The following is a 57,671-nucleotide window of genomic DNA, read 5'->3' on the forward strand; positions in this document are numbered from 1 at the left end:
CGCAACGGCGCCAAGCGCAAGGGCAAGGGCGCCAAGCCGGGCCAGCCAGGCCAACCCGGCCAGCAGGCCCAGGGCCAGCGCCGCGGTCCGAACAGCCGCGCCCCCGGCATGGCCGGCGGCAAGCCGACGGAAGCCGATGCCGTGTTCTCCTTCGTCACCTCCGACGCATTCGACCGCGACGAAGGCGCTCGCGGCAAGGGCCAGCCGAAGGCCGTGCGCCGCGACCTGACGTCCGACGACGACGCACCGAAGCTGCACAAGGTGCTGGCCGAAGCGGGCCTGGGTTCGCGCCGCGACATGGAAGACCTGATCGTCGCCGGCCGCGTGTCCGTCAATGGCGAGCCGGCCCATATCGGCCAGCGCATCCTGCCGACGGACACGGTCCGCATCAACGGCAAGCAGATCCAGCGCAAGGTCAGCAAGAAGCCGCCACGCGTGCTGGTGTACCACAAGCCGGCCGGCGAAATCGTGTCGCACGACGATCCGGACGGCCGTCCATCCGTGTTCGACCGCCTGCCGACGATGAAAGTGGGCAAGTGGGTGGCCGTCGGCCGCCTCGACTTCAATACCGAAGGCCTGCTGCTGTTTACCACCTCCGGTGACCTGGCCAACCGCCTGATGCACCCCCGCTACAACATCGACCGTGAGTACGCCGTGCGTACGCTGGGCGTGCTGGAAGAGGGCATGCGCCAGAAGCTGCTGGCCGGCGTCGAGCTGGAAGACGGCGTGGCGCAGTTCTCCAAGATCGCCGACGGCGGCGGTGAAGGCGTCAACAAGTGGTACCGCGTCGTCATCGGCGAAGGCCGTAACCGCGAAGTGCGCCGCATGTTCGAAGCCATCGGCCTGACCGTGTCGCGCCTGATCCGTACCCGTTACGGCGCCCTGACCCTGCCGAGCAACCTGAAGCGCGGTCGCTGGGAAGAGATGGAAGAAAACACCGTGCGCGACCTGCTTGCCATGGTCGGCGTCGAGAAGAGGGCCGACGCGCCCGCACCGGCCGGCAAGGGCGGCAACGCCCGCGGCGCCGAGCGTGGCAATGAGCGCGGCGGCGAACGTGGTGGCGAGCGTGGCAACCAGCGCGCGCCCCGCCGCGAGCGCGAGGACGAGCCGAACGGCAACCGCATGGACGTCAGCAACAAGAATGCCGATCCGTTCCCCCAGGCACCGCGCGGCCCCCGTGGCGGCCAAGGCCAGGGCGGCTACTTCGGCGCCGGTTCCGGCCGTCCGGGCAGCGGCGGTCCGCGTGGCCAGGGCCAGGGGGGCTTCGGCCGCGCTGCCTCGGGCGACCAGGGCAGCGGTCGTCCGGGTGCACCGGCGAAAAGCCGCGGTCCGCGCCAGCCCGATCCCCTGCAGACGACGTTCGGTTTCGGTTCCCAGGTACGCCGGGGCGGTGGCCAGCCACGTGGCGGCGCCACGGATCACGGCATGCCACGCCGTCGCAAGGGTTAAATGACGGCAACAGCGGGCGGGAATGTCATCTTCCAAGGTGAAGGTGGCAAGCTTGTCGCTGTTGTAAGTACGTTCCGCTTCGCTATGCGGCATTGCAGCGAAACCAATAAGCCGTTATAATGAGCAGCCTAGTAAAAGTTCTTCGCAGGAGTTTATTGCTGAGAAGAGTGCTTTCATCTGGCTGTAGGAACAAGAAGATGGGCAGTTGCCCATTTTTTTTTTGCTCACCGAAAAGTGAGCTGTTTTGAAGAAGGTTCGCGCCCCTGCGTGAACCCCGATCTGGAGATTTTCTTTTGCAACTGCCGGAACTGATTGAGAAGACCGTTGCGGGTCTGGGCTACGAGCTGGTTGATTTTGAACGGGCCGAGCGCGGAATGCTGCGCGTGTATATTGACTTTCCCCCTGCGGATGTAGATGAAAAAGGCCCGATCACGGTGGAAGACTGTGCCACGGTGAGTCATCAGCTGTCGCACGTGTTGACGGTCGAGAACGTTCCTTACGAACGGCTCGAGATTTCGTCGCCCGGCCTGGACCGGCCACTGAGCAAAATGAGCGATTTCGTTCGGTTCGCCGGCCACGAGGCCATCGTCAAGCTGCGCATGGCGCTGCCCGGCACGTCGAACCGCAAGTCCTACCAGGGCATTCTGCAGCAGCCCGATGGTGAGCAACTGGGTATTGAATTCGAGAGTAAAGATGGTCCTGCGGTGCTGAATTTCACGCTCGCGGATATGGATAAGGCACGCTTGGTGCCACAGGTGGATTTTAGGAGCCGCAAAGCATGAGTCGCGAAGTTTTGTTATTGGTGGATGCGCTGGCGCGCGAGAAGAACGTCGACAAGGACGTGGTATTCGGCGCGCTCGAGTTCGCATTGGCGCAAGCCACGAAGAAGCGCTATGAAGGCGAAGTGGACATCCGCGTTTCGATCGACCGCGATTCCGGCGAATTCGAATCCTTCCGCCGCTGGCACGTGGTGCCCGACGAAGCCGGCCTGCAGCTGCCCGACCAGGAAGTGCTGCTGTTCGAAGCCAAGGAACAGATTCCCGACATCGAAGTGGACGAGTACATCGAAGAACCGATCGAGTCCGTCGAATTCGGCCGCCGCTTCGCGCAGGACACCAAACAGGTCGTCCTGCAGCGCGTGCGCGATGCCGAGCGCGAGCAGATCCTGGCCGACTTCCTGGAGCGTGGCGATTCCCTCGTCACCGGCACCATCAAGCGCATGGAACGGGGCGACGCCATCGTTGAATCGGGCAAGATCGAAGCGCGCCTGCCGCGCGACCAGATGATCCCGAAAGAGAACCTGCGTATCGGCGACCGCGTGCGGGCCTATATCCTGCGCGTGGACCGCAATATGCGCGGCCCGCAGGTGATCCTGTCGCGCACGGCACCTGAATTCATCATGAAGCTGTTCGAGCTGGAAGTGCCGGAAATCGAACAGGGCATGCTGGAAATTAAATCGGCCGCCCGCGATGCCGGCGTGCGCGCCAAGATCGCCGTCTACACGGCCGACAAGCGCATCGACCCGATCGGTACCTGCGTCGGCATGCGCGGTTCGCGCGTGCAGGCCGTCACCGGCGAACTGGGTGGCGAACGTGTCGATATCGTGCTGTGGTCCGAAGATCCGGCCCAGTTCGTCATCGGTGCGCTGGCCCCGGCCAATGTGTCGTCGATCATGGTGGACGAAGAGAAGCACGCGATGGATGTCGTGGTGGACGAGGAAAACCTGGCCATCGCCATCGGCCGCTCCGGCCAGAACGTGCGCCTTGCTTCCGAGCTGACCGGCTGGAAGATCAATATCATGACGGCCGAGGAATCGGCCGACAAGGCAGCCCAGGAAACGGCCGCGATCCGCGCCCTGTTCATGGCCAAGCTCGACGTCGACCAGGAAGTGGCCGATATCCTGGTGGAAGAAGGTTTCGCCAGCCTGGAAGAAATCGCCTACGTGCCGATCTCGGAAATGCTGGAAATCGATGCCTTCGACGAAGACACCGTGAACGAACTGCGTACCCGTGCCCGCGATGCCCTCGTCACCGAGGCAATTGCTTCGGAAGAGGGCCTGGAAGGCATGGACGAAGCACTGGTCGGCCTGGACGGCATGGACCGCATTACCGCGGGCAAGCTGGGCCTGGCAGGCATCAAGACCGTCGAGCAATTTGCCGGCCTGGCCTATGACGAATTCGGTGCCATCCTGGCCCTGTCGTCGGACCGTGCGCGCGAACTGATTAATACTGAATTTGCAGATGTGACCGACGATGAAATGAAGCTGGTCGACGGCAAGTACGACGACCGTGCCAAGGCTCTTCAGGCCAAGGCGTGGGCACTGGCAGAAACGGCCAAAGCTTGAGCAGCATTCTTATCATCACCGCGACACATAGAAAAGAGGACTGAATGGCGAGTAACAACGTAGCCCAATTTGCCACCGAACTGAAGATGCCTGCAGATTTGCTGCTGACGCAGCTGCGTTCTGCGGGCGTCGAGAAGCAGTCGGCGTCAGACCCATTGTCGAAAGATGATAAGGATAAGCTGCTGGAGCACCTGCGCCGCACCCACGGCGCGGGCGAAACGGAAAAGAAGAAGATCACGCTGACCCGCAAGGAAACCACCGAGATCAAGCAGGCCGACGCCCATGGCAAGTCGCGCACCATCCAGGTCGAAGTGCGCAAGAAGCGCACCTTCGTCCAGCGTGACGACCTGACCACGACGTCGCCCGCCGCGCCGGCGCCTGCCGCCGCGCCCGTCATCGACGAAGCGGAACGTGCCCGCCGCGAGGAAGAAGTGCGCAAGCAGGCCGAGCTGATCGCCCGCCAGGAAGCGGACCTGCGTGAAAAGCAGGAGCGCCTGGCCAAGCTGGACGCCGAGAAGGAAGCGCAAGCCAAGGCGACCGCCGCGGCCGAAGCGGAAGCGAAGCGCCGTGCCGACGACGAAGCAGCCAAGGCAGCAGCGGCCGAGAAGGCTTCGGCCGACAAGGTCGAGAAAGCCGGCGCCGCCGATGCGCAGAAGGCCGAAGCGGCCGCTGCCGCCGAGACGAAGCGCAAGGTCGAAGCCGAGGAAGCCAAGAAGAAGGCTGAACAGGCTGCCAAGGAAGCCGCCGAGCGCGCTGAAGCGACGGAACGCGCCCGCAAGGCCGTGGCCGACGAAGTGGCCCAGATCAAGCTGATGATGAGCCAGCCGCGTCGCGTCATCAAGGCGCCGGAACCGGCGCCCGCGCCGGTCAAGCCGAAGGTTGCCGAAGGTACGCTGCACAAGCCGGCGGACAAGAAGCCGGCCCCGGGCGCGACCACGACGACGGACAAGAAGGACGACAAGAAGGGCGACAAGAAATCCATCAAGTCGGCCAATGTGTCGTCGACCTGGTCGGACGATGCCAAGAAGCGCGGCGCCCCAGGTGGCGGCCTGAAGGGTCGCGGCAATGCCGCGCCGACCGGCCGTGACGGCTGGCGTTCGGGCGGCAAGGGCCGTGGCCGCAATTCGCACGACGACCGCGAGACCAACTTCCAGGCACCGACGGAAGCCATCGTCAAGGAAGTGCACGTGCCCGAAACGATCACCGTCGCCGAACTGGCGCACAAGATGTCCGTCAAGGCATCCGAAGTGATCAAGCAGCTGATGAAGCTGGGCCAGATGTGCACCATCAACCAGGTGCTGGACCAGGAAACGGCGATGATCGTCGTGGAAGAAATGGGCCACAAGGCCTTCGCCGCCGCCGAGGACGATCCGGAAGCACTGCTGGCCGACCAGGGCGAACACGCCCACTTCGAATCGACCTCGCGTGCGCCGGTCGTGACGGTGATGGGTCACGTCGACCACGGCAAGACGTCGCTGCTGGATTACATCCGCCGCGCCAAGGTCGCATCCGGCGAAGCCGGTGGCATTACGCAGCACATCGGCGCATACCACGTCGATACGCCACGCGGCATGATCACCTTCCTGGATACGCCAGGTCACGAGGCCTTCACGGCAATGCGTGCCCGCGGTGCCAAGGCAACGGACATCGTCATCCTGGTGGTGGCGGCGGACGACGGCGTGATGCCGCAGACGAAGGAAGCGATCGCCCACGCGAAAGCGGCCGGCGTGCCCCTGGTTGTCGCCATCAACAAGGTCGACAAGCCGGGCGGCAACGTCGACCGCGTGACGCAGGAACTGGTCGCCGAAGGCGTCGTGCCGGAAGAATACGGTGGCGAATCGCCATTCGTGCCGGTGTCGGCCAAGACCGGCCAGGGCATCGACGCCCTGCTGGAAAACGTGCTGCTGCAGGCCGAAGTGCTGGAACTGAAGGCGCCGGTGGAAGCCCCGGCCCGTGGCCTGGTGGTCGAAGCCCGTCTGGACAAGGGCCGCGGCCCGGTCGCGACGATCCTGGTGCAGTCCGGTACCCTGAAGCGCGGCGACGTCGTGCTGGCCGGTTCCTCGTATGGCCGCGTGCGCGCCATGCTGGACGAGAACGGCAAGTCGGTGACCGAAGCCGGTCCATCGATCCCGGTCGAAATCCAGGGCCTGACGGAAGTGCCGGCTGCCGGCGAGGAAGTCATGGTCATGGCCGACGAACGCAAGGCCCGCGAGATCGGCCTGTTCCGTCAAGGCAAGTTCCGCGACGTGAAACTGGCGAAGCAGCAGGCTGCCAAGCTGGAGAACATGTTCGACCAGATGGCCGAAGGCGAAGTGAAGAACCTGCCGCTGATCGTCAAGACGGACGTGCAGGGTTCGCAGGAAGCCCTCGTCAGCTCGCTGCAGAAGCTGTCGACGTCGGAAGTGCGTGTGCAGGTCGTGCACGCCGCCGTCGGTGGCATCTCGGAATCGGACGTCAACCTGGCGGTGGCCTCGAAAGCGGTCATCATCGGCTTCAACGCCCGTGCCGACGGCCAGGCCCGCAAGCTGGCCGAAGCCAACGGTGTCGACATCCGCTACTACAACATCATTTATGATGCGATCGAAGAGGTCAAGGCGGCACTGTCGGGCATGCTGGCTCCGGAACGACGTGAAACCGTCACCGGCCAGGTCGAGATCCGCCAGGTCATCCTGGTCTCGAAGGTCGGCGCGATTGCCGGTTGCCTGGTCACCGATGGCGTCGTCAAGCGCTCGTCGTCGGTGCGCCTGCTGCGCAACAACATCGTCGTCTGGACCGGCGAGATCGATTCGCTCAAGCGTTTCAAGGACGATGCGAAGGAAGTGCGCGCCGGCCTGGAGTGCGGTCTGTCGCTGAAGAACTACAACGACATCATCGTGGGCGACGTCCTCGAGGTGTTCGAAGTGACCGAAGTGGCGCGTACCCTGTAATCGGGACAAACGCGGTATCCATGGCGGGTGCCGCCCCCTTCGCGCAAGCGGGGTGGGCGCACCCGCCATAATTTTTTATTGGTAGGACATCATGGCTAAACACAGCAAATCCATTCCGGCGCGCGGCCTGCGCGTCGCCGACCAGATCCAGAAAGACCTGTCCGAGCTGATCGCCTACGGGCTCAAGGACCCGCGCGTGGGCATGCTCACCCTGGCCGAAGTGCAGCTGACGCCCGACTATGCGCACGCGAAGGTCTACTTCACGATGCTCAAGGACGATCCGGAAACGGTGAAGAACACCCTGGCCGGCCTGCACGCCGCCGCCGGCTACTTGCGCAACCAGCTGGGCAAGCGCCTGCACATCCATACGCTGCCGCAGCTGCACTTCGTGCACGACACGTCGGCCTCGCGCGGCATGGCCATGTCGGCCCTGATCGACCAGGCCAACGCCACCCGCGCGGCCGACTTCGTCGACGACAGCCTTGAGGCAAAAGACAAAGACGCCGAATGACGCAGCAAAAAACAAAGCGGGTACGCGACCTGGTCGACGGCGTGCTGCTGCTCGACAAACCCGTCGGCTTGTCGTCGAACGATGCGCTGATCAAGGCCAAGCGCGTGCTGAACGCGAAGAAGGCAGGCCACACGGGCACGCTCGACCCGTTCGCCACGGGCTTGCTGCCGCTGTGCTTCGGCGAAGCGACCAAGTTCTCGCAGGACCTGCTGGAGGCGGACAAGACCTACCTCACCACGGTCCACCTGGGCCAGCGCACGGACACGGGCGACACCGAGGGCCAGGTGCTGGAGACGAAGGACGTCGACGTCACGCTCGAACAGATCGAAGCGGTGCTGGCGAAGTTTCGCGGCCCCATCGCCCAGGTGCCGCCGATGTACTCGGCCCTGAAGCGCGACGGCAAGCCCCTGTACGAATACGCCCGCGCCGGCATCGTGCTGGAACGGGAAGCGCGCAACGTCACCATCCACAAGCTGGAACTGGTGGCCTACGAGGCGCCGTTCCTGAAGCTGGAAGTCACCTGCAGCAAGGGCACGTACATCCGCGTGCTGGGCGAGGACATCGGCGCCATGCTGGGCTGCGGCGCCCACCTGAACGCCTTGCGCCGCATCGGCGTGGGCGCGCTGCGCGCCGAGCAGATGACGACGGCCGAACAGCTGCTGGCCCACCCCGCGCCACTGGAGCTGCTGGCCCCCGTCGACGCGCTGCTGGCGTCGTTCCCGCAGGTCGAGCTGACGGCCGAACTGGCCAGGCGCTTCCTGCAAGGCCAGCGCCTGCCATTGGGCAAGGAACCCGCCATCGTCACGCCCGCCCCCTACCAGGGCCGCGTGCGCGTCTACGAAGGTGGCCGCCTGCTCGGCACGGGCACCCTGGGCGAGTGGGCCATCCTCGCACCCGAACGCCTGATCGCCGCCGCGCAGGGTTGACCTCCTCGCCTGCTGCAATTCGGGTTAGAAACCAGATCCGATACCGGTACCGGTTTTCCAGCAAACGTTATGCAGGGAGGGCACGGGTGTCGACGTGAGACCCGAGTTCGCCCGGCCTCCACGACAGTCGCGCCGCCATGGCAGAATATCGTCTCCGAAACGATGGAGATGGCATGGCCGGTCACGACGAACTGCAAGCCCGCTACGACACCATGTGGCGCGAGGCCGAGCCGGCGCTGGCCCGTGGCGACGTGGCCTGCGACGCGCAACTGGCCGCCGGCGGCGACCCGCGTCGCGGCCTGACCCTGATCGCCCGGCCCGATGCGGCGCTGGCGGCGCGTTTCGATGCGCTGCTCGACCACTTGTGCGCCATCGAGCCGGCGCAGTACCGGCATCCCGTGGCGGACATGCACATCACCGTCCTGTCGCTGTTCACCGCCACCACCGGTTTCCAGCCCGAGCTGGCGCGCGAAGATGAGTACCGCTCCGCCGTCGCCGCCGCCGTGCGGGGCACGCCGCCGTTCACCATCGACTTCAACGGCATCAGCGCTTCGCGCGGCGCCGTCGTGGCCCAGGGCTTCCCCCGGGGCGACGTGCTGGGAGGTCTGCGCGAGCGCCTGCGCAATGAACTGCGCGCGCGTGGATTGGACGGTTCGCTGGACGGGCGCTACAAGCTCGTCACGGCCCATGCGACCCTGCTGCGCTTCGTCCAGCCCTTGGCCGTGCCAGTGGCGTTTACGGAAGCGCTGCGGCGGTGGCGCGGCCGGGCGTTCGGTGCGATGACGGTCGATGCGGTGGAGCTGGTCCTGAACGACTGGTATATGTCCACCGGCACCTTGCGGCGCATCGAGCGCCACCGCCTGGACTCCGCGTAACAGCCGTCAGCGCGGCCCGTCCAGCACCTGCGCCAGCACGGCCGTGTCGACCGGCTTGACGAAGTGGTGGTCGAAGCCGGCAGCGCCGGACAGCACGCGGTCCGCCGGCTGGCCGTAGCCCGTCAGTGCGATCATCAGCGCCTTCGACGTGGCCGGTCGCCCGCGCAGGTGGCGCGCCAGCGTATAGCCGTCCATGCCGGGCAGGCCGATGTCGAGGATGAACGCTTCGGTCGACTCCAGCGTCGGTTCATACAGCGCCATTTCCGCATCCTCGGCCACCGTCACGCTGTGCCCGCGCGCTTGCAGCAGTGCGGCCAGCGTGCTGGCGGCATCGGGATTGTCGTCGACGATCATCACGCGCAGCTGCCGCGTGGCCGCCGCCGCCGGCGCCTGGCCGCCCGGCAGGTCGGCACTCAGCGCCGGCCCTTCCGCCAGCGGCAGCGTGATGGTGAACGTGCTGCCCCGGCCACTGCCGTCGCTGTGGGCCGTGACCGTGCCGCCATGCAGCAGGGTGATGCTGCGCACCAGGGCCAGACCAAGGCCCAGCCCGCCCTGGGCCCGGTCCGGATTGCGCTCGCCCTGGATGAACAGGTCGAAGATGTCGGGCAGCAGCGCCGGGTCGATGCCGTTGCCGTTGTCCGCCACCGCCAGGCGCGCCTGACCGTCGCCCACGTCCAGCGACAGCACGATGCGGCCGCCGGCCGGCGTGTACTTGGCTGCGTTATTGAGCACATTGGCGATCACCTGCACCAGGCGGGTGCGGTCGCCGCGCACGTGCGCGCGGTTCGGCGAGGTGCGCACTTCCAGGGCATGGCGCCGCGTCTCGATCAGCGGCAAGGCCTGTTCGACGGCGGCGTTGACGACCTGCTTCAGGTCCAGCGTCGCCATGTCCAGTTCCACCAGCCCGCGCGTGACGCGCGACACGTCCAGCAGGTCGTCCACCAGCGCCGTCATGTGCCGCACCTGACGCACGATGATGTCGCTGGCCATGACGCGGATCTTCTCGTCGCCGTGCCGCACCTTCAAGAGCTGCGCGGCCGTGCTGATGGGCGCGAGCGGGTTGCGCAGCTCGTGCGCCAGCATGGCCAGGAACTCGTCCTTGCGCTGGGCCGCCTCGCGCAGCGCGTCCTCGGCCAGCTTTTGCGTGTGGATGTCGGTGCAGGTGCCCATCCAGCGCACGATCTGGCCCGACTCGTTACGGATCGGCAGGGCGCGGCCCAGCACCCAGCGGTATTCGCCCGAGCGGTGGCGCAGGCGGTACTGGATTTCATAGGTCTCGCCGCTCGCCAGGCTGCGGCGCCACGCCTCCCAGGCACGCGCCTGGTCGTCCGGGTGGAACATGCCGTTCCACTCGGTGCCGTCGGTCGAGCCCTCCGGCATGCCGGTGTATTCATACCATTGCTGGTTGTAGTAATCGTGATAGCCGTCCGGCAGCGTCGACCAGACCATCTGCGGCATGGCGTCGGCGATGGTGCGGAACTTGGCCTCGCTGTCGCGCAGGGCCAGCATGCTCGAGAGCCGCTCCGTCGCCGTGCGGGCCCGCTCCGCCACTTCCCGCATCAGCGCGCAGTCTTCCTGCAGCCACTCGCGTGGCCCGGCGCTGCTGACGAACAGAATGCTCATCAGGCGGCCTTGTTCCGTCAGGGGGATATTCACGAACGCGCCCGCGTGGTGCCCGCGCAGCACGTCGGCGCCTGCGGCGGTACGGGCGTCGCGCGTGACGTCGTTGACGACGACGATGCGGCCCAGGCGCATGTCCTCGACATAGTCGCCGAATTCGGCCAGGTTCAGCGTGCCCGCCAAGGTCGCCACGCCCGGTGCCGTCCAGTCCCGTTCGACCTGCAGCGCGCCGCTGCGCTGGTCGAAGGTGCCGTAGCCGACCCGGCTCGCGCCCAGGGTCTCGCCCAGGATGCGTGCGGCCGTGAAGGCGATGTCCTCGGACGTGCGCAGGTCGCGCAGCGCGTCCGTCAGGCGGATCAGCGCATCGCGCCGGCCATTGGCCAGCACGCGGTCGGTGACGTCCACGCCCTCGACGAAGATGCCGCGCACGTCGCCGTCGGGCGTGCGGATGGGCTGGAACACGAAGTCGATATAGCGCTGCTCGACAGCGCCATCGGGTATGGCCTGTACGGCATACAGGGCGCTGCTGGCGGCCAGCGGCCGGCCGCTGCGGTACACCTCGTCGAGCAGGGCGACGTAGGCGCGGCCGGAGGCGCCGGCGAAGCACTCGGCCACGGAGCGGCCCACCACGTCGCGGTGCCCCGTCAGGCGCAGGAAGCCCTGGTTCAGCAGGTCGACCTGGTGCCGCGGGCCCGACAGCATGGCCATGAACGTCGGCGCCTGCTGGAACAGGTCGGCGAACTGCCGCGTATCGCGCATCTGCTGCGACTGGGCCAGCAGCTCGGACTCCATCCGCACGGATTGGGCGCGGGCCTGCACGACAGCCGTCACGTCCTCGACGCGGTGGATGATATGGGTCAGCTGCCCGCGCTCGTCCAGCACGGGCGTATTGACGGGGCTCCAGTGACGCTGCTCGAAGCCGCCCGGCATGCCGGGAATGGGGATGTCGTACTTCTGGACGGCCATCGTGTCGGCCTCGCCGCTCAGCCGCACCCGCATCAGCGAGGCGCGCAGGTTGGCCACGCCGTTCGCTTCCGGGTCGTTCGGATTGTCGGGAAAGACGTCGAAGATATTGCGCCCGACGATGACGTCGCGCGTCGTCGCCGTAGCGCGCAGGTAGGCGTCGTTGACGGCCACGATTGTGAAGTCGGGCGACAGCAGCAGGTAGGGCGCCGAACCGGCATCGAACACCCGGCGGTAATCAGGCGAGCCAACCGGCGCAAGGGGCGCCGGCGTGCGCGGCACCCGCCGGCGGTAGTGCTGGAGGACGCTTGCAGGGTGCTTGTCGGGAGAATCGGGGCTCGGCATGGCTGTACATTCTACGCTTTGCACCAGCATGCCAGATTTCTCGACGACGCAGTGGTCGAAACCGCCCCGCAGAAGTACGCTGGTGGCTGTCATCGCACCGTGCTATACTAGTGGGTTCAGTGCATCCGCACTCGCAGTCTTTCTGTAACCACAACGACCATGTCTACTACAAAACGCGCAATTCGCAATATCGCCATCATCGCTCACGTTGACCACGGCAAAACTACCCTCGTGGACCAGCTGCTGCGCCAGTCTGGCACCTTCCGTGAAAACCAGCAGGTCGACACCCGCGTCATGGACTCGAACGACCTCGAAAAGGAACGCGGGATCACGATTCTGTCGAAGAATTGCGCCGTTGAGTACGAAGGCACCCACATCAATATCGTTGATACCCCGGGCCACGCCGACTTTGGCGGTGAAGTCGAGCGCGTGCTGTCGATGGTCGACTCCGTGCTGCTGCTGATCGATGCGCAGGAAGGCCCGATGCCGCAGACGCGCTTCGTGACCCGCAAGGCGCTGGCGCTGGGCCTGAAGCCCATCGTCGTCGTCAACAAGATCGACCGTCCGGGCGCACGCGCCGACTGGGCCATCAACGCCACCTTCGAACTGTTCGACAAGCTGGGCGCCAACGACGAGCAGCTGGACTTCCCGATCGTTTACGCCTCGGGCCTGAACGGTTACTCGGGCCTGACCGAAGACGTGCGCGAAGGCGACATGAAGCCGCTGTTCGAAGCCATCCTGCAGCACGTGCCCGTACGTGACGACAATCCGGACGGCCCGCTGCAGATGCAGATCACGTCGCTGGACTACTCGTCCTACGTCGGCAAGATCGGCATCGGCCGCATCTCGCGCGGCCGCGTCAAGGCCGGCCAGGATGTCATCGTGGTCGATGGCCCTGGCGCCACCCCGATCAAGGGCCGCATCAACCAGGTGCTGAACTTCAAGGGCCTGGAACGCGTGCTGGTCGACGAAGCCGTCGCCGGCGACATCGTGCTGGTCAACGGCATCGAGGAAATCGGCATCGGCTCGACCTTGTGCGCCCCGGACACCCCGGACGCGCTGCCGATGCTGACCGTCGACGAGCCGACCCTGACGATGAACTTCATGGTCAACAACTCGCCGCTGGCCGGCCGCGAAGGCAAGTTCGTCACGTCGCGCCAGCTGCGCGACCGCCTGGACAAGGAACTGAAGGCCAACGTGGCGCTGCGCGTGGCACCGACCGACGACGACACGATCTTCGAAGTGTCCGGCCGCGGCGAGCTGCACCTGACCATCCTGATCGAGAACATGCGCCGCGAAGGCTTCGAGCTGGCCGTATCGCGTCCGCGCGTGGTCTTCAAGATGGTCGACGGCGTGCGCCATGAGCCGTTTGAAAACCTGTCGGTCGATGTGGAAGAAGCCAACCAGGGCGGCGTCATGGAAGAACTGGGCCGCCGTCGTGGCGACCTGCAGAACATGGAATCGGACGGCAAGGGCCGCGTGCGCCTCGAGTACCGCATTCCAGCCCGTGGCCTGATCGGCTTCCAGGGCGAGTTCATGACCCTGACCCGCGGCACCGGCCTGATGAGCCACGTGTTCGACGCCTACGCACCGGTGGACAACTCGCGCGGCGAGATGGCCGGCCGCCGCAACGGCGTGCTGATCTCGCAGGACGACGGCGCCGCCGTGGCCTACGCGATCTGGAAGCTGCAGGATCGCGGCCGCATGTTCGTGTCGCACAACGACCCGGTCTACGAAGGCATGATCATCGGTATCCACTCGCGTGACAACGACCTGGTCGTGAATCCGATCAAGGGCAAGCAGCTGACCAACGTGCGTTCGTCCGGTACCGACGAAGCCGTGCGCCTGGTGCCGCCGATCCAGATGTCGCTGGAATACGCCGTCGAATTCATCGAGGACGACGAACTGGTCGAGATCACGCCGAAGTCGATCCGCCTGCGCAAGCGCTTCCTGAAAGAGCACGAGCGCAAGAAGGCTTCGCGCGAAGCGTAATAACCGCGTCAGCATTGCTGACCGAAGCCGCCGGCCTCCTCACGGAGCCGGCGGTTTTTTATTGCGCCGCACATCGGCACGCTGGTGCCACGCTGCGCGCAGCGGCGCGAGCATGCGGGTGCCTTGCGCATCCCTTCCTGGAAAAAAAATCTCGCGCCGCGCACGCAGCGCAGCATTTCGCTCATGTTCGTGATCGAAACCGACCCCTAATCATCATTCTGATTCTTTCCTTTCGCGTGACTTTTTATGCATAGCCCTCCCATAGAATAAAAAAAGCTGAACGAACAGCAGGACCCGGCAAGCCGCCGCCACGGGTCGCGGCGGCCTCCGGGTACCGACCACAGGCCAGCCAAATGGCCGACATTCGGAGGAGATCACAGTGAGCGAGCAACTGAACAAACGACGCGCCGGACAGGCATGCCGCATGACCGCCATGGCACTGGCGGCGGCACTGCTGGCCGCGCAGGCCGCGCATGCGCAGGACAGCACAACGGCTGCACCGGCACAGGCCGACACGGCACCGGCGCAGGCCGGCACGGCACCGGTGGCGCAGACCAGCAGCGGCGCCAGCGGCGCGGCCGGGGCCCAGCAAGGCAGCGCTGCACCGCAGGGCCGCCAGGCCGTCGCCTCCGCCGGCGACCAGGGCAATGTCGTCATGGTGGTCGGCACGCGCAAGTCGGTGGCGTCGGCGATCGACCGCAAGATCCGCAATGCCACCGTGTCGGACTCGCTGGTGGCCGAGGACATCAACCAGTTCCCCGACAAGAACGTGGGCGAAGCCCTGTCGCGCATCACGGGCGTGCAGCTGTCGCGCTCTTTCGGCGAAGGCTCGCAGGTGGCGATCCGCGGCGTCGAGCCTGACCTGAACCGCGTCGAGATCAACGGCATGTCGGTACTGAGTACGGGCGGCGGGGCAGGACGAGGCGCCGAGCTGCGCGAGCTGGCCTCGGAGCTGATCGCGTCGATCGACGTCTACAAGGGCACCACGGCCGACATGACCGAAGGGGGCGTCGGCGGCACCGTCAGCATCAAGACGCGCAAGCCGCTCGACTTCACCAAGCGCACCATCGCCACGACGATCTCGGCCGAACATTCGACCAGCCGCGGCGGCGTCGATCCCCGCGCCAGCCTGCTGCTGGCGGACCGCTACTTCGGCAACCGCCTGGGCCTGATGGCCAACCTGGTCTACGACAAGGTGCTGACCCAGAACGACTACGCCCGCAACACCTCCTGGCGCTTCCTGCGCGACTGGGACATGTCGCCCGAGAAGACGGTCGTCAGCCGCGACCCCGCGCTGGCGGCAATCGGCGCCAAGGCCGGTTGCGACGGTGTCGCGGCGGCCGACAAGACGGCCTGCCTGAACCAGTGGAACGACTACTCGCCCGGCATTCCCCGCTACGGCATCTGGACGCGCGACCACAAGCGCTCGTCGGCCGAGCTGACGGCGCAGTACCAGTTCGCCAAGGACTTCACGGCCTTTGCCAGCTACCAGGACAACAAGCAGGACCAGCGCCTGAACGACCGCAATTTCGGCACCAACTTCGAGAACGTCAACCGCCTGTCCGGCGCCGGCAAGGCGCCCGTGTACGACGGCACGGGCCGGCAGACCACGGCCGGCACCTGCATTCCCGCCACCACCACGGGCACCCCAAGCGGCATGACGGTGCGCGACCACTACGTCACCGAGTACACCGTCGGTGACTGCCTGTACACGGCGGGGCAGGGCGGCCAAGGCGCGTTCTATACGTCGGCCCGCGACTTCACGCTGAACGTACGCTCGAAATACTATTCGACGGGCTTCAACTTCAAGCGCGACCGGCTGGAAGCAGAAGGCCTGATCGGCAAGTCGAAGTCCGACTACGTCAGCCAGAGCAACAACGTGACGATGACGATGGACGCGCCGGGACTGAAGGTCTCGCTGGACAACCAGGGCTTGCCGCACTTCGCCTTCCCGGCCGGGTATTCGCCGGAAAACAGCAGCTCGTACACGCAGGTGCAGCTGCAGTACCGTCCCGAGGAAGTGGAGAACAGGGAAGACCAGGCCAAGCTGGACCTGAAGTACCGCCTCGATACGCCGTTCTTCACGAAGGTCTGGTTCGGCGCGCAGGCGCGCAAGTCGACGGGGCGCCAGTACAAGGGCGGCGGCTTCCTGCGCTACACGGGCAACAGCCTGTCGGACGTCAGCGACGACGTGATCGTCCCGAGTGCGAACATCAACCAGACCCTGATCTACGACCCGAACTGGAGCGGCACGCCAAGGGCGCCGGATTCGCAGTCGCTGCTCAACCCCTACAGCTCGACCGCCTACTTGACGGCGGGGCAGATGGCGCAGCTGATCGACACGATCCGCACCCGCTCGCCCGGTTCCTTCTTCAAGGGATTCGACAACGTCAGCAACCTGCCTTCGAGCTGGGTCGCGCCCGACTTCAACAAGGCCGCGCCGTTCTTCGACACGTCGCATTTCAACCACGACCTGGTGCAGAGTGCCCGCGCCAACGACGGCAACGTCTACGCGCAGATTCCCGTCTACGGTGCCGAGGAGCGCGTGCGCTCGGGCTATGGCCGGCTGGACTTCGACACGGAGCTGTTCGGCTACACGATCAACGGCAACGTGGGTGCGCGTTACACCCATACCCGCGCCGTCGCGACGGGCTCGTACCAGAACAAGGTCCGCGTGGCCACCGGCACGGGCGTCTCCGGCTTCACCGACTATATTATCGAGAACGGCATTTCCAGCGTGGCCAGTTCGTACCACGACGTGCTGCCCAGCGCGAACGCGATGATGTGGCTCGTGCCCGACGTGTTCCTGGCGCGGGTCGGCTGGGGCAAGGTGATGTCGCGCCCCCGCATCGACCTGCTGGCGCCCAACGCGTCCTGCACCTTGTACAGCGGCCGGTCCGAATTCGGCGGCGACGGTACCGACGACTGCACGGCCGGCAATCCGGACCTGAAGCCGTTCCGCGCGACGAACACGGACCTGTCGCTGGAATACTACCCGGGCCCGGATACGCAGGTCAGCGCGGCCTTCTTCAAGAAGGAAATTTCCAGCTACATCCTGGAGAAGCAGCTGGTCAAGGGCGTCGACGTATTCAAGGACGGCAGCCGCTGGGACGTCACGCAGCCGATCAACGGCAAGGGTGCGACGACGAAGGGCATCGAGATCACGGCGCGCACGGCCTTCACCTTCCTGCCGGGCTGGCTGGGCGGCTTCGGCGGCGACGTCAACTACACGCGCATGACGTACAAATACGCGGCCGGCACCGAGCGCCTGAACGTCCTGGATGGCACGGTGCTGCCTTACCCGGGCCTGTCGAAGAACAGCTACAACGTGGCGCTGTGGTACGACCGCGGCCCGATCAATGCCCGCGTCGCCTACAACTCGCGCGACCGCTTCTACACGGGCGGCAACGACGTGTCGGGCAACCCGAACTTCCAGGAGAAGACGGGCTACCTGGACGCCAAGCTGCAGTACCGCTACAGCGACAACATCACCTTCTCGATCGAGGGCAAGAACCTGACGGACCAGGAAGAGATCACCGATGCCGGCGACCTGTTCCGCGTCAACGAGCTGGCGTTCTCCGGGCGCCGTTATTACGCGAGCGTTTCCCTGAAATTCTGAGCATGCACCTGCCTTCGTTTTCCAGCGCCGCCGGCTTCGTGCCGGTGGCGTTTTTCGCATTCTGCATGGCGGCGCAAGGCGCGCCGGCCTTCGACAACCCGCTGGTGCGCCAGCGCGCCGATCCCCACGTCACCCTGCACACCGACGGGCACTACTACTTCACAGCCACCGTGCCGGAATACGACCGCATCGAGCTGCGCCGCGCCCGCACGCTCGGCGGCCTGGCGCAGGGGCAGGTGAAGGTGGTGTGGAAGAGGCACGCGGCCGGCCCCATGAGCCACCACATCTGGGCACCGGAGCTGCACCGCATCGAAGGCAAGTGGTACCTGTACTTTACGGCCAGCCGGGCCGATGCCATCTGGGATATCCGCCTGTACGTGCTGGAGAACGGCGCCGACGACCCGTTCGAAGGCGAGTGGATCGAACGGGGCCAGTTGAACACCGGGTGGGAAAGCTTCTCGCTCGATGCCACCACCTTCGCGCTGGACGGCCGGCGCTACCTGGTGTGGACGCAGCGCCCGCCGGCTCGGGTGAAACAGGTCACCGCCATCTACATCGCCAGCATGGATACGCCGCTGTCGATCGCCGGACCGGCCACCTTGCTCTCCGAGCCCGAGTATCCGTGGGAGCGCGTGAAGCACGACGTCAACGAGGCGCCGGCCGTGCTGGTGAAGAATGGCCGCGTGTTCCTCACGTATTCCGCCAGCGCCACCGACGCCAATTACGCCCTGGGGATGCTGACCGCCCCCGTGGGGGCGGACCTGCTCGATGCAAAGGCGTGGACCAAGTCGGCGCGCCCCGTGTTCGCCAGCAGCGCCGCCAACGGCCAGTACGGGCCCGGCCACAACGCCTTCACGACGACGCCGGATGGCAGGACCGACATCCTGGTCTACCACGCCCGCAACTACCGCGACATCGTCGGCGACCCACTGAAGAATCCCGACCGCCACACGCGCGCGCAGAGCATCGCCTGGCGCGCGGACGGCACGCCGGACTTCGGCGTACCGGTCGCGGACGCAGGGCAAGTCGCGGCCAAGCCCCTGTTCCGCGATCCGGTATCCGATGGCGCGGCCGACCCGGTGGTGATCTGGAACGCAGCGCGCCAACGCTGGTGGATGTTCTATACCAGTCGCCGCGCCAACGTGCCGGTTGTGCCGGCCGTCGAATGGGTGCACGGCAGCCCCATCGGCATCGCCGAGTCGGCCGACAACGGCGCCACGTGGCAATACGTGGGCACGGCCGAAATCGAGCTCCCGCCGGAATTGGCCGGCACCGCGCCGACCCACTGGGCGCCCGACATCGTACGCGCACCGGACGGTACCCACCACATGTTCCTGACGGTGGTGCCGGGCGTGTTCGCCGACTGGAAACACCCGCGGCGCATCGTCCATCTGACCAGCACGGACCTGCGGCACTGGCGCCACCCACGCGCGCTGGCACTGGCGTCGGACAAGGTCATCGACGCGGCCGTGGTGGCGCTGCCCGAAGGCGGCTGGCGCATGTGGTACAACAACGAAGCGGATGGCAAATCCGTCTGGTACGCCGACAGCACCGACCTGGCCGACTGGCGCCCGGGCGGCAGGGCCATCGGCGACCAGGCCGGCGAAGGCCCGAAGGTGTTCCGCTGGCGCGGCAGCTGGTGGATGATTACGGATGTATGGAAGGGGCTGGCCGTCTACCGCTCACAGGATGCGCTGGATTGGCGGCGGCAAGCCGGCACCTTGCTGCAGGCGCCGGGGCAGGGGCCTGACGATGGCGTCATCGGCGGCCACCCGGACGTCGTCGTCAGCGGCGGGCGCGCCTTCCTGTTCTACTTCACCCACCCCGGCCGCACGCCCGGTCTCGAAAAGCGCGACGGCCCCGAACAACGGCGCAGCAGTATCCAGGTGGTCGAGTTGACGGAGAAGGAGGGCGTGTTGAGCGCCGAGCGCGATGCGCCGACGCGGATCAACCTGGTCGCCCCCTGAAGTTGCCTTAAAAATGGGGACAGACCCCATTTTTCATGCAACTTCCCCCTGCCGTCAGCCCAGCTGTGCCAGCCAGCGCCGCCGGTATTGCTGCCACCCGTCCAGCAGCAGCGGCGCCGCCACGGTCGAGCGCACGGCCGGTGCGCTGCCCCAGTGCGCCAGCATCCAGCCGCCGCACGTGGTGCCGCTGGCGTCGTCCGTCACGGTGACCTGCCGCCCGGGGCGCAGTGCGGCCAGCAGGGGCGCAAAGAACGGGTTAGCCGTGAAGCTGCCTTCGACGACGACGTGCGCGCCCGCCCCCAGCGCATCGAGGCAGTAGTCGCTCACCAGCACGCAGTACAAGGTCGCCAGCGCATAGCGCTCGGCGTCCGACGCGGGCGAGGGCCCGGCGATGCTGCCGGCGCGGCCCGCGAACGGCCCGCCCGCGCCGGCAAACCCGGGCAGCGCGAACGTGCCCTGGTCGACCAGGCGCTGCAGAACCGGTATGTCGCAGGGTACGGGCGATGTGCCGGCCAGCTCGGCGAATTCGCGGCCGCCCATGAAGCGCATGCACGGCACGCACTGGCCCAGCGCGCTGCTGTTGGCCAGCATGTCCGCTTCCTCGCGCAGGCCGTCCAGCGACTTGCCCGGCGCGGCGGCGACGACCCAGGTGCCGGTCGACAGCACGGCCGGCGCTTCGGCCCCTGCCGCCCCGTCCAGGTGGCGCAGCAGGGACGCATTGCTGTCGTGGATGCCGCAGACAATGCGGCAGCCCCGTGGCAGGCCGGTAATGGCCGCCAGTTCGGGCCGGATGGGGCCCAGGGTGTCCCAGGCGCGGCGCATTGGCGGCATCAGGACCCGCCAGCCCAGTGTGTCGACCATGGCCGAATACTGCTGCCCGGCTGGCTGCCACAGGTCCGTATGGCAGCCCAGCGACGTCGCTTCGCCGGCCGCCACGCCGGACAGGCGCCAGGCCCAGTACTGCGGATACATCAGGATATGCCGCGCGCGGGAGAACTCGGCCGGGAAGGCCTGCGCCTGCCAGGCCAGTTGCCGGCCCAGGTTCAGGCCCGCCGGCAACCGGGGCGAGCACGTGTCGGCGTAACCCGGCCGCACGGCCAGGTAGTGCGCCAGCGGCGCGGCCGGTTCATGTTCGTAGTCCAGCACGGGCAGCACCAGGCCTTCGTCACCCACCAGCGCCGCCGTGGCGCCGTGCGTGACGGGGACGATGGCGTCGACCGTCGCCATCGACGAAAACGCCGCCAGGGTCGCCAGCATCCACTGCCAGATGCCTTCCGTGTCGTGGTGCGGGTAGGGCCCGTCACGCAGCACGGTATTGGGCCGGCGCCGTTCGGCCCGCTGGTGGCCGTCCGCGCCGATCAGCGCCAGCTTGACATTGGTCTTGCCGATATCGAGGACGACGGCCGCCGTCATTTCGCCACCTTGCGGCCCCGCAGCAGGCGCGGCAGGGCGATCGTCACCAGCAGCAGGAGGCCAATGACGATGGTCATGTAGATGCCGGGGATATTCGCCAGCGACAGGCCGTACGTCACCGTACCCAGGGTCAGCACGGCCAGCATCACGCCGCCGATGGTGCCGGCGCCGCCGGCGATGCTGACACCGCCCAGTATCACCATCGTGATCACTTCCAGCTCCCAGCCCATGGCGATGTTCGGGCGGGTGCTGCCGATGCGGCCCGTCAGCAGGTACGCCGCCAGGCCCGCCATTGCGCCCGTCAGCATGAACAGCACCAGGCGGTAGCGGTTCACTTCGATGCCGGCGAAGCGCGCCGCCACGGGGTTGTTGCCGATGGCGTAGATGCGCCGGCCCCAGCGCGTGCAGTGCAGCACCACGGCGAACAGCGCGGCGAACACCAGCAGCACGACGAATTCGCGCGGGATGAATCCGAAGAAGTAGCCCTGGCCCCAGTCGGCCATCAGCTGCGGGTAGCCGGTGAAGGCCTTGTCGCCCAGGACCACGCTGGCCAGGCCGCGAAACAGCGACACGGTGCCGATGGTGACGACGATGGACGGCAGCGCGAACCGCGTCACCAGCACGCCATTGAGCAGGCCGCAGGCGGTGCCGGCCGCCAGCGCCACGGGCAGCAGCACTTCCGGCGGCAGGCCGCTGGTGTGCGCGACGCCGATGGCGACCGACGACAGGGCCAGGATGCCGGACACGGAAATGTCGATCTCACGGCAGATGATCAACAGCGCCATCGGCAGCGCGATCAGGGCCTTCTCGCTGAAGTTGAAGGTGCCGTCGGCCAGGTTGTACGGGTCCAGGAACGTGGGCAGCAGGATGCCGTTGGCAAGAAACGCCACCACGAACAGCAGGGCGAGCAGGGTTTCCCACTTGCCCAGCAGGGCCTTGATCCGGAAGCCCGGACGGTCGTGGATGGTGTAGCGCGAGCTGTGCGTGGCTTGCATGGTACGGTCGATGGTGGTTGAGTTCACGCGGCGCTCCGGTTCGGGCCCAGGTGCAGCGGCAGGATCTGGCGGCCGCCCTGCCTGCCGTCGCGGGCGTTGATCAATACGGCGGCCAGGATGACGATGCCCGTCAGCGCGCTTTGCCAGAACGGCGACACCTGCACGACGGGCAGCGCATTGCCGATCACGCCCAGGAACAGCGCGCCCAGCACGGCGCCCGTGACGCTGCCGGTGCCGCCGGCGATGCTGATGCCGCCGATGACGCAGGCGGCGATGACGGTGAATTCGAAGCCATAGGCGATCTCCGTGTAGGCCACGGCATAGCGCGCCACCCACAGGTAGCCGCACAGGCCCGCCATCAGGCCGGACAGGCCATACGTCCACAGCAGCCGGCGCGCCATCGGAATGCCGACATAGCGGGCACACGAGGGTGCGTTGCCGATGGCGTACAGGTCGCGGCCGAAGCGGCTGTGGCGGGCCAGGAACCAGGCCGCCAGCACGGCCGCGCCGGCGATCCACACGAGGTGTGTCACGCCCAGCAGGCGCGCCAGCGGGAAGGCGATGAAGTGTTCAGGCATATGGTGCGACGACACCCACGCGCCGCCCGAGAGCACGAATACGAGGCCCCGGTAGACGCTCATCGTCCCCAGCGTGACGACGATGGGCGGCAGCTCCAGGTAGCCGATCAGCCAGCCGTTGACGAGGCCCAGTACGAGGCCGATGGCGGCGGCGGCCAGCACGACGAGCACCAGCGGCAGGTCCGGGTTGCGCGAGGCCAGCAGCGCCGCCATCATGCCGGACAGGGCCAGGTTCGACGCCACCGACAGGTCGACACCGCGCGTGACGATCACCAGCATCTGCGCCAGCGCCAGCATCACCAGCAGGGTGCTGTCGGTCAGCAGGTTGGCCAGGCTGGCCGGGCTGACGAAGACGGGCGAACGCAGCCCCACCAGCAGCACCAGCGCGACGATCGACGCGGCCAGCAGCGTCTCGCGCTGTTTCAGTACGTTTTTGTTCAGCAGGCTCATGCTGCCTCCTCGGTATGGGCTTCGCAGCCCGATGCGGCCGCCACGACGCGCTCCGGCGTCGCATCAATCCGCGCGAATTCACGCTGGATGCGGCCCTGGTGCATGACGATGACCCGGTCGGCCAGGCCCAGCACCTCGGGCAGTTCGGACGACACGAGGATCACGGCCAGGCCCTGGCTGACCAGCTGGCCGATGAAGCGGTGCACGGCGGCCTTCGAGCCGATGTCGATGCCCTTGGTCGGTTCGTCCAGGATGATCACCTTGGGATCGGTAGCCAGCCATTTTCCCAGCACGACTTTCTGCTGGTTGCCGCCCGAGAGTTCGGCCACGTGCTGGCACAGGTGGCTGGCCTTCAGTTCCAGCTGCTCGCTGAAGTGGCGCGCCACGGCGTTTTCCCGGGCCCGGCGCGAGCGCAGGAAGAAGCCGATGCGGTCCAGGATGGGCAGGGTGATGTTGTGCAGGATCGGCATGGTCAGGTGCGCGCCCTGGTGCTGGCGGTCTTCCGGCACGTAGGCGATGCCGTGCGCGATGGCCTCGGCCGCGCAGCCGATACGCACGGCCTTGCCGCCCAAGGTCACGCTGCCGCGCGCCAGGGGCGTCAGGCCGAACAGGGCCTGCATCACTTCCGAGCGGCCGGCGCCCACCAGGCCGTAGAAGCCCAGGATTTCGCCCTGGCGCAGCTGGAAGCTGACGTCGTCGAATTCGGTGGGGTGGCAGAAGTCCTTCACTTCCATCAGCACGGGGCCCGGCGTGACCTCCGCCTTCGGGTAGGCATCGTGCACGGCGCGGCCCACCATCAACGCCACCAGTTCCCCTTCCGAGATGTCGGCCAGCCGGCCGGCGGCCACGTACTGGCCGTCGCGCAGCACCGTGTAGCTGTCCGCCACGGTGAAGATTTCGTCGAATTTGTGCGAGATGAAGATGATGGCCGTGCCGGCCTCCTTGAGCTGCCGCACGATGCGGTACAGCTCATGAATCTCGCGCTGCGACAGCGCGGCCGTCGGTTCGTCCAGGATGACGACGCGGGCCTGTTGCGACAGGGCCCGCGCGATCTCGACGAAATGACGCTGCGCCACCGACAGATCCTTTACCCTGGCGCGCACGGGCAGGGTCACCTCCAGCCGGGCGAACAGCTGTACCGCCTCGCGCTCGATGCGGGGCCAGTCGATGCGCCCGCCCTGCATGGGCTGGCGGCCCACGTAGATATTCTCGGCCACGGTCAGCTCGTCGAACATCACGCTTTCCTGGTGCACGGCCGTGATCCCGGCACGCATGGCGTCCTGCGCGTTGGCGAACGTGACGGCCTGGCCGTCCAGCACGATGGTGCCTTCGTCGGGCTGGTAGATGCCCGTCAGGGTCTTGACGAGGGTGGACTTGCCGGCACCGTTCTCGCCGACCAGCGCCATCACTTCGCCGGGCTGTACCGATAGCGCTACCTTGTTCAGCGCCGTGATGCCGGCGAAGCGCTTGCTGATGCCGGCCAGTTGCAGCACGGGCGGCGTGTATGCGGCCGTTCCCGGCGGCGCCGGGTGGGGGAGGTTCGCTCGCATATCAGAAGATCTTCGAGAACTGGTCGACGTTTTTCGCGTCGTAGGTGAACGGTTCGGCCATCGCCGCCTCGCCCTTCGCGTCGATGGCGATGCTGCCCATGCGCCCGGCGGCGATCTTGCCGCCCGGCCGTGCATCCGGCGCGCCCTTGACGAAATCATAGGCCGCGTACGTGACGGCGTAGCCCAGGTCGATCGGGTTCCAGATGGCGAACTGCTTGACGGCGCCGCTCTTGACGTGGCCGGCCATTTCGGAAGGCAGGCCCAGTCCCGTCACATACACCTTGCCCACCAGTTTTTCGTCGACCACGGCCTTGCTGGCGGCGTTGATGCCCACCGTCGTCGGGGCGATGATGGCCTTCAGGTTCGGGTAGCTGCGCAGCAGGCCGAGGGCCTCGCGGTAGCTCTTGTCGGACTGGTCGTCGCCGTAGACGGTGGTGACGAGCTTGAGCTTGGCGAACTCGGGGCGGGCCAGCGCCCCCTTCATCACGTCGATCCAGATATTCTGGTTGGTCGCCTGCGCCGATGCCGACAGGATGGCCACTTCGCCGGCACCGCCGATGGCGTCGCTGGCCATCTGCAGCTGCTTGATGCCGATCAGTTCCGCGTTCGACGGGTTCAGCTGCATCAGCCGGCCCTCCTGGGCCAGGCCGCTGTCGAAGGACAGCACCTTGATGCCGCGCGCCATGGCCTTCTTCGCGATCGGTACCAGCGCGTTCGGATCGTTGGCCGAAATGACGATGGCGTTGACCTTCTGGCTGATCAGCGAGTTGACGATTTCGATCTGGCCTTCCGCGCTGGGCGTGGTGGGACCCGTGTAGATGATCTCGACGTCCTTCAACTGGCCTGCCGCTTCCTTGGCGCCTGTGTGGGCCGCATCGAAAAAGCCGTTGCCCAGGCTCTTGACGACCATGGCGATGCGGACCTTGCCTTCCGGCGGCGCGCCGGCGCTGCCCTTGTCGCCGCAGCCGCCGACCATGCCGGTAACGAGAAGCGCCAGCGCGGCAACCAGTGTCCGGCGCTTTGGAGTGTGCGGTGCGTTCAATGCGAAATCTCCGCCTGGAACAGGCCCTGGGCCTGGAATTCGAACCCGTAGGGGAAGGACATCGGTGGCTGCTGGGCCGGCATGGCTTCGGGCGTCACGGTGATCACCTTGACGCCGGACTGCTCGAGCAGCTGCACGGCCGCGTCGGACGCGCAGGTATCGGTGATGACGGTGGACACGCGATCGAGGCCGCACAGGATCAGGCCCGCCTTCTTGGCGAACTTCGAGCTGTCGGCCAGCACGATCAGTTCCTCGGCCTGGCCGATCAGGCGCTTCTCGGCCTGGATCAGCAGCGGGTCGGCTTCCATCAATCCCAGCAGGGACAGGCCGTACACGCTCATGAACATCTTGGCGGCGTAGTGGTGCTGGGTGATGTCATTGTCGAACGGGGACAGGATCACATTCTGCTCGCGGTACACCTTGCCGCCCGGGAGGATGATCTCGTTCTCGCTCGAGACCAGCAGGCGCTCGGCCATCAGGAAGGAGTTGGTGAGGATCTTCAGGTGCTTATCGACCAGGAACTCGGCCATCATGAAGGTGGTGGTACCGCCGTTGATGACGATGGTCTCGCCTTCCGCGCACATGCCGGCGGCGCACCGGGCGATGGCCCGTTTGCGCTCGGCGAAACACTGGATATTGTGCTCGAAGGTCTCGCTGGTGAGGGCGAAATTGCGCTTCTTCTGGGCCAGGTTGGCCGCGCCGCCGCGGGTGCGGGTCAACAGGTTGCGGGCGGCCAGCCAGCTGATGTCGCGGCGTACGGTGGCGGGGGAAGCACTGAGCCATTCGACCAGCTGGGGCACGCTGGCGGTATGGTGCTCGGCGAGCAGTTTCAACAAACGTTTACGGCGCTTGTGATTGACCATTGTCGTCTCCTTGTAGTGAACCTACTCCGCAGGCGGGGACCCGGGGTGGTCTGTTTGTTAACGGTAGAGGCTAAACACTTCAATTTCGGCCGTCAATCACCCATTGCTCAAAACCGTGATTATTTCCAGGGCAAGGGCCCCGTCGCTGCGCGTTCCGATCATCCTTATGATTAATTCGTTCTTGGTCACGATGTTGAGCGCTGGCGCATTGACACCCCAAGGGCCCCTGTTTTCTACTGATTGCGCTTGCCACGGTGGAGACCAACCACGGCAGAACAGAATGCATATCAACGACGGAGAACGTATGACAGGATCGCAAGAACTGAAGCAAAAGCAGCCCATCGCATCGCTGTGGGACGACGCGAAGGCGGCCGCCATGAGCGAGCCTGAGCTGCTGCTGTACCGCTCGAACCTGCTGGGCTCGGACCTGCGGATCACCAATTTTGGCGGCGGCAATACGTCGGCCAAGGTCATCATGGCCGATCCGCTCAGCGGCGAACAGGTCGAGGTGCTGTGGGTGAAAGGCTCCGGCGGAGACCTGGGCAGCATCAAGCTCGATGGCTTCTCCACGCTGTATATGGACAAGCTGCGCGCGCTGAAGGCGCGCTATCGCGGGCTGGCGCTGGAAGACGAGATGGTGGGCTACCTGCCGCACTGTACCTTCAACCTGAACCCGCGCGCGGCCAGCATCGACACGCCGCTGCATGCGTATATCGACCGCAAGCATGTCGATCACATGCACCCCGATTCCGTCATCGCCATTGCCGCCTGCGCCAACAGCCGCGCGCTGGCGCAGCGCATCTTCGAAGGGGAACTGGGCTGGCTGCCGTGGCAGCGCCCCGGCTACGACCTGGGCCTGAAGCTGGAGGAAGTATCGCAGGCCCAGCCGCAGCTGAAGGGCATCATCCTGGAAGGCCACGGCCTGTTCACGTGGGGCGACACAGCCAAGGCCTGCTACGAAAACACGCTGGCGATGATCCAGCGCGCCGAGGAGTGGCTGGCCGCGAACGTGAAGCAGCCCGTGTTCGGCGGCGCCCTCGTCGCGCCGCTGCCGGCCGAACAGCGCGCCGCGCTGGCGGCCCGCCTGATGCCCCTCCTGCGCGGCAAGATCAGTAAAAACGAATATAAACTGGGGCACTTCGACGATTCGGACACGGTGCTGGAATTCGTCTGCAGCCGCGACCTGCAGCCGCTGGCGGCGCTGGGCACGTCCTGCCCCGATCATTTCCTGCGCACGAAGATTCGGCCGTATGTGCTCGACCTCATCGACTTCGATCTGGCCAATCCGGACTTCGACAAGGTCGCCGCCAGTCTCGATGAGGGCCTGGCCCGCTACCGCGACGACTACGTGGCCTATCACGAGCGCTGCAAGCGCGAGAACAGCCCGGCCGTGCGCGACGCCAATCCCATCATCTACCTGATCCCGGGCGTGGGCATGCTGTCCTTCGCCAAGGACAAGGCCACCGCCCGCATCGCCGGCGAGTTCTATGTCAACGCCATCAACGTGATGCGCGGCGCGAACGGCGTCGACACCTATGTCGGCCTGCCCGAGCAGGAGGCTTTCGACATCGAGTACTGGCTGCTGGAAGAAGCCAAGCTGCAGCGCATGCCGAAGCCGAAAGGCCTGGCCGGGCGCATCGCGCTGGTAACGGGCGGTGCCGGCGGTATCGGCCAGGCCGTGGCGCGCCAGCTGCTGGCCGAAGGGGCCTGCGTGATGCTGACCGATATCGACGGCGAAGCGCTGGAGCAGGCCCGCGAAGGCCTGGCCAAGGTGGGCGGCAAGGATGCCGTGGCCGGCATCGTCGCCGACATCACGAGCGAAGAGCATGTCGAGGCGGTACTGTCGGCCTGCGCGCTGCGCTTCGGCGGTATCGACCTGCTGATCTCGAACGCGGGCATTGCATCGTCCGCGCCTCTGGAGGACACCACGCTGGAAGTATGGAACCGCAACCAGGACATCCTCGTGAAGGGCTACTTCCTTGTCAGCCGCAGCGCCTACCGGACGATGAAGCTGCAGGAGCTGGGCGGCAGCATGGTGTTCGTGGCCAGCAAGAACGGCCTGGTCGCGTCAGGCGGCGCGTCGGCCTACTGCACCGCCAAGGCAGCCGAGATCCACCTGGCCCGCTGCATCGCGCTGGAAGGCGCGCCGCACGGCATCCGCGTCAATGTCGTCAATCCCGACGCGGTCATCCGCGGCTCGCGCATCTGGGACGGCAAGTGGAAACAGGAGCGGGCCCAGTCGAACAAGATCGACGCCGACGACGTCGAGAAGTTCTACCGCGAGCGCAGCATGCTCAAGCTGTCCGTGCTGCCCGAGGATATCGCCGAAGCGGTCTACTTCCTGGCCAGCGACAAGGCCGCCAAGAGCACCGGCAATATCCTCAATGTCGACGCGGGCAACGCCGCCGCCTTCACGCGCTAGAATCAGGCCATCCATAAAAAAGACGGCCGGCATCCGCGCCGGCCGGGCAGAACTCAAGGAGACAGCAATGAACGCAGTAATCGACGCCGGCCGCGTGGCCGAACACAACGCCAAGGTGGGAGCCGACCTGCAGGCCGACTACGACGCGCTGGGCGGCATGCTGGCGCGCCGCGGCGCCGATATCGAACAGCTTACCGCGCTGGCGCAGACCTTCGCGGTGGCCGTGCCCAGCTGGGGCGTCGGCACGGGCGGCACCCGCTTCGCCCGCTTCCCCGGCAAGGGCGAGCCGCGCAATGTCTTCGAGAAGATGGAAGACTGCGCCGTCATCCACCAGTTGACGCGCGCCACGCCGACCGTGTCGCTGCACTTCCCGTGGGACCGCACGGACGATCCGGCCGCGCTGCGCGAAATCGCCAGCGGCTACGGATTGGGATTCGACGCCGTCAATTCGAATACCTTCCAGGACCAGCTGGACCAGGACCACTCGTACAAGTACGGCAGCCTGACGGCCACCAGCGGCGCCGTGCGCGCCCAGGCCGTGGCGCACAATATCGACTGCATCGAACTGGGCCAGGCCCTGGGCTCGAAGGCACTGACGGTGTGGGTGGGCGACGGCGCGAACTTCCCCGGCCAGAGCAACCTGCGCGGCGCGCTGGAGCGCTACCTGGACAGCATGCGCGACATCTACGGCGCGCTGCCGGCCGACTGGCAGCTGTTCATCGAGCACAAGCTGTTCGAGCCCGCCTTCTACGCCACCACCATCGCCGACTGGGGCACCAGCTTCGCCTGCGCCACGGAACTGGGGCCGAAGGCCAAGTGCCTGGTCGACCTGGGCCACCACGCGCCGAACACGAATATCGAAATGATCGTGGCGCGGCTTGCGCAGTTCGGCAAGCTGGGCGGCTTCCACTTCAACGACAGCAAGTACGGCGACGACGACCTCGATTCGGGCAGCATCAATCCCTTCCAGCTGTTCCTGGTCTTCAACGAGCTGGCCGATGCGGCCGGGCGCGCCCCGTCCTTTGCGCCAGCCTATATGCTGGACCAGTCGCACAACGTGACGGACCCGATCGAAAGCCTGATGTCGAGCGCCGTCGAAGTGCAGCGCGCCTTCGTCCAGGCCGCGCTCGTGGACCGCAACGCGCTGCGCACGCACCAGGAAGCCAACGACGTGCTGAATGCGGCGCAGACCCTGAAGCAGGCTTACCGCACCGACGTCAGCCCGATCCTGGCCATGGCGCGGCTGCGTGCAGGCGGCGCGGCCGATCCCGTGGGCGCCTACCGCGCCAGCGGCTACCGCTCGGTGGCGGCCGAACGCCGCCCGGCCAAGGCGGGTGCCTCCAGCAGCGGCATCGTCTGATCGTTGTGGAGGGAAGCGCGGCGCCTCGAGGGGGCCAGGCCCCTGTCCCTGCCTTTCGCTTTGCATAAGGAACCATCGTGCTGATACGCATACTGGCGGCCATGCTCCTGGCGACCGCCATGGCAGGGGCCGCCGCGGCCAATTTCAACGCAACGGCCTACGGCGCCAGGCCGGACGGCAAGACGATGAACACGAAGGCCATCCAGGCCGCCATCGACGCGGCGGCGAGGGATGGCGGCACCGTCACGTTCACGGCCGGAACCTACCTGACCGGCTCGATCTTCGTCAAGAGCGGTGTCACCTTGCGCCTCGACAAGGGCGTCACCTTGCTGGGGTCGCAGGACATCGGCGACTACCCCTTGAGGCCGACGCGGATCGCCGGCATCGAGATGAAATGGCCGGCCGCGCTGGTCAACATCTACCGCCAGCAGGATGCCGCCATCGAAGGCGAAGGCACCATCGACGGCGACGGCAAGGTGTTCTGGGACAGCTACTGGACCTTGCGCAAGGCCTACGAGCCGCGCGGCCTGCGCTGGGCATCCGACTACGACGCCCACCGTCCGCGCCTGATCCAGGTGTTCGACTCGTCGCGCGTCAAGGTAGGTGGCGGCCTGCTGCTGCGCCGTTCCGGCTTCTGGACGCTGCATATCTGCTATTCGACCGACGTGACGGTGGACGGTGTCGTCATCCGCAACAACTCCGACGGCCTGGGGCCGTCGACGGACGGCATCGACATCGACTCGTCGCGGAAGGTACTGGTGCAGCACGCCGATATCGACGTCAACGACGACGCCCTGTGCCTGAAGGCGGGGCGGGATGCCGACGGCCTGCGCGTGGCGCGGCCCACCGAGGACGTCGTCATCCGCGATTCCATCGTGCGTTCGGCCGCCGCCGGCATCACCTTCGGCAGCGAGACCTCGGGCGGCTTTCGCAATATCGAGGCCTACCGCATCACGGTGGAAGGCAAGGTCCCCGTCGGCATCCTGTTCAAGTCGGCCCACACGCGGGGCGGCTTCGGCGACAACCTGCGACTGCACGACATCACGATGAAGGGCATACCCGTGGTGCTGCGCATCACGATGAACTGGAATCCCAGCTACAGCTACGCGCGCATTCCTGCCGGCGTCACCGACGTGCCGCCCGTGTGGAAGGTGCTGGCCACGCCGGTGCCGGTGGAGCAGGGCCGGGCGCGCTTCCGGAACGTGCGCATCTGGAACATCAAGGCCACGGGCGCCACCCGCGCCTTCGAGGTCGACGGTTTCAAGGAAGCGCCCTTGCAGCGTTTCAGCCTGAAGAACCTGGACATCGAGGCGCGCGAAGGCGGCTACCTGCACGACATCGAGGACTGGCGTTTCGAGGACACCAGGCTGGTCCTGGGCACGCCGGTGGCGCTGGAAGACGCCGGCGCCGTAAACGGCCTGCCGCCCGCGAGCTTTGTCGTGCGGCCCCGGCCCTTCAAGGAAGACCCGTCGAAGAAGAGCTACGAGGAACAGGACAAGTCATGACGATGCGAACCCGGTTCCTCGCAGCCGCCGTGCTGGCGGCCTGCTGCGCGGCCTGCGCGGTGCGCCAGCCGGCGCCGTATCCGCTGCCCACGCCGGACATGCAGGCCATCATCGACAGGGACATCGGCCGCCACTTCGGCGATGCGCCGCTCGACCCGGGTCCGCTGGCAAGCGACCTGTCGGCCGCACTGACGCCGGCGGCCATCGACAAGGCGCTGCGCAAGGTGGCCGACTGGCAGCTGCCCCGCACCACGGCGCACCTGGACAGGATCTGGACGTCCAGCGTGCTGTATGCAGGCTTCATGGCGGCATCCGCCGCGACAGGCGACCCGAAATACCGCGATGCGATGATGCGGATGGCGCAGGGTTTTCGGTGGAAGCTGCGCGAGGACCGGCCTTATCCGAACGCGGACGACATCAGCATCGGGCAGACCTACCTGGAACTCTACCTGCGCGACCCCCGCCCGGAGAACAAGGCATGGATCGCCGACACGCGCGCCCACCTGGACAGCCTGCTGCCCTTGCAGACCGTCAAACCCGGCGATGATCGCCTGCCGTGGTGGTGGTGCGACGCGCTGTTCATGGCGCCGCCCGTGTGGGCCAGGATGTACCAGGCCACGGGCGAGCGCAAATACCTGGACTATGTGCACGAGCAGTGGCGGCGCACGTCCGACGCGCTGTACGACCGGGAAGAGCAGCTGTATGCGCGCGACGCCAGCTACATCGGCAAACGCGAGCCGAACGGCAGGAAGGTGTTCTGGTCGCGGGGCGAAGGCTGGGTGCTGGGCGGCCTGGCGCGCCTGCTCGCCGTGCTGCCGCCGGATGATCCGCGGCGCCCCTTTTATATCCAGCAGTTGCGTGAGATGGCGGCGCGGGTGGCGGCGCTGCAGGATGCCGATGGCCTGTGGCACGCCGGCCTGCTCGACCCGGCGGCATGGCCGCTGCCGGAAACGTCCGGCTCGGCGCTGTTCGTGTTCGGCCTGGCGTATGGCGTCAACCACGGCCACCTGGATGCGGCGCTCTACCGACCCGTGATCGAGAAGGCCTGGGCCGGCCTGCTGCGCAATGTGTACGCGGACGGCCGCTTCGGCGGCATCCAGCAGACCGGTGCCGAGCCGGCGTATTATCGGCCGGCCTCCAGTTACAACTACGGCGTCGGCGGCTTCCTGCTGGCCGCCGCCGAATTGAAGAAAATGACGACACCATGAGTGAACAGGTAATCCAGCGCGGCTTCAGGATGAAGCTCAAACCCGGCATGACGGAAGAATACAAGCGGCGCCACGACGCGCTGTGGCCCGAGCTGGCCGACGCGCTGCACGCGGCCGGGATCCACGATTATTCGATTTTCCTGGACGAAGAAAGCCTGGCGCTGTTCGCCGTGCTGAAGCTGCGGCCCGGCCACGCCGCCGACACGCTGCCGCAGCAGCCGGTGATGCGGCGCTGGTGGGACCATATGGCCGACATCATGGAAGTCGAGCCCGGCAACCGGCCCCGCGAGTGGCCGCTGCAGCCGATGTTCTACTTCGCCTGAACGGTCCCTGGTGTCAGCAGGCCCCGGCTGCGCAGCCATTCCTCGGCGCGGCGGGGCCAGTGCGACGCATTGGCCAGGCCGTCGCGCATGCCCATGCCGTGCTCGCCCTGCTCGAACAGGTACATTTCGGCCGGTACCCGCGCGCGCGTCAGCGCCTGGTAGAACAGGATGCTGTTCTCGACGGGGACGGCCTGATCGGCCTGGGTGTGGACCAGCAGCGTGGGCGGCGTCCTGGCCGTGACCTGCCGCTCGACCGACATCAGTCGCACCAGCTCCGGCGCAGGGTTCGCGCCCAGCAGGGCCTTGCGCGAGCCGGCATGCACGGCCGGGCCGTCCATCGCAATGACGGGGTACATCAGCATCAGGAAGTCCGGCCGCGCGGAGACGGCATCGAGCGCATTGCCCGTGCGGCCGGCCGGGTGATCGAACAGCGTGCCTGCGCTGGCGGCCAGGTGGCCGCCGGCCGAGCTGCCCATGACGCCGATGCGCGCCGGGTCGAGCTTGAACTCGGCCGCGCGCGAGCGCACGAGACGCACGGCCCGCAGCACGTCCTGCAGCGGCGCCGGGTGGCCGAATTCCTGCATGCGGTACTTCAACACGAAGGTAGTCACGCCCAGGGTGCTGAGCCAGGTGGCATATTGCGTGCCTTCGCGTTCGCTCGACAGGCGCACATAGCCGCCGCCCGGCGCGACGATGACGGCAGTGCCGTTGGGGCGGTCGACGGCCGGCTTGACGACGGTGACCGTCGGCTCGCTGACATTGGCCGTATGGGTGGCGTCGTTCTTCTCGGGGCCGATGGCGCGCGCACCGGGCACGCCTTCGGGCCACAGCGGCAGGATGGACGGGGTTTGGGCAAAGGCGGCGGCGCTCATCGACATCAGCAGGACAAGAACGGGTTTTAGGACAGGTTTTTTCATTGGTCGGCAACCGGTGGCCAGTGTAGCGGATGATGGGGTGGATATCGTGCACGAAAGTGCCGGGCCCGGGCGTTCATGTGCCGGCATGCGCCGGGGGAACCGAGGCCGACGCCGGCTTCATTTGCGCCCCAACCAATCCTTCGGCACAGGCACGATGGCGATATTCATCGCGCGCCCGTCCGGCGAGATCATGGCGGACTGGATTTCGATCTTCGTGCCGTCGGCATTGAAGGTGGGGTGGGGGTGGTCGGCGGCCGTCGTCTTGTGGCCCGTCGTCAGCAGCCGCATCTCGCGCGTGCGGCGGTCGATCAGCCACACGCTGCGCGAGAAGTCGTCGCCGACGGCCCAGCGCCCGTCGGCCGAGCCGTGCACGTGCCAAAGGCCGCTGCCCGAAGGGGTCTGGCCAACGATGCTCATTTCGCGCGTGCGCATATTGACGATACCCAGCCCGCTGGGCTTTTCGCGCGTGCCGGCCGGGCCCCATGCCGTGTCCTGGCCCGGATTGGCGCCCTGTATATCCGTCGCGGGGCCGGCCACGGCCTCGGCGCCGCCCGGGATAGGCCGGTGGCCCATGATGGCGAAAGCCACTTCGTCCGGCGTGATGACGGCTTCGTGCGTGACCCATTCGTACGGCGCTTCCGGGTACAGCGGGCGCAGGCCGCTGCCGTCGGCCTTGACGGTCCACGTGCGCTGGGGCGACTTGCCGCCCGTCTCCCACGAGAACACCAGTTCACCGGGCCGCCACAGGTTGGCCTGGATATGGCCCACCTGGAAGGGCACGGAGACGACGTGGGCGATCGCGCCGGTGGCCACGTTCATCCGCGCGATGCCGTTCGGGCCGGCGCCCATGTTGCGCGGGCCGAAAGCCGGTTCCACCTTCGCGCCGGGCGGCATGTGCCGCGCCGCTTCCTCCTTGCCGACCCGGAAGTAGACCCATTGCTCGTCCGCGTCCAGTGCCATGTCGCCGCCGGCACCCAGTGCGGCTGGCGTGGTGCCGCACACGCGCTGGTAGGTGGCGGCGGGCCGCATCTTCCCGGCCGCGCTGTCGGCCAGCACGGCGGCCAGGTCCACTTCCACCACCTGCAGGCGCTCCGCTTCGGCATCCTTGCGCATGAAGTACAGCTTCATCGCCTTGCGTGCCAGGTTCAGCATGCCTGTGTAGCCGCCCTCCGTCACCTGCACGATGGCGCCCGTGTCCTCATGGACGGCCAGCGCCTCGCCGCCAGCCAGCTGCGAGCGGAAGACCACCCACTTGCCGTCGGCCGTCCACTGCGGGTGGGTGGGATAGATCTTCGAGTCGCCATGTGGGCGGCTGGTCAGGAAGGTCAGCACCGTGCCCGTGACGGGGTCCTCGACCAGCTTGCGCTCGGAGGGAAAACGCTGGCCGATGGCGGCATCGGCGCCGGCGGAGGCAAGCAGCAGTGCGGCGAGCAGAACCTGGGAAGCGGTGCGGGGCATGGTTGTCGCGTGACGAATTGGGAAGAAACGATTGTGCCCGCGCCGCCGGCCGGCGTGCGCGGTCGTTTGCTCATCTTGCTGATTCTTTGCCGCCCGCGGCCGGCGCCGGAATGGGCGCCGTCATAAAATCCACGCATGAACTCCTATCTGAAACTGCTGGCCGGCGTTGCGTTGTTACTGATGCTGGCGAAGGGGGCCGCCGCGCAAGCCGGGCCGGTCCTGGTCACCACCGACCCGGCCCAGGCCAAGGTCACCTTGCCCGCGCCACGCGATGCGAAGCTGCCGTCGCTGATCCTGATCGGCGACTCGACCGTGCGCAATGGCCACGACGACGGTCAGGGCAAGGGGCCGGCGGGGCAGTGGGGCTGGGGCCGGCCGCTGGCGGACTATTTCGACCCAGGCCGGATCAATATCGTCAACCGCGCCGTCGGCGGGCTGTCCAGCCGCACCTACCTGACCAGCGGGCACTGGCAGCGTACCCTGGCGCTGGTCAAGGCAGGCGACATCGTCATCATGCAGTTCGGGCACAACGACGGCAGTGCCGTCAACGACACGACCCGTGCGCGCGGCACCTTGCGCGGTGTCGGGCCGGAGAGCGAAGAGATCGACAACCAGCTGACGGGCAAGCGTGAAACGGTGCATACCTACGGCTGGTACCTGCGCAGGTTCATCGCCGATATCCGTGCGAAGGGAGCCAGCGCCGTCGTCTGCTCCCCGATTCCCCGCAAGCGCTGGGACGCGGCCGGCCTGGTCCAGCGCAATGCCGCCGACTATGGCGGCTGGGCCGCCCAGGTCGCGCGACAGGAGGGCGTGGCCTTCATCGACCTGAACGAGCTGGCGGCGGCACGGTACGACCAGCTGGGCAAGGACGCCGTCATGCGGCTGTTCCCCGACACCGTGCCGGACGAATCCGTGCACACCAACCTGGCGGGCGCGGAACTGAATGCCCAGCTGGTGGTGGCGCGCCTTCGCGCGCTGGGCATGGCGCCGCTGGTGGCGGCGTTGAATGACAAGGGCCGCGCCGTGCCCATGGCGGAAGATGCGCGGCCCGTGGTGCCGGGCGGCGTGGCCGAACGCCCCGCCAACGCGGCCTTGCCGTCGCTGTTCCTGGTGGGCGACTCCACCGTCAGGAGCGGCGGGGCAAACGGCGCCGTCGGCTGGGGCGAACGGGTCGCCCCGTACTTCGACCCGGCCAGGGTGAATGTCGTCAACCACGCCATCGGTGGCCGCAGCAGCCGCACCTTCCTGGGCGAAGGGCGCTGGGCCAGGGTGATGGAGCAGGTCAAGGCAGGCGACTCGGTGCTGATCCAGTTCGGCCACAACGACGGCGGGCGCATCGGCGACCCGGCCATGAAGGGCCGTGCGTCGGGGGCGGGCCTGGGGCCGGAAACGGTGGAAGACCGGCGCCCCGACGGCACGGTGGAACAGGTGCACACCTTCGGCTGGTACATGGCGCGTTACGCGCAGGAGGCAAAGGCGAAGGGCGCCACGGTGGTGCTGCTGTCGCCCGTGCCGCACCGCGACAAATGGCAGCAGGAGCGCGATTTCGCCGATTTCGCGGCATGGGGCAGGGCCGTGGCGGCAGCCAACGGCGTGCTGTTCGCGGACCTGACGCTGGCCGTGGCGGAAGCTTATCGCCAGGTCGGCGCGCCGGCGGTGGATGCGCAGTTCGCCGACGCCCGCACCCACACCAACGATGCCGGCGCCGCCTTCAATGCGCGTCGCGTCGTCGCAGCGCTGAAAGCCCTGCCGGGCGAACCGTTCGCGGCGTGGCTGGCGCCGGCGGCGTGCGACATCGCGCCATCGGCGGCCAGCAGGTAACTAGGGCTTCTCGCCGATGGCGAACGAGGGCCACGGCGGCTGGTTGTACGCCGTGTTCTGCCACGCCACGGCCGCGCGGTATTGCGGGTCCTGCATCAAGGTGACGAATTTGTGCGCGGTGGGAATCGCAGTCGAGTAGATCCGCAGGCTGCCGTTGTCCGCCGCGCGCCAGACGATTTCCTCGCGCCAGTCGCCGAACAGGTCGGCCGACAGGGCCGGCGTGGCCTTGGTGCCGTTGTTCGAGCTGGCGCCGGCCGCTTCCAGCAGCAGCCTGGACTCGTTGCGCCGCCAGTCCCATTTATGGACCTTGTTGTCGTCCAGGAGTTCGCGCAGCAGGTCGCCGTCCCACCACACCATGAAGTTGACCTGGCGCGGGTGCACCGGCGCGATGACGTTGCCGCGGGCATCGAACAGGTTCGGCGACGCAGCCGACCACGCCTCCGCGCCCGGGTAGCGTGGATCGATGTCGCCGGCGACGCCACGGCCCGTGTCCTTCGTGGCCGGGGTGCTCCACAACACCCGGCCGGTGCGGGCATCCAGCATGGCGGCGCCGATACTGCCGGACATCGCCATGTTCTCGTGCACGCCGAATTTTTCCAGCCCGGGCCGGGTGGGGTCGAGGTCGCCCACATGCATCGTGTCGCCGTGGCCCATGCCGGTGCTCCATAGTGGCTTGCCGTCGTCGTCCAGCGCCATGGCGCCGTAGACGATTTCGTGGCGGCCGTCGCCATCGACGTCGGCCACGCCGAGCTGGTGATTGCCCTGGCCGGCATACGCTGCCGGCACGCCGTCGGCGCCCGAATCGAAGGTCCAGCGGCGGGTCAGCTTGCCGCCCCGGAAATCGATGGCGGCGACCATGGTGCGGGCATAGTAGCCGCGCGCGAAGATGGCGCTGGGGTGCCGGCCATCGAGCCAGGCGGTGCCGGCCAGGAAGCGATCGGAGCGATTGGCATAGCCGTCGCCCCAGCGCGCCGTCAGCTCTTCCCGTGTCGGGTCGTCGCCGCTGGCGCCACGGGGCGATGGATACGCGATGGTGTCGAGCACGCGGCCCGTGACGCCGTCGAACACGCTCAGGTATTCGGGGCCTTGCAGGATGCGCCCCGCCAGGCCCGCCATCAGCTTGCCGTCGGCCGTGCGGCGCGCGCCCGTGCGGTCGCCCTGTTCGATCTCGCCGCCGCTGCTGACCCAGTTGGCGGCGGCGTCGCCGATCACCGTGCCGGCGCCGTCGCGGCTGCCGTCAGCCGTCTTCACGATCAGTTCGGCCTTGCCGTCGCCGTCATAGTCGGCCACCTGGAACTGGGTGTAGTGGGCGCCGGCGCGGATATTCGGGCCCAGGCTGATGCGCCACAGCCGCGTGCCGTCGAGCCGGTAGGCATCCAGCAGCACGATGCCGGTATGGCCCGCGCAGCAGTTGTCCTGGGCGGCACCGGGCTCCCACTTCAGCACGATCTCGTAGCGGCCATCGCCATCGAGGTCGCCCACCGATGCGTCGTTGGCGCTGTAGGTATAGGCAATGCCGTCGGCGGTGGTGCCGCCGGGCGGGCGTTGCAGCGGCACACTCAGGTAGCCGTCGAACGCCAGGACCGGGCTGGCCTGCCCCTCGACGCCATCCCGTATTTCACGCACCTCGTAGCGGCCTGCCGGGGCGGCGTCCTTGTCGAGGAAGTTGGTGGTGCCAGCGATGGGCGCGGCATTGAGCCTGACGCCGTCGCGGTAGACATTGAAGGCCAGCGTGGGCGCGTCCGCCGCCAGCGCGCGCCAGCTGACGAGCACCCCTTCGCCGCCGCGCACGGCGACGGCGCCCCGGTCCAGCCGCTCCATCGCCATCGTGTGGGGCCGGTCGGGCGGCGCCGTGGCGCAGCCGGCGCCAAGCAGCGCCAGCGCGACGGCCAGGGCGCAGCGGCCCGGTCGCAGGGTCGTTGCCATGGTCTCCCTCAGCGCTGGCCCTGGTACATGAAGCCGCTGTCGTTCAGGCCGAACTTGAACCTGCGGTTCATCTCGATGATTTCGGCACCGGCCAGCAGCACGGGACCGTAACCGTGCGCGGCGCGCACGCTGACGGGGCGGTAATAGTAGAAGGCCGGGTCGAAGGCCATGCCGGTACCCACGCAGATGCCTTCGATCTCGCCCTTCGGATTGACCTTGCCGGCCACGGCGTTCCACGCCAGGTTGGCCATGGGGCCGTACATTTCCTTGTCCAGGTAGCCGCGATTGACGGCGCGGGCGATGGCGTAGGTGTAGATGGCGCTGGCCGACGTTTCCAGGTAGGAGTCGTTGCGGTCGATCAGCTGGTGCCACAGGCCGTCCTTGTCCTGGAATCTGGCCAGGCCCCGCGCATGGGCGCGCAGCTGGTCTTCCACCGCCTTGTAGCCCTTGTGGTTCTTCGGCAGTACTTCCAGCACTTCCACCATCGCCATGATGGCCCAGCCGTTGGCGCGGGCCCAGTGCAGTTCCGGATGGTCGCGCATGCCTTCGACATAGCCGTGCATGTAGATGCCCAGCGCGGGATTGAACATCCGCTTCGAGAACTGCAGTACCTGGCGCACGGCGTCGTCGTAATACCTGGCCTGGCCCTTGTCCTTGCCCAGCAGGGCAATGGTGGGCACGCCCATGAACAGGTCGTCCAGCCACAGGGTGTCCTGCAGGGGGCGCATCTTGTTGCCGCCCTTGCCGTCCGGGCCACCGCGGGCCAGGGTGCCGTCCTTCAGGCGGTATTCCTTTTCCGTCACGAAGCTGCCGCAGATGTCGACCATCTGGCCGTAGTCCACTGTCGAGCCGGCGTTTTTCGCCTTCAGGAAGCTCATGCACAGCGCACCGGCATCGTCCAGAGCATGGGGATTGAGGAAGCTCTTGATTGGCGCCTGGGCGTTGGCGGGATCGGCCTTCACGCCGGGGTAGTACAGGCGTGTCAGGTCGGCCAGCAGCTGGTGGCGCTTGATGGTGTAGTCGGTGTAACGGCGGTCGCCCGTGGCGGCGCCGGCGGCCAGCATGCCCGCATAGGTCACGCCCCATTCGTAGCTGGTCAGGCGGAAGTCGCCCGGTTTCAGCACGGCGTCCGGATCGGCCTTGTCCAGCCGCGCGATCGGCGCGCCGCTGCTCTTGCTGATGATTTCGGCCGGGGTGGTGGCATCGAGGTAGCCGAACACCCGGTCCAGCACGGCCTTGACCTGGGCCGCGTCCATCGCGCGGTAGGGATTTTGGTAAGTCACTTCCAGCGCGTGCAGCATGGCGTCCTTGGCCGCCGGGCCTTTCTCCTGCGGCGGCGGGGCTTCCTGCGCCATCGTGGACAAAGGCAGCATGCACGCCACCAGGACACCGGCCAGCAGCGGCGCGGTCTTCAATCTGAACGGGGTCTTCTTCACTTGAACAATCATCTCCATGGTTGGCTGGGCACCGCGCGTGTTCGCAAACGTCTGGAACTACAGTAACGGAACTCGCAGCGGGCCGCAATGCGGCCCGGGCGCCAATCATGGATTGCTCGTATTGTTGATTGAAGGCGGCGCTTGAAGTGGCCAGCCGCGGCCAACCGCGGCCAGCAAAAAGGGCAGCCTGCGCTGCCCTTCGATGACTCGCTTGCGAGAACGCGTTACATCGGTCCGTTGAAGCCGCCGGGGCCGGGACCGCCGGGGCCGCCCGGGCCGCGTGGCCGGAAGCCCTGACCCTCGTCACCCTTCTGGCCCTGCGTGCCGCCGAAGCGGTAGCTCAGGCCCAGGTAGGCGATGCGGCCCTGGGCACGGCGGATGCTGCGTTCGTTCAGCAGGTCCGTCTCCGTGATGGTCTCGATCTTGTTGCGGTCAAAAACATCCGTCACGTTCAACACCAGGGCCAGCGCCGGCGTCAGCGCGCGCCGGTACGTCAGGTTCAAGGTCGCATTCGGCTCGCGGTAGCCCTGGCCCGTCAGCTGCTTGCCCTGCGCCTGCACGGCCGCCTGGATCGTGTCGGTCGGCGTGGCCTGCCAGTTCACGCGGAACTGCCCGCTCAGCGACGACGCCGTGCGCCGGGTTTGCCCGCCGTCCGTATCGACCTGGGTCTGTTCCGTGCGTGCCAGGTTGCCGTTGGCGTTGACCGTCAGGGTCGGCAGCACCTTGCCCGACACGGTGAATTCCAGGCCGCCCGCGCGGTTCGTGCCCAGGTTGTCGCGGGTGGTCAGCAGCACCGTATCGCTGATGAAGTACTTGCGTTCCAGGATGGCGTCGCGCTCCTTGCGGAAGTACCCGCGCAGGTTGGTCTCCACCTTGCCGAAGCGGGTTTCGTAGCCGACTTCGATGGAGTCGGTCTGCGTCGGCTTCAGCTTCGGATTGCCCGACGAGACGTTGAATTCGTCGCGGTAGATCACGTAGGGATTCAGGTCGCCCGCATTCGGCCGGCGGATGCGGTGCGAATACGAGAAGCGCAGATTGGTGTCGTCTGACACCTTATAAGTGGCGAAGGCGCTGGGGATGACGTTGGTGTAGCTGTTGCCCGCCTCGACGCCGCTGGTCAGCTGGGCAATGTCCAGGTCCGTGTGCTCGACCCGCAGGCCGCCCAGCACGCCCCACCGTTCGTTCAGGCGCAGCTGGTAGGAGCCGTAGCCGGCCACCACCATCTCGCGCAGCCGGTAGCTGTTGCTGCGCGCGGGATTGACGCTCTCGCCGAACGAGAACGGGTCGATATTGGTGTACAGCGTGTCGCTGGTGCTGCTGTTGCGGGCCACCTTGTAGCCCACCTTCAGCACGCCGTGGCTGTCCGGGCGTTCGTAGTCGCCCGTCAGGTCGACGATGCGGCTGCCGCTGCCGTTGTCCTGGCGGCTCAGCGGGTCGCGCCCGCTGCCCATGCTGTAGACGTTGGCGAAGTTGTTGGTCGACTCGTTGGTGGACGAGGACACGCGCAGGTCCGTCTTCAGCGTTTCACCCGGCAGCGTGCCCTTGTGGTCCCAGCGCGCGCCCCAGCCGGTATTGATGCTGCTGCCTTCGCGCCGTGTGTCGCGCACGTAATCCTCGGTCGGCAGGCCGGCTTCGTCTTCCGTGCGATAACGGTCCGTGCCGCGCTGGTCGTTGCTGCGGCGGTGGTAGCTGACGCTGGCCGCCAGCGTGTCGTTCTCGCCCAGGTTGTACGTGACGGTGCCGTTCAGGCCACCCATGTCGTTCAGGCCCTCGGAACGCGATTGCTGGGTGCTGTGGCTGCGCTCCCCCGTCGGCGAGATGCGGTCGCGCACGGTGTCGGCGGTGGAATTGCGGCCGTCGTGGCGCACGTTGACGCCGCCCTGGAAGCCCCAGCGGCCTTCGTTGTACGTGCCGAAGGCGGAGCTGTTGTAGCGGCCCGCCGTGCCGGCGTTGGCGTTCACGGTGCCGAAGCCGCCGGGTTTGCGCGAGCGGCGCATCACCAGGTTCAGGATCGGGCCGCCGCCGCCTTCGTTGCCGAACTGCGCGCCGGGGTTGTTGATCACTTCCACCGTCTCGATGTCGTCGGCCGGAATCGACTGCAGCGCCGCGCCCCGGTTCTCGCCCTGCATCATGGCCGACGGCTTGCCGTCCACGAGGATCTGCACATTGCTGCTGCCGCGCAGGGTCACGGCACCATCGGGGTCGACGGCGACGGAAGGCACGTTGTTCAGCGCATCGGCCGCCGAGCTGTTGCTGCTGGAAGCATCGGCCTTGACGTCATAGGCCTGCCGGTCGATGCGATTGGTGGGCCGCTCGCCGGCCACCGTGACGGAGCCGGCCAGCGGCGCTTCGTCCGGCTTGACGGTGGTGACGGGAGCCGGCGTGGTGGCTGGCGCTGGGGCGGGAGCGGTGCGGGCCGGCGTGGTGGAATCGGTCTGCTGCGCCTGGGCGGCGCCTTGCCAGATCAGCGCTGGCGCCAGCAATGCCAGGGCCGCGCGGCGGCGGTATCGGGTGTTGTGCGTGGTAGTCATGGTGCGCCGATTGTACCGTGCGGCTCCGGGCCTGCCATCGGCGCATGTGTAACGCAATGTTTAGGAGGAAGGCGCGGCACGCAGCTGGTCCAGCAGGGCGGGCGGCACGGCGATCACGGTGCCGTGGCGCATACGCAGCGGCGTGCCTTCGTCCGGGAAGTGCATGCGGTCCGACACGTCTTCCCACGTCCGCATGTCGCGCGAACGCAGCGCGCCGTAGCGCTTAGCCGTGTAGGCGTCGTAGTAGACGATGACGTCCTGGCCCGCCTGGATCGCAGTGGGGCCTTCCACCCACAGTCCCGGCGCCGTGATCGGTGGGCTCAATGCACCGAACGGGCCGCGCAGGTCCGGCGCCTCGGCCAGCTGCAGGTACTTGCGGGGCGGGTGGCGCGTTTCGTCCTTCACCAGCAGCCAGCTTCTTCCGTGGGCGCGCACGAAGGTGGCGTCGATGACGGAGAAACCCGGGTCGTAGAACAGCCGCGTCGGCGCGAAGGCCTTGAAGTCCTTCGTCGTCGTGTAGTACATGCGGTGGTTGTATTTTTCTTCCGAAGAACCCGCCGTCTGCGTGAACTTGCCCGGCACCGTGGACGCCCAGAAGACGAGGAATTCACCGCGCGCCTCGTCGTACACGATTTCCGGCGCCCACGCGTTCAGCACACCCGGCTCGTGCGCCATGACGGGCAGTTCCCGCTGAGGCGACCAGTGCACCAGGTCGCGCGAGGAGGCGTAGCCGATATTGTTCTCGTTCCAGCCGGTGGTCCACACCATGTGATAGGTGCCGTCCGGGCCCCGCACGATGCACGGATCGCGCATCAGCCTGGCCTTGCCCACCTGCGGCGCCAGGTAGCTGCGGCCCTGGCCCAGCTTTTCCCACCGGTAGCCATCGACGCTGGCGGCCAGGTGCAGGCCATCCTCGCCGTTATTCGTGAAGTAGGCGAACAGCCACGCATCGGCGGCGCGGCAGGGCGCCAGCGCGCCCAGCAGCAGGGTTGCGGCCAGCAGCAGGTTTGAGACCAGCAAGGACTGGCTCATCGATTGGCCTCGTCGCCCAGCGGGCGCTCGTTGGTATGGTTCGGGCTGGGCGGCACGGCGAAGGCGGCGACCGGATCGGGGCGGCCTGGCTCGTAGGCGAAGCCGTCGATGGCGTGGGCGGCTGCGGCCAGTCCGGCAGTGCGCATGCCGGCGACGACGGCCTTGGCCAGCTGGTAGCTGCCGTAATTGTTGTGATGGGTATTGTCGATCCGGCCAGGCGCCGGCTGCGCGAACGCCGCTTTCGAACCTTCCGGCCCAAGCGCTTCATACAGCGGCTTGCTCATCGCATTCAGGTCGATGAACGGCGCTTGCAGGGCCTGCGCCGCTTCGCGCGCGGCGCGGGCATAGTCGGCCAGCGAACCTGTCACCTTGCCGTCCGCGCCAAAGGCGCGCCGCTCCATCGGCGAGACCAGCACGGCCACGCCGCCACGGGCGCGGATCGCCGCGACGTGCGTGCCGATCTCGGCCTGGTAGGTGGTGAACGGGCCGCCCAGGCCCTGTTTGACCTGCTTCTGGTCGTTGTGCCCGAACTGCATCAGCACCGTGTCGCCCGGTCGCAGGACGGACAGGATCTTGTCGAGCCGGCGCCGGGCCAGCGAGTCGCGGTAGGTTTCGCCCGATTCGCCGTGGTTGGCCACGGCGATGGCTGGCTTGAAGAAGCGGGGCAGCATCTGGCCCCAGCTGGCATACGGCTCGTTCGGCTGGTCGCAGACGGTGGAGTCGCCCAGCAGGAACAGGGTCGGCACCCGTGCCGGCCGGATCTCGATGGTGCGCACGGCGCCGTGCACTTCGAGCGTCAAGCGCCGGTCCCAGTTCCACGCTTCCTGCACCGTCTCGCGCGGCGCCTTCAGGTCCACCGCACCGGCGGCGACGCCATCGACGGCGGCGATGCGCGGCGTGCGCGTGTTGACGACGAAGGTGCGCGTGACGGTCTCGCCGGGGGCGGCCGGAACGTTCTCCAGCATCAGCCGGCGCAGCTCGGCCTTGACCGTGGTGCGCGTGGCGCGGCGCGCGTCGCCCATCGTCACGACGACTTCATGGTTGCCTTCGGGGACATCGACGGAGAAGAAAAAAGGTTTCGCGCCCATGTCGGGGGAGTGATGGCTGTCCCGCGCGGCATCCGCCGGCGCCGGGGTGCCGGGCTCGAAACCGAAACCGCGGGCGCCGCTGTAGGCCATGTCCGGCCGTACTGCGGTGTAGCCTGGCGTGGCGCCGTGGAAGTCGAAGCGCCACGCCTCGGCCGCGCCGGCGAGGGAGCAGAAGGTGATCAACGTCAGCGCGGCGGAAAGGAGTCGGGTCATGGGGTGTCGGTAGTTGTTGCTTCAAAAATGGGGTCTGTCCCCATTTTTGAAGCAACTATACTGTCAGCGGGGCCGGATCGGCGCCTGCACCACCGGCTTCATGCCTTCGCCCAGGTGGAAGCTGGGGTGGGGCGGCTGGTTGTAGCCGGCGTTCTGGCCTGCCACCTGTACGCGGTACTGCGGGTCGTGCATCAGGGTGGGAATGCGGTATGGCGTCGGCGCCGTCGTGCTGAAGACCAGCAGCGCCGTGTTGTCGGCCGTGCGCAGCACGACTTCCTCGCGCCAGTCGCCCAGCAGGTCGGCCGACAGCACGGGCGTGGCCTTGGTGCCGTTATTGGATGCGCCGCCCCACGTGGCCGCCTCGAGGATGCGGTTGAACGTCGACGTGGCCGGGTCCCATTTGTCCACGCCCGTGCCGTCGAGCGACTCGCGCAGCAGGTCGCCGTCCCACCATGCGGCGAAGTTGATCCGGTTCGGGCGCGTGGCGGAGATCTGCTGGCCGGCGGCGCTCATCAGGCCGCCGGCCGAGGCCCAGCATTCCTCGCCGGGCCAGGCCGGATCGATATCCATGCAGACGCCGCGGCCGACGTCGCGGCCGTTGCCCGGCACGCTCCACAGCAGCTTGCCGGTGGCGGCATCGTGCATGCCCGATCCCGCCGTGCCGTAGCAGGCCGGGCTCTCGTGCACCATGTAGATCTGCTGGCCATCCCGCGACGGATCGAGCTTGCCGACGTGGAGGGCGTCGCCGTGGCACAGGTTGGTGCTGTACAGCAGGTGGCCGTCGCTGCCGATGGTGGCGGCGCCGTAGACGATGTCGTCGCGCCCGTCGCTGTCGACATCGGCCACGGAGAACCAGTGGGCGCCCTGGCCGCGCGCCTGCTCGCCTTCCACGTTCGTGTCGAACACCCAGCGGCTGCTCAAGACGCCGTCGCGCCAGTCCCACGCTGCCACCACGGCTCGCGTGTAGTAGCCGCGCGAGAAGACAGCGCTGGGGCGGCTGCCGTCCAGGTAGGCCACGCCGCCGAGGAAGCGGTCGACGCGGTTGCCGTAGCCGTCGCCCCAGGAGGACACGACGCCACGGGCCGGCAGGTAGTTGGTAGTGGCCAGTGCCTTGCCCGTGCGGCCGTCGAATACGGTCAGGAATTCCGGGCCGTCCAGCACATAGCCGGCACTGTTGCGGTAGTCCGCCGCCGCGTCGCCGATGACGGTGCCGCGCCCGTCGACGGTGCCGTCGGCCGTCTTCGCCATCACTTCGGCACGGCCATTGCCGTCGAAGTCGTAGGCCAGGAAGGTGGTGTAATGGGCACCGGCGCGGATATTGCGCCCCAGGTCGATGCGCCACAGGCGCTTGCCGGACAGTTCATAGGCGTCCAGGTAGGTGTTGCCCGTGTAGCCGGACTGGGAATTGTCCTTGCCGTTGGTGGGTTGCCATTTGACGACCAGCTCATACTTGCCGTCGCCATCGAGATCGGCGGCCGAGCCGTCATTGATCTCGTAGGTATAGGCCACGCCATCGGGCGTGGTGCCGCCGGCCGGCGCCTGCACCGGTACGCGCAGCACCGTTTCGCTCCACGGCGTGCCGGTGAAGGCCTTGTCCTTTTCCTTGCCCTGTTCGACCGTGCGCACCAGGTATTGCGATGCCGTGGTGCCGCCCGCGTCGATGAAGTTGCTGGCCTCCAGCGGCGCCGCGTTCAGCTTGACGCCGTCGCGGTAGACGTTGAAGCGCGTGTCCGCCGCATCGGTGCCGAGCACGCGCCAGCCGACGAACACGCCGCTGCCGGCGGCAATGGCGACGACGCCACGATCGAGTTTCTCGACCTGCTTTTGCAGCGGTGCGGCCAGCGCCGGCTGGCCGAATGCAAACGAGGACGCGAGTGAAGCGGCAAGTGAAACAGCAAGTGAGACGGCAAGTGAGACGGCAAGGGGCGGCAGGGCAAGGCGGGCAGGGCGTGGAGCGGGGGGTCTGGTCATGTTCTCACCAATCCTTGGGAAGTACGATGTGGGAGCGGTCGGCAGCCTGGATGTCGCGCAGGCCGGACAGGGCCATCGACACATCCAGTTCCTTGCGCATGATGTCCAGCGCCAGCGCGACGCCGGGTTTGCCCATCGCCCCCAGGCCGTAGATATAGCTGCGGCCCGCCATCACGCCGCGCGCGCCCATCGCGCACGCCTTCAGGATGTCCTGGCCACTGCGAATACCGCCGTCCATCCAGATCTCGACGCGGTCGTCACCGACCGCATCGATGACCTGGGGCAGGGCGCGGATGGAACTGATGGCGCCGTCGAGCTGACGGCCGCCGTGGTTGCTGACGACGATGGCGTCGGCGCCGGTCCTGGCGGCCAGGCGCGCGTCGTCCGCATCGAGAATCCCTTTCAGTATCAGCTTGCCGTCCCACTGGTCGCGGATCCACGCCACGTCGTCCCATGACAATGTCGGGTCGAACTGCTGGCCGACCCAGGCCATCAATGTGGACAGGCCTTGCGCGCCCTTGACGTGGCCATCGAGGTTGCCGAAGGTCTTGCGCTTGCCCAGCAGGACGCTGGCGCACCACGACGGCTTGCGCAGCATGTCGGCCAGGTTCGACCAGGTGGGGCGGGGCGGCACGGTCAGGCCGTTGCGCAGGTCCGCATGGCGCTGGCCGAGGATCTGCAGGTCCAGGGTCAGCACCAGCGCCGAACAACGGGCCGCCTTGGCGCGGGCGATCAGGTCGGCCGCGAAGCCGCGATCGCGCATCACGTACAGCTGGAACCAGAACGGCTTCTTGGTGGCGGCGGCCACGTCCTCGATCGAGCAGATGCTCATCGTCGTCAACGTGAACGGCACGCCGAATTCCTCGGCGGCCTGCGCGGCCAGGATTTCGCCGTCGCCGTAGTTCAGGCCCGTCAGCCCGACCGGCGCCAGCGCCAGCGGCATGCGCGCCGTCTCGCCAGCCATCGTCGTGGCCGTGCTGCGGTCGGCGACGTTGACGGCCACGCGCTGGCGCAAATGGATCGCATCGAGGTCGCTGCGGTTGGCCCGCATCGTGCGCTCCGTGTACGAACCCGAATCGACATAGCCGAAGATGGCCTTCGCCACGCGCTTCTTCGCCTGGCGGCGCAGGTCTTCGATCTCGGTGATGACTGCCATGGTCTCCTGCCTGTTGTTGTGCTGTCTGGATGGCATCCGAGTATCGGCAGTCGCCATGGCAGTGTCAACGGCAGGGGCCATACAATCACGATCATGAGCGGCGCAGGGGCCTGCCGGTGGGGCAGCGGCGTGGCGCCGCCGGCGTACGGCGCTTACAGGAACAGGTACCAGTACAGTGCCACGTCACCGCTGACATCCTCGCCGAGCTGGCTGTACAGATAGCGGTCGGAGCCGCCCAGCACGAAGCCGTAACGGACATAGAAGCGGCAGGCCGGCACGTTGGACGACTGCGTTTCGAGCCGTATGGCCCGAAGGTCCCGGCTCTTCGCCCACGCCACCGCTTCATCCATCAGGCGCCTGCCGATGCCCGCGCCGCGGTAAGGGCGCGAGACGGCAATGTCGTCGATGCTTGCGCAGCCATTCCATGCCGGCGTGGCCAGCAGGTAGCCCGCGAGACGGTCGCCATCCCTCGCCGCGAGCAGCAAGCGGCTTGAATCGGCATCCGGTTCGGACAACGATTCGTCGACACCGTAGGCCTTGGTCCGCGCTGTCACCGCGACCACGCCCGGCAGGCCCGGGCCGTCGAATGGGCCGACAGCTTCCAGCTCGATGACAAAGGAGAAGTCGGCCAACGCCAACGCCTCCCGCCCGATGGATTCCACCCGCTCGATGTGCATCCGGTTTCCTTCGATGTAGCTTTGAATGAGCGGGATTGTCGCAGACGCTCGATCGGGCGCGTAAAGGTCGAGGTTGGACAACCTGACCGGGCGGGAAGGGGCGCTCGCTGCGACGGGAGCCCAGGCGCGGCGAGCCGGCGCTACCGTTCGCCAGGCAATGCGGGTTCGACATATAGTTGGCGAACAATGCCAGGGTAGCCGTTGGCAATTGACCGCTGACAAGTTCGAGGGAGCGATGGCCGATTCGTTTGAAGGGCACAGTTTTTCACGCATGGTCGAGAAGGTGTCGGACTATGCGATTTTCCTGCTGGACCGCGATGGCGCTATCCAGACCTGGAATCCCGCAGCCGAAGCCATGAAGGGGTACCTGAAGCATGAGGCGGTCGGCCGCAATTTCAGCATGCTGTACACGCAAGAGGATCAGCAGCGCAATCATCCCCGGCACAATCTCGACGATGCAGCCGCACATGGGACCTTCCAGGAGTCCGCATGGCGACAACGCAAGGATGGCTCCCTGTTCTGGGCACTGGTCGAGGTCATCGCAATCCGCGACGACAACGGCGAGCTGGAAGGATTCTGCAAGCTCACGCGCGACCTGACCAACCTGAAGCAGCTGCAGGAGACCCTGGCGGCGGAAAAGGAGCGTGCCGAATTGACGCTCGGCTCGATCGCGGACGGGGTTGTATCCGTCAACGGTGCCGGACTGGTCGAGTACGTCAACCGCCAGGCCCAGCGTTTCACGGGCTGGTCACAGGAAGAGGCCAAGGGTTTGCCGGTTGACCGTGTGTTCGATATCGTCAGCCCGGGCGACTACAGTGCCGAAGAAACCAGGTTGGCGCAAGCGGAAATGAGCGGCAAGCCGCCCCGCACGACGCGGATTCTCCGGGCACGCGACGGTACGCGGCATGTCATTGAAGCGCGCCAGTCCGAAATTGCGGGCAAGGACGGGGAAGCCGGTGGCATGGTCATCGTGTTCCACGACGTGGGCGAGAGGCAGGGCATGGAAAAGCCTTGCGCGACGCGGACCGCCGCAAGGACGAGTTCCTGGCAATGCTTGCACACGAATTGCGCAACCCCCTGGCGCCGGTCAGCGCCGCCGCCGAGCTGCTGTCGCTGGGCAAGCTCGGCCCCGAGTCGGCAAAGAAGGCCAGCCAGGTCATCATCCGGCAGGTCAAGCACATGACGGCGCTGGTCGATGACCTGCTGGACGTGTCGCGTGTGTCGCGCGGCCAGATTACCCTGGAGATGGCATCGCTCGACATGAAGGTCGTGGTCGCGCACGCCATCGAGCAGGTTCGCCCCCTGCTCGAAAGCCGTCGGCATACCTTGGGGATCACGCTGGCGCCCACCAGGGCATACGTCCGGGGCGACGAAAAACGCCTGATCCAGGTGGTGGCCAACCTTCTCAACAATGCGGCCAAGTACACGCCGCCGGGTGGAACGGTGAATGTCCGGATGTCCGTTACCGACAGCGTGATCTGCCTTGAAGTCAGCGACAACGGTATCGGCATCGAACCGGCCGTGCAGAAATTTGTCTTTGATTTGTTCGAACAGGTGCATACGACATCGGACCGGACTCTGGGCGGGTTAGGCATCGGCCTGGCATTGGTGCGCAGCCTCGCTCATCTGCACGGAGGCAGCGTGACGTGTGAAAGCGGCGGTCTCGGCCAGGGCAGCCGCTTCCGGCTGTGCATGCCGGCCCTGGCGCAGGACGAATTCTTGACCGAGCGGCGCAGTGTCCTGCGTCCGGTCGACCTGCCGGTGGCGAGCGCCAGCCTGTCCGTCCTGGTGGTTGACGACAATCAGGACGCAGCAGAAATGCTGCAATTCTTCCTCGGCACGGCAGGACACCGGGTCACGCTGGCCACCACGGCAAGCACCGCGCGCGAGGCCGTCAGCTCTGCGCCCTTCGACGTGTGCATTCTCGATATCGGCCTGCCTGATGGCAACGGTAACGAGCTCGCCGTGGACATTCGACAGATGACGATACCGTCGCCCATGCTCATCGCACTGAGCGGGTTCGGCATGACACGGGACCGGGACCAGGCGGCCGTGGCCGGCTTCGACCATTATTTTGTCAAGCCTGTCGATCTGGATGCGTTGTCGGCGGCAGTCGAGGGGGCCGGTCTGCAGAGTCGGCCGACGTGACGGGTTTGCCGGAATAGTTGTTCTCTGCCGGATTGCGCAGGCATCGTCAGGCAGCGCATGAACTGTGGGCACCCTGCCGGTGGCACCGGCGGACGGGCAGGTCGTTCGCCCACCTCGACGTCATCATCCATCGGCTTGTGCGGCCAGTTATGTCCATCATGTAAGGGTGAGCGAGTCCGCTAAATGTAAGCGAATTCGTGCATTCCTGACCCCGACATAAGATGCAATTTGATGCAATCGAAAGAACTTGATATCCCGTGAGGCGAAAGCACCGCTACAAATAAGCAGTATGCTTCTCCCAAAGAAGTTATCATAGTACTTTTAAAACAAGGAGTTTAAGATGGTCATCGATACGCGTGTCGTCGCAGCGCTGCTTGCGTTTGGAACATTGTCGGACGTCATGGCGCAAGACGACACAGTTCATTCAGTCACGCAGACGCGACCGAGGCTGTATGCAACTCCTGCGGACTTGAAATTGCTGACGGATCGGTTCAATGTGACTTTACCGCCAAGCGGCACAATCACGTTTAATGTATCCGCTGCACGAAAAGTTGATGGCGATCCTACGGACGGAACGATTTTTGGTCCGCATCTGGGGGCAGACAACGTAATAAACATCAAGCAGCTCGACCAGACCGATAGTGAAAATCCTGTAAAGGTGACATTGCAGATTGTCGTGAAAGGCAAGCAGTGCAACAGCGCGGTTACTAGCATCACCCTTGACCAAGACACGCCCAAACCCGTCAAGGTCACTTACACCGGTAGTTCGGTCAGCGTGAACGATAAGTCGCTCAGCTGGAATACAGCTTGTCCCTTCACACCAGGTACCCAGCTCTACAATGCGGGCTACACACGTAGCAACACGGTCGTTACTGGCCTGACAGTCATTAACAATTCCGATGGTACGGAATGGCGTCGGGACAAGTTCGATTACGAGCTGGGGGTAGCGAGGCGGAATTTCCTGTCGGCGGCAAATCTTACCGTCGATAGGATAAATACTTGTAGTTTGCAAGAAAGCGCTCGGGACGAAGTTTGCAAGGTGGCAACAAATAGCCGCACAATTACTCTCACGACAGCCAAAAATTTGGCGCTGGCTTTTCAGTTGACCCGATCGTCGACTTATGCTGACGCGGCATTAAAGTTCGCGAACCTCATAATGAGCGTTGGGTTGGCGGATGGACTCGAGTTTGCAATGAGTGCGAGGGTTGGGGCCCTGGGTGTTCTTTATGATTGGATTGACGGTCGTGATGACAAGCAAAATATTGCTTTTACTGAGAATGTCAAAGCTTCCATTCGAGGAAAAATAGTTGAGACAATAAAGAAGGATGTGCCTGAACTACCAGCTGGTGGAGAAAAAGACGACGACCTTATTGAGATGATCTGCGGTAGTGGTAACCTCAAAAGCTCTGAGGACGAACTAGACTGTCATACAACGCCTTCCCTGGAGAGAAAGTATATCAGCGGCCATGAAGCGAGTGCGCAGGCAAGCGTCGCCCTCGGTTTATTGGCGATCAGCGAAGACGGTGGAGGTCAGAAGCCGGACGTGATGCCATTATTGCGGCGTATATACGAACAACAGACCAACGGCATCAATGCAGCGAGAGAATACATCTCCGCCGACGGGGGGCACCACACCTTGTTCGCATATGGCGCCATTGCTGGCGAGCTTATCGAGCGTATGTTGATGTGGCGTCGGGCATACACGCCAGCTATCGCAACGACCAAGTACGAATCTAAAGTCGCATTGCCCTACATCTATGGCCTGCGCGGAGATGGAACGTTCCCGGCAAGAGGCGATACACAGGGCACTTTCGACGTAAAGGGCGCCAACGTCGGGTACATGGTGTTAGCTGCCGCGACAGCTGTCACAGATGAAGACCCTGAGGCGGCTAAAGTCGCTGATCAAGCCGGAAATTTTCTTTTGAATCAAGTATACCGAAAGCGTGGTTATGGGAGCGGCCAGCTCCTGTGGGACACTTTATATTTCCCAAGCGCCCGCGACCTCCAGACGAATACTGGAACTCCGCCGGGTGTCATTGCGTTTAAACCGTCCGGCATGGCGTTCATGAGAGATCGGTGGGACGATCAAACCACGCTTCTGGACTTCAAGTCGACTGCATTCATCAGCGAGAACCACCAGCATTTGGATCAGAACAGCTTTTCGCTGCATTACAAGGCTCCTTTATTGGTCGATTCCGGTCAATATGATAGTTATGGATCAGATCATTGGAATAACTACTATCAGCGGTCGATAGCCCACAATACGGTCGTGGTACTCGGCCAGCCTTCGCGATTTGGTGAGGAATTGAGTGATGATGGCGGTCAGTGGTATGGCGAACGCCAAAAATACCCGACCTTGCCAGAGATCGAGCTTGGAGGGGCGAATGCGCTGCACGGTATTACCGCGATGGATTATGGTGACGATTTCTTCTATGTTGCCGGTGATGCGAGCAAGGCTTATTCAAGGAACATTGAATCGACTGGTGGATTTGTCCGTAGTATCGTTTATCTACGCCGTTACACAAGTCCCCCGGTAATCGTTATTTTTGATGCAGTCAGAGCAGCCGCAACCACCACAAATGTTCTCGCTACGTCCTTGCTACACATGGTCGGCAAGCCTGAGGGTGACAAAAATACCTTGCCAGAATCCGGCAGCCGCTTTACGTTCGAGCGAGGTGCCAAAAACTTTACCGTTAGAAACGGTGAAGGTATGGTGACGGTACAGCAAGTGTTGCCAGAGGAATCGATTGTAAAATTGTCCGGCGGTAAAAACACCGGTCAAATTTGCAAGCAATACGCTCCGTCCACGACCAGCAAAACAATCGACGGGCCAGATTGCCGATTTCTCGCCCCCAGCACGATTGGCTCCGAGTTGTGGAACTATCCGCCGAGCACATCGAAATCAGATATGTCTCCGACTGCGGCAGATATCGGTGCATGGCGTTTAGAAATTAGCGCGCGCAGTCTTCCGTCGGCAGCTCAGTATTTCCTGAATGTTCTCAATGTTTCTAATAATGACGGGGCGAGTAGGGGAGTCGCTGATATCCCTGGCGCCGATACTGTTTCGAAGGTGCTGAAAGGTCCAGACACGCGCGGTGTGCAGATCGGTACGAGTCTGCAAATTCTATTCAACGGCGGTAAAGCGGCCAGTACGCAGTTTCGCTGGGAAGCTACAGAGTTTAGTGGAAGACGAATCTTCGTCGGATTGCTCAAGGACTACGGCTATAGCCTAAGCAAGGTTGGCGAACAGTGTGTACTCATGCCGGGCAATCCGGGCACGTTCAGATCTTCCGATAACGGGGTCCTGTTGCTGAGCAATAACTTTGCATCCGAGATGTGCCAGGGGACGCAAATCGTGCGAGCGGGCATGTGAACCTTGGAAGTGGAGCGAAAGCGAGCGCAGCAGATGCAAGCGCCCCACGTCGCTCCAATGGCTGGCGGGGCAAAAGCGCGATTCATCGTTCTTCCCTGCGACCGTGAGGTCCTCCATTGATAGGCCGGATTGCATGGCCTGGAGTGGTCCGCTTCGCAAGCCTGCACGACTAGCTTACATGGCGTTCTGTCAGGCCGTCTGAATGGAGCCTTGCTCTGGCCAGACGCCCTGATCGCGTTATTCCCACTGCGCAACAGACGTCGAGTTCGCCGAATGTATTAGAATTCAGGCTTCGATTGTCCAGCCATGCCACACCTTCGCTACCGAACTTCGCCGGTGCTTTCCCATTGAGGCCGTCTGCGGGTTCTCCGCCATTTTTCTCAACGGTTGCGCGAATTAAAACCCACAACGCAAACTGCAGCGCGCTTTGCGGAGTCTGATTAGAATAGAAATAGCAACGTTCAATGAACTCAACAGCTTACAAGTCCCGCCGCCTCTCCGTCGCGCCCATGATGGACTGGACCGACCGCCACTGCCGCGTGTTCCACCGCCAGATCACGAAGCACACGTGGCTGTATACGGAGATGGTGACGACCGGGGCGCTGGTGTATGGCGATGTCGAGCGGCACCTGCGCTTCAATGACGAGGAGCATCCGGTGGCGTTGCAGCTGGGGGGCAGCGATCCGAAGGACCTGGCCACCAGCGCGAAGCTGGGCGAGAAGTGGGGGTATGACGAGATCAACCTCAATTGCGGCTGCCCGTCCGAGCGAGTGCAGAAGGGCGCCTTCGGAGCCTGCCTGATGGCCGAGCCGGAGCTGGTGCGCGATTGCGTCAAGGCCATGCGCGACGCCGTCAGCATCGACGTCACCGTCAAGCACCGCATCGGCATCAACGAGACGGAAAGCTACGACTTCGTGCGCGACTTCGTCGGCCAGGTGGCCGAAGCGGGCTGTTCGACATTTGTCGTGCATGCGCGCAATGCCATCCTGAAGGGGCTGTCGCCGAAGGAGAACCGCGAAATTCCGCCGCTGAAATACGAGTATGCCTACCGGCTCAAGCGCGATTTTCCCCAGTTCGAGATCCTGATCAACGGCGGTATCAAGACGGAAGCGGAGATCGACGAGCACCTGCGCCACGTCGATGGCGTCATGCTGGGCCGCGAGGCGTACCACAACCCCTACCTGATGGCCACGTTCGACCGGCGTTATTACGGTGACGACGACGCACCCGTCAAGTCGCGCGAGGAAGTGCTGCGGGCGATGATGCCGTATATCGCCGCGCAACTGGCCAAGGAGGGCGGGCGCGGCCTGAAACTCAATACCATCACGCGCCATATGCTGGGGCTGATGCAGGGACTGCCTGGCGCCAAGACGTTCCGCCAGACCCTGTCGGACTCGAAGCGGCTGGCAGCGGGCGATCCGGCCCTGTTGCTGGAAGCGATCCGCCGCATCGGCTGACATTCCCGCCCGGTCGTGCGGCGCCCGCCGCGCGACCAGTAACAGCCGGTCGTTGTAATTTCACGTCACTCCACCGCAGCAAATCCCGTCCCGTCGCGTTTCGCAGTGCATTCCCTCGTACTGTCGCTTTTTCTCCAAAGAAAGTTCAATGGACCCATCTCGCGGTCTGATGTCGCTTGCCCATCGGCAATGCTCCCAACTATAATTTCCTTATAGACATATAGTTGTGTTGTAGCAAAACATCGTACAAGCGGGGAAAACGACACCTTGCTGGTTTTTTCCACGGCTTGTTTTGCATTCGCAGTCAACATTTGCTACTGTAAGTACTTGCGCTACGGCAATGATAAGTGAGTTGTGTAAATCTTATCGGTCGTACATAAAACGTCACTACGACACCCTTTACGAAGAGCCGAAATGAATCTAAGCAAAATGAAAGTCGGAACCCGCCTCGGGCTCGGGTTTGCACTGGTACTGCTGTTCCTGATTGCCGTGACGGTGGTCGGCATCTTCCGCATGGCGCAGATCCAGGACCGGCTTGACCACGTCGTCAGCGTCAACAATGTCGTCACGCGCCTCGTGACCGAGATGCGGCACAACGTTCAGGACCGCGTCGGTTCGTTGCGCGTGCTGACGATGATCTCCGACCCGGCCGACATGGAAGCCGATTTTGCCCGCCTGAAAGAGCAGACTGCGAAGTACGAAGCGCTGCTGAAGAAGCTGGAAGCGCAGTTCGCCATCGAGGCGGCACCGGAAGAGAAGAAGCTGCTGGCCCAGATCAAGGAATACGAAGCTGTCGCGATGCCGGCCATCGAGCGCGCTTCCGCGCTGTGGCTGGCCAATGACGCCATGGGTGCGACCCGCATCCTGATCAAGGAAATCAAGCCGGCCCAGACCAAGTGGCTGAGCGCACTGGACCAGCTGGGTGCTTTCGAAGACAAGCTGAACAACCAGGTGAAGATCGACGCGGCCGAAGGTTTCGACAGCGCCCGCACCTTCATGATCGGCCTGGGCGTGCTGGCCGTGCTGATCTCGGTGGCCGCTGCCTACGTCATCACCCGCGGCCTGCTCAAGCAGCTGGGCGGCGAACCGGAATACACGGCGTCGATCGCCGGCAGCATCGCCAACGGCGACCTGTCCATCGCCATCGACACCTCGACCACCGACAAGGGCAGCCTGCTGGTGGAAATGAAGGAAATGCGTGACAGCCTGGTGGGCATCGT

Annotated in this window: 39 protein-coding genes (1 of these 39 running past the window's edge); 21 read left to right on the forward strand and 18 right to left on the reverse strand. The window is 65.8% G+C overall.

Going from position 1 to position 57,671, the window contains the following annotated elements; translation table 11 throughout:
- The 7 genes from GM672_RS03065 to GM672_RS03095 form a co-directional block, all read left to right on the forward strand.
- On the forward strand, positions 1–1,449 hold a 1,449-nt coding region (locus GM672_RS03065), incomplete at its 5' end, for a pseudouridine synthase (RefSeq protein ID WP_155469057.1).
- Positions 1,450–1,742: 293 nt separating this feature from the next.
- Positions 1,743–2,231, forward strand: coding sequence for a ribosome maturation factor RimP (gene rimP / locus GM672_RS03070; RefSeq protein WP_155469058.1), 489 nt, complete (start codon positions 1,743–1,745; stop codon positions 2,229–2,231).
- Positions 2,228–3,793 (forward strand): transcription termination factor NusA, encoded by a 1,566-nt coding sequence (nusA, locus tag GM672_RS03075; protein ID WP_155469059.1) that lies wholly within the window; start codon positions 2,228–2,230, stop codon positions 3,791–3,793. Before rimP ends, nusA begins: the two co-directional genes overlap by 4 nt.
- Positions 3,794–3,837: 44 nt before the next feature.
- Entirely contained in the window at positions 3,838–6,720 is a 2,883-nt protein-coding gene (gene infB / locus GM672_RS03080; RefSeq protein ID WP_155469060.1) for a translation initiation factor IF-2, read from the forward strand.
- Positions 6,721–6,811: 91 nt separating this feature from the next.
- Positions 6,812–7,231, forward strand: coding sequence for a 30S ribosome-binding factor RbfA (gene rbfA, locus GM672_RS03085; RefSeq protein WP_155469061.1), 420 nt, complete (start codon positions 6,812–6,814; stop codon positions 7,229–7,231).
- Positions 7,228–8,157, forward strand: coding sequence for a tRNA pseudouridine(55) synthase TruB (gene truB / locus GM672_RS03090; protein ID WP_155469062.1), 930 nt, complete (start codon positions 7,228–7,230; stop codon positions 8,155–8,157). The genes rbfA and truB overlap by 4 nt, the downstream gene beginning before the upstream one ends.
- 173 nt (positions 8,158–8,330) lie before the next feature.
- Positions 8,331–9,032, forward strand: a complete 702-nt coding sequence (locus GM672_RS03095; RefSeq protein WP_170299905.1) for a 2'-5' RNA ligase family protein — start codon at positions 8,331–8,333, stop codon at positions 9,030–9,032.
- Positions 9,033–9,038: 6 nt separating this feature from the next.
- Here GM672_RS03095 and GM672_RS03100 read toward each other — a convergent pair whose 3' ends face one another.
- Positions 9,039–12,053 carry a hybrid sensor histidine kinase/response regulator gene (locus GM672_RS03100; protein WP_155469064.1) on the reverse strand — a complete coding sequence of 1,005 codons (3,015 nt, stop codon included), beginning with the start codon at positions 12,051–12,053 and terminating at the stop codon, positions 9,039–9,041.
- A 66-nt stretch (positions 12,054–12,119) separates the two neighbouring features.
- On the opposite strand from GM672_RS03100, the gene typA reads away from it, so the two are divergent.
- The gene (gene typA, locus GM672_RS03105) at positions 12,120–13,952 is read left to right on the forward strand and encodes a translational GTPase TypA (protein WP_155469065.1); all 1,833 of its coding nucleotides are present in this window, start codon (positions 12,120–12,122) and stop codon (positions 13,950–13,952) included.
- 8 nt (positions 13,953–13,960) lie between these two features.
- Here the strand turns inward: typA and GM672_RS03110 are convergent, their stop codons facing one another.
- A complete protein-coding gene (locus tag GM672_RS03110; protein WP_155469066.1) occupies positions 13,961–14,137 on the reverse strand; it encodes a hypothetical protein in 177 nt (58 codons plus the stop codon).
- Between the two features lie 239 nt (positions 14,138–14,376).
- Between GM672_RS03110 and GM672_RS03115 the strand changes: the two genes are divergently transcribed.
- Together GM672_RS03115 and GM672_RS03120 are read left to right on the forward strand one after the other, a co-directional pair.
- Positions 14,377–17,571 carry a TonB-dependent receptor gene (locus tag GM672_RS03115; RefSeq protein ID WP_155469067.1) on the forward strand — a complete coding sequence of 1,065 codons (3,195 nt, stop codon included), beginning with the start codon at positions 14,377–14,379 and terminating at the stop codon, positions 17,569–17,571.
- 2 nt (positions 17,572–17,573) lie between these two features.
- A complete protein-coding gene (locus tag GM672_RS03120; RefSeq protein WP_155469068.1) occupies positions 17,574–19,538 on the forward strand; it encodes a family 43 glycosylhydrolase in 1,965 nt (654 codons plus the stop codon).
- Between the two features lie 54 nt (positions 19,539–19,592).
- Here GM672_RS03120 and GM672_RS03125 read toward each other — a convergent pair whose 3' ends face one another.
- The 6 genes from GM672_RS03125 to GM672_RS03150 form a co-directional block, all read right to left on the reverse strand.
- Positions 19,593–20,951, reverse strand: a complete 1,359-nt coding sequence (locus GM672_RS03125; RefSeq protein WP_155469069.1) for an FGGY-family carbohydrate kinase — start codon at positions 20,949–20,951, stop codon at positions 19,593–19,595.
- On the reverse strand, positions 20,948–21,946 hold the full coding sequence (locus GM672_RS03130) for an ABC transporter permease (RefSeq protein WP_155469147.1): 999 nt from the start codon (positions 21,944–21,946) through the stop codon (positions 20,948–20,950). The genes GM672_RS03125 and GM672_RS03130 overlap by 4 nt, the downstream gene beginning before the upstream one ends.
- A gap of 23 nt (positions 21,947–21,969) precedes the next feature.
- Positions 21,970–22,974: an ABC transporter permease gene (locus GM672_RS03135; protein WP_155469070.1), complete on the reverse strand. Its 1,005-nt coding sequence runs from the start codon at positions 22,972–22,974 to the stop codon at positions 21,970–21,972.
- Complete coding sequence (locus GM672_RS03140) at positions 22,971–24,524, reverse strand: sugar ABC transporter ATP-binding protein (protein ID WP_155469071.1); 1,554 nt, start codon at positions 24,522–24,524, stop codon at positions 22,971–22,973. The genes GM672_RS03135 and GM672_RS03140 overlap by 4 nt, the downstream gene beginning before the upstream one ends.
- A 1-nt stretch (position 24,525) precedes the next feature.
- On the reverse strand, positions 24,526–25,500 hold the full coding sequence (rhaS, locus tag GM672_RS03145) for a rhamnose ABC transporter substrate-binding protein (RefSeq protein WP_155469148.1): 975 nt from the start codon (positions 25,498–25,500) through the stop codon (positions 24,526–24,528).
- Between the two features lie 62 nt (positions 25,501–25,562).
- On the reverse strand, positions 25,563–26,429 hold the full coding sequence (locus GM672_RS03150; RefSeq protein ID WP_155469072.1) for a DeoR/GlpR family DNA-binding transcription regulator: 867 nt from the start codon (positions 26,427–26,429) through the stop codon (positions 25,563–25,565).
- Between the two features lie 304 nt (positions 26,430–26,733).
- Here GM672_RS03150 and GM672_RS03155 point away from each other — a divergent pair, with 304 nt between their 5' ends.
- The 5 genes from GM672_RS03155 to GM672_RS03175 all read left to right on the forward strand — a co-directional run bounded on the left by GM672_RS03155 (position 26,734) and on the right by GM672_RS03175 (position 33,247).
- Positions 26,734–28,851, forward strand: coding sequence for a bifunctional rhamnulose-1-phosphate aldolase/short-chain dehydrogenase (locus tag GM672_RS03155; RefSeq protein WP_155469073.1), 2,118 nt, complete (start codon positions 26,734–26,736; stop codon positions 28,849–28,851).
- A 67-nt stretch (positions 28,852–28,918) separates the two neighbouring features.
- On the forward strand, positions 28,919–30,211 hold the full coding sequence (gene rhaI, locus GM672_RS03160; RefSeq protein ID WP_155469074.1) for an L-rhamnose catabolism isomerase: 1,293 nt from the start codon (positions 28,919–28,921) through the stop codon (positions 30,209–30,211).
- A gap of 77 nt (positions 30,212–30,288) precedes the next feature.
- Complete coding sequence (locus GM672_RS03165) at positions 30,289–31,716, forward strand: glycoside hydrolase family 28 protein (protein WP_229427742.1); 1,428 nt, start codon at positions 30,289–30,291, stop codon at positions 31,714–31,716.
- Positions 31,713–32,924 carry a glycoside hydrolase family 88/105 protein gene (locus GM672_RS03170; RefSeq protein ID WP_155469075.1) on the forward strand — a complete coding sequence of 404 codons (1,212 nt, stop codon included), beginning with the start codon at positions 31,713–31,715 and terminating at the stop codon, positions 32,922–32,924. Before GM672_RS03165 ends, GM672_RS03170 begins: the two co-directional genes overlap by 4 nt.
- Positions 32,921–33,247 carry an L-rhamnose mutarotase gene (locus tag GM672_RS03175; protein WP_155469076.1) on the forward strand — a complete coding sequence of 109 codons (327 nt, stop codon included), beginning with the start codon at positions 32,921–32,923 and terminating at the stop codon, positions 33,245–33,247. The genes GM672_RS03170 and GM672_RS03175 overlap by 4 nt, the downstream gene beginning before the upstream one ends.
- Here the strand turns inward: GM672_RS03175 and GM672_RS03180 are convergent.
- Together GM672_RS03180 and GM672_RS03185 are read right to left on the reverse strand one after the other, a co-directional pair.
- The gene (locus tag GM672_RS03180) at positions 33,235–34,164 is read right to left on the reverse strand and encodes an alpha/beta hydrolase (protein ID WP_155469077.1); all 930 of its coding nucleotides are present in this window, start codon (positions 34,162–34,164) and stop codon (positions 33,235–33,237) included. The two genes, GM672_RS03175 and GM672_RS03180, sit on opposite strands and share 13 nt — an antisense overlap.
- A 117-nt stretch (positions 34,165–34,281) precedes the next feature.
- Entirely contained in the window at positions 34,282–35,622 is a 1,341-nt protein-coding gene (locus GM672_RS03185; RefSeq protein ID WP_155469078.1) for a TolB-like translocation protein, read from the reverse strand.
- 135 nt (positions 35,623–35,757) lie between these two features.
- Between GM672_RS03185 and GM672_RS03190 the strand changes: the two genes are divergently transcribed.
- On the forward strand, positions 35,758–37,443 hold the full coding sequence (locus GM672_RS03190; RefSeq protein ID WP_155469079.1) for a GDSL-type esterase/lipase family protein: 1,686 nt from the start codon (positions 35,758–35,760) through the stop codon (positions 37,441–37,443).
- Here the strand turns inward: GM672_RS03190 and GM672_RS03195 are convergent, their stop codons facing one another.
- From GM672_RS03195 to GM672_RS03230, 8 genes are all read right to left on the reverse strand, one after another.
- A complete protein-coding gene (locus GM672_RS03195) occupies positions 37,444–39,369 on the reverse strand; it encodes a rhamnogalacturonan lyase (protein WP_229417527.1) in 1,926 nt (641 codons plus the stop codon).
- Positions 39,370–39,377: 8 nt separating this feature from the next.
- Entirely contained in the window at positions 39,378–40,805 is a 1,428-nt protein-coding gene (locus tag GM672_RS03200) for a glycoside hydrolase family 88/105 protein (RefSeq protein WP_229427743.1), read from the reverse strand.
- Positions 40,806–41,029: 224 nt separating this feature from the next.
- Positions 41,030–43,336 carry an outer membrane beta-barrel family protein gene (locus GM672_RS03205; protein WP_155469080.1) on the reverse strand — a complete coding sequence of 769 codons (2,307 nt, stop codon included), beginning with the start codon at positions 43,334–43,336 and terminating at the stop codon, positions 41,030–41,032.
- 60 nt (positions 43,337–43,396) lie between these two features.
- Positions 43,397–44,368, reverse strand: coding sequence for a glycoside hydrolase family 43 protein (locus tag GM672_RS03210; protein ID WP_155469081.1), 972 nt, complete (start codon positions 44,366–44,368; stop codon positions 43,397–43,399).
- Entirely contained in the window at positions 44,365–45,669 is a 1,305-nt protein-coding gene (locus GM672_RS03215) for a rhamnogalacturonan acetylesterase (protein WP_155469082.1), read from the reverse strand. Before GM672_RS03215 ends, GM672_RS03210 begins: the two co-directional genes overlap by 4 nt.
- Positions 45,670–45,732: 63 nt before the next feature.
- Complete coding sequence (locus GM672_RS03220; RefSeq protein ID WP_170299906.1) at positions 45,733–47,640, reverse strand: rhamnogalacturonan lyase; 1,908 nt, start codon at positions 47,638–47,640, stop codon at positions 45,733–45,735.
- A 4-nt stretch (positions 47,641–47,644) separates the two neighbouring features.
- On the reverse strand, positions 47,645–48,796 hold the full coding sequence (locus GM672_RS03225; RefSeq protein WP_155469083.1) for an alpha-hydroxy acid oxidase: 1,152 nt from the start codon (positions 48,794–48,796) through the stop codon (positions 47,645–47,647).
- Between the two features lie 152 nt (positions 48,797–48,948).
- Entirely contained in the window at positions 48,949–49,473 is a 525-nt protein-coding gene (locus GM672_RS03230) for a GNAT family N-acetyltransferase (protein WP_155469084.1), read from the reverse strand.
- A gap of 235 nt (positions 49,474–49,708) precedes the next feature.
- Here GM672_RS03230 and GM672_RS28870 point away from each other — a divergent pair, with 235 nt between their 5' ends.
- From GM672_RS28870 to GM672_RS03255, 5 genes are all read left to right on the forward strand, one after another.
- A complete protein-coding gene (locus tag GM672_RS28870) occupies positions 49,709–50,656 on the forward strand; it encodes a PAS domain-containing protein (RefSeq protein ID WP_188916023.1) in 948 nt (315 codons plus the stop codon).
- Positions 50,539–51,621 (forward strand): hybrid sensor histidine kinase/response regulator, encoded by a 1,083-nt coding sequence (locus GM672_RS29105; protein WP_229417535.1) that lies wholly within the window; start codon positions 50,539–50,541, stop codon positions 51,619–51,621. Before GM672_RS28870 ends, GM672_RS29105 begins: the two co-directional genes overlap by 118 nt.
- 340 nt (positions 51,622–51,961) lie before the next feature.
- A complete protein-coding gene (locus GM672_RS03245) occupies positions 51,962–54,994 on the forward strand; it encodes a heparinase II/III domain-containing protein (RefSeq protein WP_155469087.1) in 3,033 nt (1,010 codons plus the stop codon).
- Positions 54,995–55,458: 464 nt separating this feature from the next.
- Positions 55,459–56,451 carry a tRNA dihydrouridine(20/20a) synthase DusA gene (gene dusA / locus GM672_RS03250; protein WP_155469088.1) on the forward strand — a complete coding sequence of 331 codons (993 nt, stop codon included), beginning with the start codon at positions 55,459–55,461 and terminating at the stop codon, positions 56,449–56,451.
- Positions 56,452–56,880: 429 nt separating this feature from the next.
- Positions 56,881–57,671, forward strand: the 5' portion of a protein-coding gene (locus tag GM672_RS03255) for a methyl-accepting chemotaxis protein (protein ID WP_155469089.1). It continues 940 nt past the right edge of the window; only the first 791 of its 1,731 coding nucleotides appear in the window; it begins with the start codon at positions 56,881–56,883; its stop codon lies beyond the right edge, outside the window.

Origin of the sequence: Pseudoduganella buxea (assembly GCF_009720835.1) — a bacterium.
Lineage (GTDB): Bacteria > Pseudomonadota > Gammaproteobacteria > Burkholderiales > Burkholderiaceae_D > Rugamonas > Rugamonas buxea.

Bases quoted from the DNA above. Each gene is read 5' to 3' on its own strand.
- nusA (WP_155469059.1), top strand. From the start codon at position 2,228: ATGAGTCGCGAAGTTTTGTTATTGGTGGATGCGCTGGCGCGCGAGAAG.
- infB (WP_155469060.1), top strand. From the start codon at position 3,838: ATGGCGAGTAACAACGTAGCCCAATTTGCCACCGAACTGAAGATGCCT.
- rbfA (WP_155469061.1), top strand. From the start codon at position 6,812: ATGGCTAAACACAGCAAATCCATTCCGGCGCGCGGCCTGCGCGTCGCC.
- truB (WP_155469062.1), top strand. From the start codon at position 7,228: ATGACGCAGCAAAAAACAAAGCGGGTACGCGACCTGGTCGACGGCGTG.
- GM672_RS03095 (WP_170299905.1), top strand. From the start codon at position 8,331: ATGGCCGGTCACGACGAACTGCAAGCCCGCTACGACACCATGTGGCGC.
- GM672_RS03100 (WP_155469064.1), bottom strand. From the start codon at position 12,053: ATGACAGCCACCAGCGTACTTCTGCGGGGCGGTTTCGACCACTGCGTC.
- typA (WP_155469065.1), top strand. From the start codon at position 12,120: ATGTCTACTACAAAACGCGCAATTCGCAATATCGCCATCATCGCTCAC.
- GM672_RS03110 (WP_155469066.1), bottom strand. From the start codon at position 14,137: ATGAGCGAAATGCTGCGCTGCGTGCGCGGCGCGAGATTTTTTTTCCAG.
- GM672_RS03115 (WP_155469067.1), top strand. From the start codon at position 14,377: ATGACCGCCATGGCACTGGCGGCGGCACTGCTGGCCGCGCAGGCCGCG.
- GM672_RS03120 (WP_155469068.1), top strand. From the start codon at position 17,574: ATGCACCTGCCTTCGTTTTCCAGCGCCGCCGGCTTCGTGCCGGTGGCG.
- GM672_RS03125 (WP_155469069.1), bottom strand. From the start codon at position 20,951: ATGACGGCGGCCGTCGTCCTCGATATCGGCAAGACCAATGTCAAGCTG.
- GM672_RS03130 (WP_155469147.1), bottom strand. From the start codon at position 21,946: ATGCAAGCCACGCACAGCTCGCGCTACACCATCCACGACCGTCCGGGC.
- GM672_RS03135 (WP_155469070.1), bottom strand. From the start codon at position 22,974: ATGAGCCTGCTGAACAAAAACGTACTGAAACAGCGCGAGACGCTGCTG.
- GM672_RS03140 (WP_155469071.1), bottom strand. From the start codon at position 24,524: ATGCGAGCGAACCTCCCCCACCCGGCGCCGCCGGGAACGGCCGCATAC.
- rhaS (WP_155469148.1), bottom strand. From the start codon at position 25,500: ATGGTCGGCGGCTGCGGCGACAAGGGCAGCGCCGGCGCGCCGCCGGAA.
- GM672_RS03150 (WP_155469072.1), bottom strand. From the start codon at position 26,429: ATGGTCAATCACAAGCGCCGTAAACGTTTGTTGAAACTGCTCGCCGAG.
- GM672_RS03155 (WP_155469073.1), top strand. From the start codon at position 26,734: ATGACAGGATCGCAAGAACTGAAGCAAAAGCAGCCCATCGCATCGCTG.
- rhaI (WP_155469074.1), top strand. From the start codon at position 28,919: ATGAACGCAGTAATCGACGCCGGCCGCGTGGCCGAACACAACGCCAAG.
- GM672_RS03170 (WP_155469075.1), top strand. From the start codon at position 31,713: ATGACGATGCGAACCCGGTTCCTCGCAGCCGCCGTGCTGGCGGCCTGC.
- GM672_RS03175 (WP_155469076.1), top strand. From the start codon at position 32,921: ATGAGTGAACAGGTAATCCAGCGCGGCTTCAGGATGAAGCTCAAACCC.
- GM672_RS03180 (WP_155469077.1), bottom strand. From the start codon at position 34,164: ATGAAAAAACCTGTCCTAAAACCCGTTCTTGTCCTGCTGATGTCGATG.
- GM672_RS03185 (WP_155469078.1), bottom strand. From the start codon at position 35,622: ATGCCCCGCACCGCTTCCCAGGTTCTGCTCGCCGCACTGCTGCTTGCC.
- GM672_RS03190 (WP_155469079.1), top strand. From the start codon at position 35,758: ATGAACTCCTATCTGAAACTGCTGGCCGGCGTTGCGTTGTTACTGATG.
- GM672_RS03195 (WP_229417527.1), bottom strand. From the start codon at position 39,369: ATGGCAACGACCCTGCGACCGGGCCGCTGCGCCCTGGCCGTCGCGCTG.
- GM672_RS03205 (WP_155469080.1), bottom strand. From the start codon at position 43,336: ATGACTACCACGCACAACACCCGATACCGCCGCCGCGCGGCCCTGGCA.
- GM672_RS03210 (WP_155469081.1), bottom strand. From the start codon at position 44,368: ATGAGCCAGTCCTTGCTGGTCTCAAACCTGCTGCTGGCCGCAACCCTG.
- GM672_RS03215 (WP_155469082.1), bottom strand. From the start codon at position 45,669: ATGACCCGACTCCTTTCCGCCGCGCTGACGTTGATCACCTTCTGCTCC.
- GM672_RS03220 (WP_170299906.1), bottom strand. From the start codon at position 47,640: ATGACCAGACCCCCCGCTCCACGCCCTGCCCGCCTTGCCCTGCCGCCC.
- GM672_RS03225 (WP_155469083.1), bottom strand. From the start codon at position 48,796: ATGGCAGTCATCACCGAGATCGAAGACCTGCGCCGCCAGGCGAAGAAG.
- GM672_RS03230 (WP_155469084.1), bottom strand. From the start codon at position 49,473: ATGCACATCGAGCGGGTGGAATCCATCGGGCGGGAGGCGTTGGCGTTG.
- GM672_RS28870 (WP_188916023.1), top strand. From the start codon at position 49,709: ATGGCCGATTCGTTTGAAGGGCACAGTTTTTCACGCATGGTCGAGAAG.
- GM672_RS03245 (WP_155469087.1), top strand. From the start codon at position 51,962: ATGGTCATCGATACGCGTGTCGTCGCAGCGCTGCTTGCGTTTGGAACA.
- dusA (WP_155469088.1), top strand. From the start codon at position 55,459: ATGAACTCAACAGCTTACAAGTCCCGCCGCCTCTCCGTCGCGCCCATG.